General features: G+C 58.5%; 51 protein-coding genes. 32 read left to right on the forward strand and 19 right to left on the reverse strand.

Going from position 1 to position 55,517, the window contains the following annotated elements; genetic code table 11:
* Nucleotides 1-372 (forward strand): DALR anticodon-binding domain-containing protein (locus ABSG47_RS03715; RefSeq protein ID WP_424166549.1); only part of this gene is annotated, 372 nt, incomplete at its 5' end.
* A gap of 461 nt (nt 373-833) precedes the next feature.
* Here the strand turns inward: ABSG47_RS03715 and ABSG47_RS03720 are convergent.
* Both ABSG47_RS03720 and ABSG47_RS03725 read right to left on the reverse strand, forming a co-directional pair.
* Nucleotides 834-1,859, reverse strand: a complete 1,026-nt coding sequence (locus ABSG47_RS03720) for an alpha/beta fold hydrolase (protein WP_424166551.1) — start codon at nt 1,857-1,859, stop codon at nt 834-836.
* A gap of 18 nt (nt 1,860-1,877) precedes the next feature.
* Nucleotides 1,878-2,558, reverse strand: a complete 681-nt coding sequence (locus tag ABSG47_RS03725; RefSeq protein ID WP_424166553.1) for a ribonuclease T2 family protein — start codon at nt 2,556-2,558, stop codon at nt 1,878-1,880.
* Nucleotides 2,559-2,677: 119 nt separating this feature from the next.
* On the opposite strand from ABSG47_RS03725, the gene ABSG47_RS03730 reads away from it, so the two are divergent.
* From ABSG47_RS03730 to ABSG47_RS03775, 10 genes are all read left to right on the forward strand, one after another.
* A complete protein-coding gene (locus ABSG47_RS03730; protein ID WP_424166555.1) occupies nt 2,678-3,292 on the forward strand; it encodes a hypothetical protein in 615 nt (204 codons plus the stop codon).
* A 13-nt stretch (nt 3,293-3,305) separates the two neighbouring features.
* Entirely contained in the window at nt 3,306-5,918 is a 2,613-nt protein-coding gene (locus ABSG47_RS03735) for a hypothetical protein (protein WP_424166557.1), read from the forward strand.
* A gap of 34 nt (nt 5,919-5,952) precedes the next feature.
* The gene (gene lptB, locus ABSG47_RS03740) at nt 5,953-6,681 is read left to right on the forward strand and encodes an LPS export ABC transporter ATP-binding protein (protein WP_424166559.1); all 729 of its coding nucleotides are present in this window, start codon (nt 5,953-5,955) and stop codon (nt 6,679-6,681) included.
* A 193-nt stretch (nt 6,682-6,874) separates the two neighbouring features.
* Nucleotides 6,875-8,524, forward strand: a complete 1,650-nt coding sequence (locus ABSG47_RS03745; RefSeq protein WP_424166562.1) for an RNA polymerase factor sigma-54 — start codon at nt 6,875-6,877, stop codon at nt 8,522-8,524.
* Between the two features lie 105 nt (nt 8,525-8,629).
* Nucleotides 8,630-9,274, forward strand: a complete 645-nt coding sequence (locus ABSG47_RS03750) for an HPF/RaiA family ribosome-associated protein (RefSeq protein WP_424166564.1) — start codon at nt 8,630-8,632, stop codon at nt 9,272-9,274.
* Nucleotides 9,275-9,455: 181 nt separating this feature from the next.
* Nucleotides 9,456-10,361: an RNase adapter RapZ gene (gene rapZ / locus ABSG47_RS03755; protein WP_424166566.1), complete on the forward strand. Its 906-nt coding sequence runs from the start codon at nt 9,456-9,458 to the stop codon at nt 10,359-10,361.
* A 254-nt stretch (nt 10,362-10,615) separates the two neighbouring features.
* The gene (locus ABSG47_RS03760; protein WP_424166568.1) at nt 10,616-12,037 is read left to right on the forward strand and encodes an efflux RND transporter periplasmic adaptor subunit; all 1,422 of its coding nucleotides are present in this window, start codon (nt 10,616-10,618) and stop codon (nt 12,035-12,037) included.
* Entirely contained in the window at nt 12,034-15,399 is a 3,366-nt protein-coding gene (locus ABSG47_RS03765; protein WP_424166571.1) for an efflux RND transporter permease subunit, read from the forward strand. Before ABSG47_RS03760 ends, ABSG47_RS03765 begins: the two co-directional genes overlap by 4 nt.
* Nucleotides 15,396-18,530 carry an efflux RND transporter permease subunit gene (locus ABSG47_RS03770; RefSeq protein ID WP_424166573.1) on the forward strand — a complete coding sequence of 1,045 codons (3,135 nt, stop codon included), beginning with the start codon at nt 15,396-15,398 and terminating at the stop codon, nt 18,528-18,530. The genes ABSG47_RS03765 and ABSG47_RS03770 overlap by 4 nt, the downstream gene beginning before the upstream one ends.
* Nucleotides 18,531-18,556: 26 nt before the next feature.
* The gene (locus ABSG47_RS03775) at nt 18,557-20,098 is read left to right on the forward strand and encodes an efflux transporter outer membrane subunit (RefSeq protein WP_424166575.1); all 1,542 of its coding nucleotides are present in this window, start codon (nt 18,557-18,559) and stop codon (nt 20,096-20,098) included.
* Here ABSG47_RS03775 and ABSG47_RS03780 read toward each other — a convergent pair.
* On the reverse strand, nt 20,040-20,828 hold the full coding sequence (locus ABSG47_RS03780) for an endonuclease III domain-containing protein (protein WP_424166577.1): 789 nt from the start codon (nt 20,826-20,828) through the stop codon (nt 20,040-20,042). The two genes, ABSG47_RS03775 and ABSG47_RS03780, sit on opposite strands and share 59 nt — an antisense overlap.
* Nucleotides 20,825-21,175, reverse strand: a complete 351-nt coding sequence (locus tag ABSG47_RS03785) for a tetratricopeptide repeat protein (RefSeq protein WP_424166579.1) — start codon at nt 21,173-21,175, stop codon at nt 20,825-20,827. Before ABSG47_RS03785 ends, ABSG47_RS03780 begins: the two co-directional genes overlap by 4 nt.
* A 51-nt stretch (nt 21,176-21,226) precedes the next feature.
* On the opposite strand from ABSG47_RS03785, the gene ABSG47_RS03790 reads away from it, so the two are divergent.
* A complete protein-coding gene (locus ABSG47_RS03790) occupies nt 21,227-21,643 on the forward strand; it encodes a secondary thiamine-phosphate synthase enzyme YjbQ (protein ID WP_424166582.1) in 417 nt (138 codons plus the stop codon).
* Here ABSG47_RS03790 and ABSG47_RS03795 read toward each other — a convergent pair whose 3' ends face one another.
* Genes ABSG47_RS03795 through ABSG47_RS03805 form a run of 3 tightly spaced genes read right to left on the reverse strand, consistent with a single transcriptional unit; the run spans nt 21,644 to nt 23,565 of the window.
* Nucleotides 21,644-22,477 carry a flagellar motor protein MotB gene (locus tag ABSG47_RS03795; protein ID WP_424166584.1) on the reverse strand — a complete coding sequence of 278 codons (834 nt, stop codon included), beginning with the start codon at nt 22,475-22,477 and terminating at the stop codon, nt 21,644-21,646. It abuts the gene before it with no gap.
* Entirely contained in the window at nt 22,474-23,256 is a 783-nt protein-coding gene (locus tag ABSG47_RS03800) for a flagellar motor protein (RefSeq protein WP_424166586.1), read from the reverse strand. The genes ABSG47_RS03795 and ABSG47_RS03800 overlap by 4 nt, the downstream gene beginning before the upstream one ends.
* Before the next feature lie 12 nt (nt 23,257-23,268).
* The gene (locus ABSG47_RS03805; RefSeq protein ID WP_424166589.1) at nt 23,269-23,565 is read right to left on the reverse strand and encodes a flagellar FlbD family protein; all 297 of its coding nucleotides are present in this window, start codon (nt 23,563-23,565) and stop codon (nt 23,269-23,271) included.
* 245 nt (nt 23,566-23,810) lie between these two features.
* Between ABSG47_RS03805 and ABSG47_RS03810 the strand changes: the two genes are divergently transcribed.
* From ABSG47_RS03810 to fliS, 3 genes are all read left to right on the forward strand, one after another.
* Nucleotides 23,811-24,704, forward strand: coding sequence for a flagellin (locus ABSG47_RS03810; RefSeq protein ID WP_424166592.1), 894 nt, complete (start codon nt 23,811-23,813; stop codon nt 24,702-24,704).
* A 194-nt stretch (nt 24,705-24,898) separates the two neighbouring features.
* A complete protein-coding gene (fliD, locus tag ABSG47_RS03815; protein WP_424166595.1) occupies nt 24,899-26,554 on the forward strand; it encodes a flagellar filament capping protein FliD in 1,656 nt (551 codons plus the stop codon).
* Nucleotides 26,555-26,572: 18 nt separating this feature from the next.
* The gene (fliS, locus tag ABSG47_RS03820; RefSeq protein WP_424166598.1) at nt 26,573-27,001 is read left to right on the forward strand and encodes a flagellar export chaperone FliS; all 429 of its coding nucleotides are present in this window, start codon (nt 26,573-26,575) and stop codon (nt 26,999-27,001) included.
* Between the two features lie 40 nt (nt 27,002-27,041).
* Here fliS and ABSG47_RS03825 read toward each other — a convergent pair whose 3' ends face one another.
* The 4 genes from ABSG47_RS03825 to ABSG47_RS03840 all read right to left on the reverse strand — a co-directional run bounded on the left by ABSG47_RS03825 (nt 27,042) and on the right by ABSG47_RS03840 (nt 33,987).
* Nucleotides 27,042-28,811 (reverse strand): ABC transporter ATP-binding protein, encoded by a 1,770-nt coding sequence (locus tag ABSG47_RS03825; RefSeq protein ID WP_424166601.1) that lies wholly within the window; start codon nt 28,809-28,811, stop codon nt 27,042-27,044.
* Nucleotides 28,812-29,001: 190 nt separating this feature from the next.
* Nucleotides 29,002-31,353, reverse strand: coding sequence for an LptF/LptG family permease (locus ABSG47_RS03830; protein WP_424166604.1), 2,352 nt, complete (start codon nt 31,351-31,353; stop codon nt 29,002-29,004).
* A 207-nt stretch (nt 31,354-31,560) separates the two neighbouring features.
* Nucleotides 31,561-33,765 (reverse strand): heavy metal translocating P-type ATPase, encoded by a 2,205-nt coding sequence (locus ABSG47_RS03835; RefSeq protein WP_424166606.1) that lies wholly within the window; start codon nt 33,763-33,765, stop codon nt 31,561-31,563.
* Complete coding sequence (locus ABSG47_RS03840) at nt 33,766-33,987, reverse strand: heavy-metal-associated domain-containing protein (RefSeq protein ID WP_424166609.1); 222 nt, start codon at nt 33,985-33,987, stop codon at nt 33,766-33,768.
* A gap of 115 nt (nt 33,988-34,102) precedes the next feature.
* Here ABSG47_RS03840 and ABSG47_RS03845 point away from each other — a divergent pair, with 115 nt between their 5' ends.
* Entirely contained in the window at nt 34,103-34,537 is a 435-nt protein-coding gene (locus ABSG47_RS03845; protein ID WP_424166611.1) for an NUDIX hydrolase, read from the forward strand.
* A gap of 2 nt (nt 34,538-34,539) precedes the next feature.
* Nucleotides 34,540-35,451 (forward strand): alpha/beta fold hydrolase, encoded by a 912-nt coding sequence (locus tag ABSG47_RS03850; protein WP_424166614.1) that lies wholly within the window; start codon nt 34,540-34,542, stop codon nt 35,449-35,451.
* A 234-nt stretch (nt 35,452-35,685) separates the two neighbouring features.
* Here the strand turns inward: ABSG47_RS03850 and ABSG47_RS03855 are convergent, their stop codons facing one another.
* From ABSG47_RS03855 to ABSG47_RS03865, 3 genes are all read right to left on the reverse strand, one after another.
* Nucleotides 35,686-36,534 carry a transporter gene (locus ABSG47_RS03855; protein ID WP_424166617.1) on the reverse strand — a complete coding sequence of 283 codons (849 nt, stop codon included), beginning with the start codon at nt 36,532-36,534 and terminating at the stop codon, nt 35,686-35,688.
* A gap of 148 nt (nt 36,535-36,682) precedes the next feature.
* Entirely contained in the window at nt 36,683-37,609 is a 927-nt protein-coding gene (gene mdh, locus ABSG47_RS03860; protein WP_424166620.1) for a malate dehydrogenase, read from the reverse strand.
* Between the two features lie 139 nt (nt 37,610-37,748).
* On the reverse strand, nt 37,749-39,149 hold the full coding sequence (locus ABSG47_RS03865) for an NADP-dependent isocitrate dehydrogenase (protein WP_424166623.1): 1,401 nt from the start codon (nt 39,147-39,149) through the stop codon (nt 37,749-37,751).
* A gap of 154 nt (nt 39,150-39,303) precedes the next feature.
* On the opposite strand from ABSG47_RS03865, the gene ABSG47_RS03870 reads away from it, so the two are divergent.
* Together ABSG47_RS03870 and ABSG47_RS03875 are read left to right on the forward strand one after the other, a co-directional pair.
* A complete protein-coding gene (locus tag ABSG47_RS03870) occupies nt 39,304-39,558 on the forward strand; it encodes a hypothetical protein (protein WP_424166625.1) in 255 nt (84 codons plus the stop codon).
* Nucleotides 39,555-39,989 carry a type II toxin-antitoxin system VapC family toxin gene (locus ABSG47_RS03875; protein WP_424166628.1) on the forward strand — a complete coding sequence of 145 codons (435 nt, stop codon included), beginning with the start codon at nt 39,555-39,557 and terminating at the stop codon, nt 39,987-39,989. The genes ABSG47_RS03870 and ABSG47_RS03875 overlap by 4 nt, the downstream gene beginning before the upstream one ends.
* A gap of 6 nt (nt 39,990-39,995) precedes the next feature.
* On the opposite strand, the gene ABSG47_RS03880 is transcribed toward ABSG47_RS03875, so the two are convergent.
* The gene (locus ABSG47_RS03880) at nt 39,996-40,619 is read right to left on the reverse strand and encodes a hypothetical protein (protein ID WP_424166630.1); all 624 of its coding nucleotides are present in this window, start codon (nt 40,617-40,619) and stop codon (nt 39,996-39,998) included.
* Between the two features lie 280 nt (nt 40,620-40,899).
* Between ABSG47_RS03880 and ABSG47_RS03885 the strand changes: the two genes are divergently transcribed.
* From ABSG47_RS03885 to tadA, 5 genes are read left to right on the forward strand one after another with little or no spacing between them, the layout of a single operon-like run.
* Entirely contained in the window at nt 40,900-41,841 is a 942-nt protein-coding gene (locus tag ABSG47_RS03885; RefSeq protein WP_424166633.1) for a carbon-nitrogen hydrolase, read from the forward strand.
* 2 nt (nt 41,842-41,843) lie between these two features.
* Nucleotides 41,844-42,926, forward strand: coding sequence for an agmatine deiminase family protein (locus ABSG47_RS03890; protein WP_424166636.1), 1,083 nt, complete (start codon nt 41,844-41,846; stop codon nt 42,924-42,926).
* Nucleotides 42,927-42,947: 21 nt separating this feature from the next.
* Nucleotides 42,948-43,220, forward strand: a complete 273-nt coding sequence (locus ABSG47_RS03895) for a hypothetical protein (RefSeq protein ID WP_424166638.1) — start codon at nt 42,948-42,950, stop codon at nt 43,218-43,220.
* Between the two features lie 13 nt (nt 43,221-43,233).
* Nucleotides 43,234-43,758 (forward strand): PIN domain-containing protein, encoded by a 525-nt coding sequence (locus tag ABSG47_RS03900; RefSeq protein WP_424166641.1) that lies wholly within the window; start codon nt 43,234-43,236, stop codon nt 43,756-43,758.
* The gene (gene tadA / locus ABSG47_RS03905; RefSeq protein ID WP_424166644.1) at nt 43,755-44,204 is read left to right on the forward strand and encodes a tRNA adenosine(34) deaminase TadA; all 450 of its coding nucleotides are present in this window, start codon (nt 43,755-43,757) and stop codon (nt 44,202-44,204) included. Before ABSG47_RS03900 ends, tadA begins: the two co-directional genes overlap by 4 nt.
* A 62-nt stretch (nt 44,205-44,266) precedes the next feature.
* On the opposite strand, the gene ABSG47_RS03910 is transcribed toward tadA, so the two are convergent.
* On the reverse strand, nt 44,267-45,091 hold the full coding sequence (locus ABSG47_RS03910; RefSeq protein ID WP_424166647.1) for a hypothetical protein: 825 nt from the start codon (nt 45,089-45,091) through the stop codon (nt 44,267-44,269).
* A 71-nt stretch (nt 45,092-45,162) separates the two neighbouring features.
* Entirely contained in the window at nt 45,163-45,651 is a 489-nt protein-coding gene (locus ABSG47_RS03915; RefSeq protein ID WP_424166651.1) for a cupin domain-containing protein, read from the reverse strand.
* Between the two features lie 44 nt (nt 45,652-45,695).
* On the opposite strand from ABSG47_RS03915, the gene ABSG47_RS03920 reads away from it, so the two are divergent.
* The 8 genes from ABSG47_RS03920 (at nt 45,696) to ABSG47_RS03955 (ending at nt 54,495) form a co-directional block, all read left to right on the forward strand.
* Nucleotides 45,696-45,953, forward strand: coding sequence for a glutaredoxin family protein (locus ABSG47_RS03920; protein WP_424166654.1), 258 nt, complete (start codon nt 45,696-45,698; stop codon nt 45,951-45,953).
* 721 nt (nt 45,954-46,674) lie between these two features.
* On the forward strand, nt 46,675-47,985 hold the full coding sequence (purB, locus tag ABSG47_RS03925) for an adenylosuccinate lyase (protein ID WP_424166657.1): 1,311 nt from the start codon (nt 46,675-46,677) through the stop codon (nt 47,983-47,985).
* 61 nt (nt 47,986-48,046) lie between these two features.
* Nucleotides 48,047-48,316, forward strand: a complete 270-nt coding sequence (locus ABSG47_RS03930) for a hypothetical protein (RefSeq protein WP_424166660.1) — start codon at nt 48,047-48,049, stop codon at nt 48,314-48,316.
* 24 nt (nt 48,317-48,340) lie between these two features.
* Nucleotides 48,341-48,931, forward strand: coding sequence for a UbiX family flavin prenyltransferase (locus ABSG47_RS03935; protein WP_424166662.1), 591 nt, complete (start codon nt 48,341-48,343; stop codon nt 48,929-48,931).
* 414 nt (nt 48,932-49,345) lie between these two features.
* Entirely contained in the window at nt 49,346-50,704 is a 1,359-nt protein-coding gene (locus tag ABSG47_RS03940) for an O-acetylhomoserine aminocarboxypropyltransferase/cysteine synthase family protein (RefSeq protein ID WP_424166664.1), read from the forward strand.
* A gap of 8 nt (nt 50,705-50,712) precedes the next feature.
* Nucleotides 50,713-51,867 (forward strand): homoserine O-acetyltransferase MetX, encoded by a 1,155-nt coding sequence (metX, locus tag ABSG47_RS03945; RefSeq protein ID WP_424166666.1) that lies wholly within the window; start codon nt 50,713-50,715, stop codon nt 51,865-51,867.
* 304 nt (nt 51,868-52,171) lie between these two features.
* Nucleotides 52,172-53,530 (forward strand): hypothetical protein, encoded by a 1,359-nt coding sequence (locus ABSG47_RS03950; protein ID WP_424166668.1) that lies wholly within the window; start codon nt 52,172-52,174, stop codon nt 53,528-53,530.
* Nucleotides 53,531-53,634: 104 nt separating this feature from the next.
* Nucleotides 53,635-54,495: a hypothetical protein gene (locus ABSG47_RS03955; protein ID WP_424166670.1), complete on the forward strand. Its 861-nt coding sequence runs from the start codon at nt 53,635-53,637 to the stop codon at nt 54,493-54,495.
* 3 nt (nt 54,496-54,498) lie between these two features.
* Here ABSG47_RS03955 and ABSG47_RS03960 read toward each other — a convergent pair whose 3' ends face one another.
* Both ABSG47_RS03960 and ABSG47_RS03965 read right to left on the reverse strand, forming a co-directional pair.
* Nucleotides 54,499-55,296: a TIGR00282 family metallophosphoesterase gene (locus tag ABSG47_RS03960; RefSeq protein WP_424166672.1), complete on the reverse strand. Its 798-nt coding sequence runs from the start codon at nt 55,294-55,296 to the stop codon at nt 54,499-54,501.
* Nucleotides 55,293-55,517: amino acid--tRNA ligase-related protein (locus tag ABSG47_RS03965; RefSeq protein WP_424166675.1), on the reverse strand; the 225-nt coding region annotated here is incomplete at its 5' end. The genes ABSG47_RS03965 and ABSG47_RS03960, both read right to left, overlap by 4 nt.

Genomic DNA, 55,517 nt, shown 5'->3' on the forward strand with positions numbered 1-55,517 from the left:
GTGCGCGGCGGCGAGGATTTTGCGGCGGTGTCGGCGGCGTTCAAACGCATCAAGAACATTCTGCGGCAAGCCGAAGAGAAGAAGTTTGAGATTGGCGCGGTGGATGGAACGAAGCTTGCGCCCGAAGCGCAGAAGCTGGCTGCGGATGCGGAGGCGCTGAAGCCCAAGGTGGCCAAGCTGCGCGAGGATCGGGCGTATTCCGAAGCGCTCAGCCAGATTGCCACGCTGCGGCCTGCCGTAGATGCTTTCTTTGACAAAGTGATGGTGCTCGATAACGACCCCGCAGTAAGAGGCGCGAATCTCGGACTGATTGCGAGTGTGCTGGAAGGCTTCTCCGGCATCGCTGATTTCAGTGAGATCGTAACGGCATAACGCGCGCGAACTGCCTGACAGAAACGGCCTATCCTTCGCAGTCACTATTATGCAGAGGATACAGCCGTGAATCATTTCATTGTCAGTTTCGGAGATACCGAGCTTACGGATGAACAGTCAGCTCGTGTCAAATCGGCGCTTGAGATGGCAGCAAAGAAAGAGTACGAGTCAATTTCAGCCACCCCAGACGCATTTCCCATCACTCAGTTGCCAACCGGCCCGGGTCCGGTAAGCCACCCTGGCCGTGGCCCGAGCAATCCCGGAGGCCCCGGCAAGACTAGCCCAAGCAAACCGGGCAAACCGGGCACAGGTCCTATAGGAACAGGGAACCCGATTGGAAAACATCAATTCCCAATCGTAAAGCCCGTTTTCTATGACTCCTCTACCAAAACCTGGAAAGCCGCATAGCATGCCGAAGCTCGCTGGCCGGGATTTATACCCGGCCAGCGAGTTTCAGTTGGTCACTTGCCGTCAAGGAAGTTGCGGATGGCCGGGAAGAGAGCTGCGGCTTCGCAGCCGGGAGCAAGGTGTCCGCAATCCGACTGCAACACGATAGTCTTCGCATGGATGAGCTTCGCGAAGTCGAGCGCCGGTTTGGGATTGACCATGTGGTCCTGCGCGGCGTTGATGATGAGCACCTTCGCCTTGACTTTCTTTGCGGCGTCTTCAAGCGAGCCGCCGTGGCCGATGTCATGGGCACTGATCGCGACGAGTCCCGAGAGCCAGTCGTTGGCGTCAACGGGCAAAATGCCTTTGGCGTAGGCCTTCGGATATTCGGCGAGAAACTTCTGCGGCGGCTCTTCCGCTGCAAAGTGCGCGGGAGTGGTGAGATGCAGCAGGTGAATCGCCTGAACCACAGGCACAGGCGGTGATTTTTCGTAGCGGCCCTGGTGAAATTCAGGATCGGAACGAAGGGCATCTTCCTCGGTGCGCATCAGCAACAGATCGTAGCCAGTCGGACGAGGACTGCCAACGATGGGGATGGCGACGTCCATCATCGCGGGGTAATCGACGAGCCACTCGAAGGTCTGGATGCCGCCCATGGAGATTCCCATGACAGCGTGCAGATGCTTGATACCGAGGGTTTCGGTGACCAGGCGGTGCTGTGTGCTGACCATGTCCTGAATGGTGTAAGCGGGGAAGTCGGGGCCGTGCTGCGGTGCGGGTGCACTGGAGGGCGATGAGGAGACGCCATCGCCGAGCGCATCGATGCCGACGATGAAGTATTTGCCGGGATCGACGAGCTTGTCCGCGCCGACCGAGCCGGCGAGGTTGGCGCTCGTTCCGGAAAACCATGTAGTGAGGAGGACAGCGTTCGAGCGGTCGGCGTTGAGCGCGCCCCAGGTGCGGTAACCGATGCGGCAGTGCTGAATCTCCGCGCCCGAGGTGAGCTTGCATGTGCCGAGTTCGGCGAACTTCTGCTGGCCGCGAGCAACGTGGGCGAGGGGAACAGTCAGGACGGCGAGCGCGAGGACGGCGAGCTTCATCCGTGCCAGTGTAATGCTTCAGCGCGGCGGAGCGATGCGGACGGAGTTCGCGCGGCAGGAACGGACTGCAGGGCAGGCGATGGGATGAAGAGATTTGTTGAGGCAGATTGCAACAGCGGTGAGGTAGTTATGGCCGCAACTGATGGCGATGGATTCGCGCGAGAGGCCGGGAGTGGCTTGCGTGAAGAGTGCGGCGATCTGCTCGGGCGAAAGCGAAGTCTGAGAGCTGAGATTGGTGAGCTGCGAGGGGATCTTTACGGATTGATAAGCACTCCGGGCTGCGGAGAAGAAATCATTGGCTGACAAGCCGGAACAGGTGCCGTGCGTGCGCCACTCATGTTCAAGCAGGCCGGGCTCGGGGTAGATGTCGCTGAACCGCGAAGCGTCTGGGCCGGTTTGGGAGCCTGGCCCATTGCCGCAGTTTTGCGGATAGCTGCCGTCCTTGTTCTGCGGCCACAGGCCGTGAAGGACAAAGGTGGAATGGCTGGCGCACTCGGCAGCTTCGGGATGCGAGTGGCAGTATTCGGGCGACCACGAGAGATTGAGTAAATAAAAGTCGAAGCCGGTAGCTGCGGCGAGGCGAGGATTCGGACGTATCGGCGGGTCGATCGCTGTGCCGGGTCCCGATGCGTCAGGCGCATGGGATTTGCACGCCGCGAGCGTGAGCAGAAGCGTAATGGAGAGCAGTTTCAGCTTCATGCGCGCAGCATAGCATGCTGGCACCAAAAAATTCGCACGAATGAAGAGCCTATTGAGAAGGGTTTGTGCGCCGCGGGCGCAGTCCGCCGTGCGCGTAGCACCGTCTAAAATAGAGAAACATGGCAGACGCGCTTTATCTGAGTTTGTGGTATCCGAATCTGCGGCTTGCATCGCTTCCTGACAAGCTTGCCGCAGTGCTGGGGGCTTTTGCCGCGCATGACGGTGAGGCAAAGGTGTATGCGGTAACCGTTTGGCCGGTGAGCTGGCATGAGGCTCCGGTCTTTCAGCGCGTGTACGGGCGCGCTGGAGATGGCGGACCAGAAATCCGGGACGCCGTGCAGGAAGGCCTGGAGCTGATGCACGACGATTACGCTTACGAGTTCCAGATTGGATGGAGTTTATGGGAGCCGGAAGAGGCGGCGGATTTCGATCGGAAGTGGGCGCGCGTGCCGCGGCTGGTGCGAGTGACGGCCTTTGGGCCTCTGTTTGATGAGGCGACCTACGAGCAGGAGGGGCATATCCGCATCGACTTTGGGCCGGACGCGCCGTTTCTGGAAGAAGAGGCGGCTCTGAACGAGCAAGCGGCCGGGTATTTGGCGCAGAACATCCGTCAGCTTGTGGATTTAACAGCGGCGATGGAAAAGGCGAGCGGCGCGACCGCGCGGCTGCTATGGAGCGAGCTGGGCGAGAGTCTTGCCACGCGGCTTGCGGCGCGATTGGGGCAAGGGAACTGAGCCTGTGCGATTGATGCCATTTCGATTGACAATAGAACGGCTGCGGACGCTGGTGCTCGTGGCAGGGGTGCTGCTGCTTGTGGCGCTGATTGCATCGCTGGCTGTGTCGCGATGGAAGAGCAAGTTCATTATCAATGAGATCCCGAAGAAGCTGGGCGTGGACATTCAGCAGGAAGCCAATGGCGTGACGTACACGCAGGCGGACCATCGCGGCCACACCCTGTTCAAGATTCATGCGGACAAGGTGACGCAGCTCAAAGCGGAAAGCAAAGAAGGTGGCAAGGCGCTGCTGCATGATGCGGTGATTGAGCTGTACGGCGAGGATGGAAGCCGCGTGGACAGGATTTCAGGCGGCGAGTTTGAGTACGACCAGAAGGCCGGCGTGGCAATGGCTGCGGGGCCGGTGGAGATCACAGTCATGAAGCCGGGAGTGGCTCCGGCAGTGGCTCCCAAAGCGAATGCGGATGCGGCCGGCAAAGGAACGGCGCTGGGCAATGCGGCGCAGACGGCTTCTTCGGGCCAGATTGAGATCAAGACGAGCGGGCTGACCTTTGACCAGAAGAGCGGCACGGCAACGACGGAAAAGCCTGTGCAGTTTGAGCTGGCGCAGGGCAATGGGAACGCGGTGGGGGCGCTGTTCGACTCCAACAGTGGGCACGTGGTGCTGGACCATGATGTGGTGATGACGGTGCTGCGCGGCAAGGAGGATGTGAAGATTCACGCGCGTCATGCGGAGTTTGAGCGTGGCTCTCTGATCGGGACAATGGTGAATGCGCAGGCGGATTATCGCGGCGGTCACGCAACGGCGGGCGACGCGAAGATGCTTTTTCGGCAGGATGGCTCTGCGGTGCGGCTGGATGCGCACAACGGATTCACGATGACGTCGGCGAGCGGGACGCATGTGGCCGCGCCGCAGGGATGGCTGGAGTTTGACGAGAAGAACCATCCGCGGCATGGACACATGGAAGGCGGCGTGACACTGGACTCGGTGACCGGCGGACGGCAGTCGCATGGAAGCGCGCCGGTGGCCGAACTGGAGTTTTCTGACCTGGGAGATTTGCGGCACGCGCACATGGAGCGCGGCGTGAATATGCACAGCGAAGAAGACGCCGCGGGAGCGCATATCAGCCGCGATTGGCGATCTCCAGTGGCGGATATGGCGTTTCGTGCCGGTGCAAAGGGGAAGACGGAGCTTGCGAGCGTCTTTGGGCGGGATGGCGTAGTGATGACCGGGCAAACGCGCCGCGGCGACGGCGGGATGACGCCTTCCAAGATGAGCGCGGACCAGGTGACGGCGTTATTTGCTCCGGACCAGCAGCTCAAGCATGTGACAGGCATAGGACACGCGAACGTGGAGCAGACGACGGCGACGGGAACCGAGCAGGCCACGACGGGCGACAGGCTGGAAGCTGAGATGGCGCAGGGAGCGAAGTCTACGGAAAAGCCTGCCCAGGCCCAGGGCACAGCATTGTCCAGCGGGCAGATTGAGTCGGCGACTGTGGATGGGCACGTGGTGTTGACGCAGCAGGCAGCGGCGAAGTCCGGTGAGCAGCCGCCGCCTCTGCTGCGGGCAACAGGGGCTCATGCGGTCTTTGACGGAGGATGGCTGCATCTGACCGGGAGTCCGCGCGTGGTAAACGGCGGCATGGAGATGACAGCGGACAAGATTGATGTGGCGCAAGGAGCGGGAAATGCCGCAGGAGCATCCGGCAAAACGCAACAGCCTGCAAATGCCGGCAGCGATGCCTTTGCGTATGGAAACGTGAAGGCGACGTGGTTGAATGACGGACGAAATACGAATGCGTCGGGGAATGCTTCAAATGGAGCGTCCGGCGGGGCCTCTGGCGGGACGGTCGGGCTGGGCGGACAGACGCCGGCGCATGTGATTGCAGCCGAGGCGGAGTTCCGGCAGGCCACCGGCGAGGCGACCTTCCGGGGTCAGGCGCGGTTGTGGCAGGATGCGAATTCCGTGGCTGCGCCTGTGATTGTGCTGGACAGGAATAAGCGGACGCTCGCGGCGCATGGAGCGGGAGCGGCAGATCCGGTGAAGCTGGTGCTGCTGAGCGCGGGTGCGACGCCCGTTGCCGGGTCCGGTGCTGCGCCCGGTACGAAAAGCGATTCAGGAAAGCAGTCAAGTGATGGCAAGCAGAGTGCGCCGTCCGTGATTCGGGTGCGTGGCGAGGATCTGCTGTATTCGGATACGACGCGGAAGGCTGTCTTGCATGCCGTGCCAGGTGGAACAGTCACGGCGGAGACTGGAACAGCCACTTCGAATTCGGATGTGGTGGAGCTGACGCTTCTGCCGGCGGGAACAGGCGCGGGTAAGGATGCGAGCGGGACTGCAAAGGGAAGCACGTCTCAGGTGGACAAGATGACCGCGCGAGGCAATGTGGCGCTGACTTCACTGGACCGGCAAGGCACGGGCGAGCAGTTGGTTTACACCGGGCAGACGGGGCAGTATGTGCTTACTGGGACCAGGGCGAAGCCACCGCAGATGAGCGACCCGGCGCAGGGAACCGTGACGGGCAACGCTTTGATTTTCAATAGCCGCGATGATAGCGTCAGTATCGAAGGCGCGGGGAACAAGACGGCAACAACCACACACACGCCTGCGAAAACCAAGTAAGACGCGGCGGGAAGCAAGTAGAGAAGCGAGCTGGATGGAGACACTGAGCGCCGAAGGACTCGGCAAAACGTACAAGGGGCGGCAGGTGGTGCGGGGCGTGGATGTGCGCGTCTCGCGCGGCGAGGTCGTTGGATTGCTGGGACCAAACGGCGCGGGCAAGACTACCAGCTTCTACATGATTGTGGGGCTGGTCGAGCCGGAGACGGGCCGCGTAATGGTGGATGGCGAAGAGATTACGCGGGTTCCCATGTATCTGAGGGCGCGGAATTTCGGCATCAGCTATCTGCCGCAGGAGCCGAGCGTCTTTCGCAAGCTGACGGTGGAGGAGAACATCCTGGCCGTGCTGGAGGCGCAGCCGCTGAGCAACAAAGAGCGGCGGACGCGGACCGATAAGTTGATTCAGCAGTTGAACCTGGGGCACATTCGCGGAACCAAGGGCTACGCCCTTTCAGGCGGCGAGCGGCGTAGAGTGGAGATTGCTCGATCCCTGTGCATTCAGCCGAACTTTATTCTGCTGGATGAGCCATTTAGCGGAATTGACCCGATTGCGGTTTCGGATTTGCAGCGGATTATCTTCGATCTGAAGGCGAGCGGCATCGGAATTTTGATTACCGATCACAATGTGCGGGAGACTCTGAGCGTGACAGATCGCGCATACATTATTGCCGAGGGTAAAATCTTTCGGGCCGGTACTCCGCGGGAATTAGGTAACGATGTGGAGGTTCGGCGGGTCTATCTAGGTGAGGGGTTTTCGCTGGATTAGGATTGTGCATCTTTTGAGGGATTTGAATGGTTTCGAGGGGCTGAAAAGGTTGGTTCCTGGAACATTCTGAAACATTTCTCATACAGCATGATTCATTTTGGAACATTCACATTTGTTCCCCATCTTTTTCGCTTTCTCAAGGTTTCTTACCGGCTAAACTTCTTATATTCCAACCGGGAATCGAGCGGTCCTGATGGCTCTGTTGCAGCCGAAACTGAATTTGAGGGTCTCTCAGCGGCAGGTGTTGACGCCGGGGCTGATGCAAATGGTCAGCGTCCTTGCACTCAACAAGCTTGAGCTGAAGGAGATGATCGATGCGGAGCTGGTGGAGAATCCGGTATTAGAAGAAATTGACGAGACGGTTCCGATGCTGGACCAGGTAGCGAGCCGCGAAGAGACGTTGGGGCTCTCCGCGGAACGCGTGGCGGAGGAGATCACCAAGCCGAAAGATCCTTTTGAGGAGGTCGATTTCGGTTCGTACTTCCAGGAGTATCTCGATCCGGGATACAAGACGCAACCGGAGTATGAAGACGGCGAGAAGCCATCCTTTGAGAATTTTCTATCGCAGCCGACGACGCTGACCGATCACCTGTCGTGGCAGCTTGGCGCGCTTTCGCTGGATATAGAGCTATCCACTGCGGCAGAGTTCATCGTCGGAAATCTGGACGAGAACGGATACCTTGCGGCGGGCGACGAAGAGCTTGCGGCGAGCTTTGCCGGCATCGATCCGACGGTGGCTGTCAATGGCGCGGCGGAGGAGTACGCGTCGGCGCTTCAATTGATAAAAAAAGCGATCAAGCTGGTGCAGCATCTCGATCCGGCGGGAGTGGGCGCGCGCGACCTGCGCGAGTGCCTGCTGGTTCAGGTTGCGGCGCAGCAGGGAGAGCTGGCACAACTTTACGCGAAGCGAAGCCAGGTGGAAGTTGAGCCGGAGGCTGAGGAAAAGGAAGAAGAAGACTACGCAGACCTGATCGATGCGAATCCGCATGGGAGCTTTCGCGTTGAGGCCGAGGCAAAGCTCGAAGAGCGTCGCCGCGCGATGGATGTGGCCGGGCAGATTGTGGACAAGCATCTGGCTCTGCTTCAGAAGCGCGATGTGAAGGACCTGGCGCGGGCAGTGCAGGCTACGGTGGAGGAGGCGCATGCGGCGGTGGAGTTCATCCGCACGCTCGATCCAAGGCCTGGCCGGTTGTATAACCGCGAGCAGACGCGGCTGATTGAGCCCGATGTGGTGTTTGTAAAGCGCGGCGGTGAGTGGGTTGTCAGCATGAATGAGGAAGACCTGCCGAGCCTGCGCCTGAGCCGGCGTTACCGCCAGATGCTTGCCTCCACTGGCACCGAGCGCGAAGTTAAGGAGTATGTGAAAGAGCGTTTCCGGTCGGCGATGCAGTTGATGCGGAATATCGCGCAGCGCAAGAGCACCATTCTGCGCACATGCGAGGTAATCGTCCGCCGGCAGCAGGAGTTTCTGGACAAGGGGATTGAGGCTCTGCGGCCCATGATGATCAAGGAAGTGGCGGAAGAGATCGGCGTGCATCCTTCCACGGTGAGCCGCGCCGTGGCGAACAAGTATGCGCACACGCCGCAGGGCGTGCTGGAGCTGAGGTTCTTTTTCTCTGAGGGTTCGAATGGACCGGAGGGCGCCGATACGCCGCTGGTGGTGTTGAAGCGGAAGGTTCGGAAGCTGATTGAAGAGGAAGACGCGAAGAAGCCGTTGACCGACGACCAGCTTGCCGCGTTGCTGCAGGCGGGAGGGATTCAACTGACGCGGCGCACAGTGGCAAAGTACCGCGAGGAAATGAATATACCGTCCACGCATCAGAGGAGACGGCGAGATGCCTGACGTGTTTGCCGTCACGGTCCATTCATTTCCGCAATGCTGTAGAATCCTTAGATTCACTCCCTGCTCAAGGCAGGGAAAAAGAATTGCTCTAAGCGGAGGCTGACCATGGATGTGGAGTTAACCGCGAGGCAGGTACGTATCTCCAAGGCGCTGCGCGAGCAGGCCGAGGTGGGCATGGAGCGCATAGCGCGCCTCATGGGCAGGACGACAAGCGCATCGGTAACCTTTCGTGTGGAGCGGCATCTGCAGATTGCGGAGCTGACGGTTTCCGCGCGGCATCACACGATTGCCGCAACAGGACAGGCCGCGACGCAGGAGGCAGCGCTCAAGCATGCGCTGGCTCATGCCGAGCACCAGGCATTGCGTCACCGCGACAAGCGCCTGACGGGCAAGCGGCTTCCGAAGGACGAAAAGCTGTTAACGGCGCCTCCGGTGGCGCGCACCAAGACGCGTCCGCCAGAGCCGGAGCTTTCAGCGGAAACTCTGGAAAACGGGCTGCCTGCAAAGTCTGCGGCCAAGCCGCGGGCCTCGATTCTGGCGCATTCCTTTCCCGCCAAGCCCACAGTAGTAGAACCTCACATCGTGAAGAGCAGTGAAGCGATTGCCCTGCGGCCCATGTCGCTGGAGGAAGCAGTGAAGGAAGCGGAGTTCCGCGACCGCGAACTGCTGATCTTTCATGATCCGGCCGGGAAGCTGTTTGTGCTGCACAGGCGACGGGATGGGCAGATGGGGTTGGTGGAGATTCCTTAAAGGCGGGGAACAGGGATCAGGGAACAGGGAACAGAAAAGCAAAGGCAACAGCCGCCGAGGTTGAAGAAGCGGTCTCAGTGGTTGTTGCCGTCTTCACATTGGCGGTATCTTTGGGTATGACTCAACCTGGCGGGCGGGCTTTCTGTTCCCTGATCCCTGCTCCCTCGTCTACCATGAGCGCATGGCGAGCGTGAATAATGCCGTAGGAACAGGCGAACGCGTGAAGAAAGAGCCGGGCAAGGAGCTGGTGATAGTTACCGGCATCTCCGGGGCTGGGAAAGCCACGGCGCTAAAGGCCTTTGAAGACCTGGGATTTCATGCCGTGGATAACCTGCCGCTGGAACTGCTGGTGGAGTTTGCGCGGCTGGTGGAGAAATCCGATGAGATTGAACAGGCAGCGATCATCGTGGACATCCGCGAAGGGACGACGCTGGACCAGTTACCGGAGATTCTCAAGAGCGTAAAGATGGTGCTGCCGACGCGCGTAGTGTTTCTGGACGCGAAGGATGAGGTGCTGGTGCGGCGCTACTCGGAGACACGCAGGCCGCATCCTTTGAGGAAGCAGGATACGGTTTCGCGCTCGATCGTGGAAGAGCGCCAGCTTCTGGACCCGATCCGCAATGTGACGGACACGCTGATCGATACTTCCAGCTTTAATGTGCATGAGCTGCGAGCGCACATCCAGGCCCGGTTCGGCCGCGACGAGCAGGTAAATCATCTGCTGGTTTCATGTCTGAGCTTCGGCTTCAAGAACGGCGTCCCGCTGGACGCGGATATGGTCTTCGACGTCCGCTTTCTGCCGAATCCGCATTTTGTGCCGGAGTTTCGCAAGCTCACGGGCCAGGACCCAAGGGTGGCGGCGTATGTGCGCGGCTTTCCGCAGACGGAGGAGTTTCTGGAGCGCGTGACAGGGCTGATGCTGTACCTGTTGCCGCATTACGTGGCCGAGGGAAAGAGCTATCTGACGATTGCTTTTGGCTGCACGGGCGGAATGCACCGCAGCGTTATGATGGCTGAGGAGATGGCCGCGCGGCTGAAGGTAGCCGGTTACCAGGTAAAAGCGCTTCACCGGGATATGCCGCGATGACAGGCAGGGGTGAGACTGCAACTTTTCCATTTCCACAAGCGTCTTAAAAGTGTTCACGATCCGTTGTTAAGCGCCATCTTGAGCGGTCCCGGCGAGGCACGGCGGATTTATGCGGAAGGGTTGCGCAAGGTTCACATTCGCGCTATACCCAAATGGTAAACTTAGCGATTTGGAGACTCACTGCCTGCTGCTTGTGAGAAGCAGGGGCAGCTCCGAGGAATCTACACCTTTTTGCGGATCACCATAAGAGACCAATGGACGAACAATCATCTCCTTCACACGTAACGCAAGGGGCGCCGCACGCCGAAGACGCGCCCACGCCTAAGAAGAAGCGCCGGCACCTCTGGATATGGGTCGTGGTGCTGCTTGTTTTCGCCGGCATTTTCTACTGGGTGATGCAGCACCAGCAGAAGAGCCAGTCCGCTGCGGCCGGAGGCGGACGGCGCGCCGGGATGGGCGGGCCGGTTCCGGTGACCACTGCTACGGCGCAGAAGGGCTCGATGGGGATTTATTTCGACGCCCTGGGCACCGTGACGCCGGTCTTCACCGATACGATTACCGCGCAGGTTACGGGCGTGGTAACCGTGGTGCATTACCGCGAAGGTCAGATGGTGAGTAAGGGCGATTCCTTAATCGACTTGGACGACCGGCTGTACGTTGCGGAACTGGCGCAGGCGCAGGGCACGCTGGAGCACGACAAGCAGGTGCTGGCGCAGGCCGATATGGACCTGGCTCGCTACAAGGACGCCTGGGCCAAGAACGCGATTCCGCGGCAGACGCTGGAAGACCAGGAGAAGCTGGTTCTGCAGCAGCGGGGAACCGTGCTGAACGATGAGGGCGTGGTGCAGTTTGACCAGTTGCAGGTGGAGTACTGCCACATCACGGCGCCGATTTCGGGCCGCGTGGGATTGCGGCTGGTGGATCCGGGAAACCTGGTTACGGCCAATGGAACCAACACGCTGGTGGTGATCACGCAGATCGCGCCGATTACGGTGGTCTACACGGTGGCTGAAGACAGTCTGCCGCAGGTATTTAAGCAGACAAAGAATAAGCAGGCGCTGACGGTGGAGGCAATGGACCGCTCGCTGACGGGACATCTGGCAACGGGAAAGCTTAGCTCCATGGACAACCAGATCGATACGGCAACGGGCACGCTGAAGATGCGCGCGATGTTTGATAACAAGGATGGCGCGCTGTTTCCCAATCAGTTTGTAAATACACGCATGCTGGTGCAGACGCTGCAGGATCAGGTGATTCTTCCTTCTTCCTCGATTCAGCACAACGGCAGCCAGGATTTTGTTTACCTGCTGGTAATTGCCAAGACGGGTCAGCCGGTTGACGATGTGTCGGCTTGCTCGACGGGCTCCGGTTCCGGCGGACAAAGCTCCGGTGGCTCAGGCTCCGGAGCCCCAGGCGCGAACGGCGGCGGAAAGCCGGGCGGCGGAAAGGGCGCGGCAGGACAGCAGAGTGGACCACCCCCGCCGTGCAAGGCAGTGATGCGCACGGTCAAGTCGGGCCACTCAGAGAGCGGAAATACGATTGTGACCAGTGGGCTGGAGCAGAACAATGTGGTGGCCGATTCGAGCTTTGAAAAGCTGATCGATGGTTCGCCGATTACGATCTCGAAGATTAAACTGCCAACTTCATCCGATACGAGCGAGAGCCCAACGCAATGAATCCATCCCGGCCATTCATCATGCGGCCGGTAGCGACTGCGCTGCTGATGGCCGCGATTCTACTGGTGGGTATCGTCTCATTCCTGCAGTTGCCGATCTCGGCGCTGCCGGAGGTGGACTACCCCACGATTCAGGTGCTGACGTTCTATCCCGGCGCGAGCCCGGATGTGATGGCCACGACGGTGACGGCGCCGCTGGAGCGCCAGTTTGGGCAGATGCAGGGCCTGAGCCAGATGACCTCGACCAGTGCGGGCGGGGTGTCGGTGATTGTGCTGCAGTTCAACCTCACCCTCGGCCTTGACGTGGCTGAGGAAGAAGTCCAGTCATCGATCAACGCCTCGCAGACATTCCTGCCCTCAGACCTGCCTACGCCGCCGGTCTACAACAAGACGAATCCGGCGGATGCGCCGGTGCTGACGTTGGCGATCTATTCCAACCAGTTGCCGCTCTCGACGGTTGAAGATGACGTCGATACCCGGCTGGCGCCACGCATTTCGCAGTTGAGCGGCGTGGGCCTGGTGAGCATCAGCGGCGGACAGAAGCCTGCTACCCGCATTCAGGTGAATCCGACGAAGCTCTCCGCGCATGGGCTGAATCTGGAGGACGTTCGCACGGCACTGACGGAAGCGAGCGTCAATCAGGCCAAGGGCAACTTTGATGGGCCGCGGCAGGATTACCAGATCGACTCCAACGACCAGATCACAGATGCGAAAGACTACAACAATGTTGTAATCTCCTACAGCAATGGTGCGCCTGTCCTTGTGAAGGACGTGGCAAACGTGATCAATGGCGTGGAGAATACGCGGCAGGCCGCGTGGATGAACCAGACGCCGGCGGTGGTGCTGAACATTCAGCGGCAGCCGGGCGCGAACACGATCACAGTCGTCAATCGTATCCGGCAGATTCTTCCGCAGCTTGAGGCGAATCTTCCAGCATCGATCCAGGTCGTCACAATGACGGACTTGACGACAAGCATTCAGGCATCGGTGCATGACGTCGAGTTCGAGCTGATGCTGACGATCGCGCTCGTTGTGATGGTCATCTTCCTGTTTCTCAGGAATATCTACGCAACCATCATTCCCAGCGTGGCGGTGCCGCTCTCGCTCATTGGCACCTTTGCAGTGATGTATCTGCTGGGCTACAGTCTCGACAATCTTTCGCTGATGGCGCTGACCATCTCCACTGGCTTTGTGGTGGATGACGCGATCGTGATGATCGAGAACATCTCGCGCTACCTGGAAGAAGGAATGCCGCCAATGGAGGCGGCGCTGACTGGCGCGGGGCAGATCGGATTCACGATTGTCTCACTGACGGTATCGCTGATCGCAGTGCTGATTCCGCTGCTCTTCATGGGCGATGTCGTGGGTCGGCTCTTCCGCGAGTTTGCGGTCACGCTGGCGGTGACGATCATTCTTTCGGCGGTGGTTTCGCTGACACTGACGCCGATGATGTGCGCCAGGATTCTGAAGCACGATCCAGCCCATCAGCAGACCCGTTTTTATCGCGCCTCAGAGAAGGTCTTCAATGACATGGTCGCCTTCTACGGGCGCACACTGAAGGTCGTCCTGGAGCACCAGACAATCACTTTGCTTGTCGCTGTGGCCACGCTGGTCGTGACCATTGTGCTCTACATCAGTATTCCGAAGGGCTTCTTCCCGGTGCAGGATACGGGCGTGATCCAGGGCATATCGCAGGCCATGCAGTCGATCTCGTTTGAAAACATGAGCAAGAAGCAGCAGGAAGTGTCGAGGATTATTCTCGAAGATCCGGCTGTGGAGAGCCTGTCTTCCTTCATTGGCGCGGACGGAATCAACACGACCCTGAACAGCGGACGCATTTCGATCAATCTCAAGCCGCTTGATCAGCGCAATATGAGCGCGGCGGATGTGATTCGCAGGCTGCAGACAAAGCTGTCGCAGGTGCAGGGAATTCATCTGTACATGCAGCCGGTGCAGGACATTACAGTGGACGATCGCGTGAGCCGCACCCAGTATCAGTACACGCTGGAAGATCCGGATATTGATGAGCTGAACGAATGGACGAATAAGTTTGTGACAGAGGTCAAGAAGCTGCCTGGCCTGGAAGATGTGGCGACGGACCAGCAGACCGGGGCAAAGGCAGTTTCGCTGATGATCGATCGCGTGACGGCTTCCCGGCTTGGCATTGCTCCCACAACGATTGACAACACGCTCTATGACGCCTACGGCCAGCGGCAGATCAACACGATGTACACGCAGCTGAATCAGTATCACGTCATTCTGGAGACATCGCCGGAGTGGCAGCAGAATCCGGCAAATCTTGGATCGCTGTACATTCAGTCGAGCGCGTCATCCGGTGCAAGCGGCGCGGGAGCATCCACTTCGTTCTCGTCTTCGGCATCCGCTTCGGCAGGATCGAATGCTTTGACGTCTGGGGTGAAATACACGCCTTCGTCGAACGTGCTCGGAGCTGCCGCGACTGTGCTTGCGGGAACAACGACGTCGACCGGATCGAGTGCCACCGCGGGCATTACGAGCGGCACGACGCCGAACACGACAACGTCTTCCGTGGGCGCGAACGCGATCCCGCTGAGCGCGTTTACGCATGCGAGCATTACAACCGAGGCCCTCTCAATCAATCACCAGGGACAGTTTCCTTCGGTGACGGTCTCGTTCAACCTGGCGTCGAATGAATCGCTCGGCACGGCAATCGACGAGATCGACAAGGCTGCGAAGAAGATAAATTTCCCGGCTTCGATTCAGGCGGATTTTCAGGGCACGGCAGCTTCATTCCGTAATTCGCAGGGCAATGAGGGGCTGCTGATTATCGCCGCCCTGGTAACGGTATACATTGTGCTGGGCGTGCTGTATGAGAGCTTCATTCATCCGATCACCATTCTCTCCACGCTGCCTTCCGCGGGCGTGGGCGCGCTGCTCGCGCTCATGCTGTTCAAGCAGGACCTGAGTGTGGTGGCCATTATCGGGATCATCCTGCTGATCGGCATTGTGAAGAAAAACGGCATCATGATTGTGGACTTTGCGCTTGAAAGCGAACGCGAGCATGGCAAGAGCTCCACGGACGCAATCTACGAAGCAAGTCTGCTGCGCTTTCGCCCAATCATGATGACGACGATGGCGGCGCTGCTGGGCGGTGTGCCGCTGGCCTTTGGCACGGGTCTTGGCTCGGAGCTGCGCCGGCCGCTAGGCATCGCAATGGTGGGCGGACTGCTGCTTTCGCAGGTGCTGACGCTCTATACCACTCCGGTGATTTACATCTTCTTTGACTCGCTGGGCCAGCGGCTGACGGGCCGCAGGCCGTCGCACACGGCTCCGACGAACGAGCCGCACGCAGGGGAGCAAACGGCCGGAGAGCAGCCTGCATGAGTCTGTCGTCTCCATTTATTCACCGCCCGGTGGCCACCACATTGCTGACAATCGCGGTGGCCATTGCGGGAGCAATTGCGTACACGGTGCTGCCGGTGTCGCCGCTGCCGCAGGTTGATTTTCCGACGATCAGCGTCTCGGCCAGTCTGCCCGGCGCGAGTGCGCAGATCATGGCCGCCTCCGTGGCCACGCCGCTGGAGCGGCAGTTCGGCCACATCGCCGGCATCACGGAGATGACCTCGTCCAGCTCACTGGGCAGCACAAGCGTCACGCTGCAATTCGAACTGAGCCGTAATATCGATGGAGCCGCGCGCGATGTGCAGGCGGCTATTAACGCGGCGCGGACGTATCTGCCGGCGAACCTGCCGTCAAATCCTTCTTATCGCAAGGTCAATCCGGCCGACTCGCCGATCATGATCATCGGCCTGACGTCGAAAAAATATGACATAACCAAGGTCTACGACCTGGCTTCAACCATTCTGGAGCAGAAGCTCTCACAGATTCAGGGCGTAGGTCAGGTCTTCGTCGGCGGCGGTGCCACGCCCTCGGTGCGGGTGGAACTGGACCCGATGAAGCTCCAGGGCTACGGGCTGACGCTGGCGAATGTGCAATCCATATTGAGCCTGCAGAATGCGGATACGCCGCGCGGCCAGCTTTCAGATGGGCAGACAACAGCGGACATTATTACCAACGATCAGATATCCCAGGCAGACGATTATAAGCCGCTGATTGTGGGCTATCAAAACGGCTCGGCCGTGCGGCTTTCGGATGTGGCCGATGTCGTGGATTCCACGCAGAACGTTCGCACGGCCGGTTACATGGACGGTACGCGGGCGGTCTTCATCATCATCTTCCGGCAGCCTGGCGCCAACATTATCGATACCGTCGATCGCGTGAAAGACCAGCTTCCGTTCCTGACCGCGGTGCTGCCCAAGGGCATTGATTCCACCATTGTGATGGACCGCACGCAGACCATTCGCGCTTCCGTCAACGATGTGCAGCGAACGCTTATCCTCTCGATTGTGCTGGTCGTGCTGGTGGTCTTCATATTCCTGCGCAGTTGGCGTGCCACGTTGATTCCGACCGTTGCCGTGCCGGTTTCTCTCATAGGAACATTTGCGGTGATGTATCTTTTCGGCTACAGCCTGGACAATCTCTCGCTGATGGCGCTGACCATCTCGACGGGCTTTGTGGTCGATGACGCGATTGTGGTGATGGAGAATATCACGCGTCACCTGGAAGCCGGCATGGAGCCGTTCGCTGCGGCCATGCAAGGCGCGCAGGAGATCGGGTTCACGGTCTTTTCCATCAGCATGTCGCTGATCGCGGTATTTATTCCCATCCTCATGATGGGTGGAATTGTGGGCCGGCTCTTTCGCGAGTTTGCCGTAACGCTCTCAGCGGCGATTTTGGTTTCGATGGTGATTTCGCTGACCACGACGCCGACGATGTGCGCGCACCTGCTTAGAACGCATAAAGAAGGCGAAAAGCATAACTGGTTTTACCGGACGAGCGAGAATTTCTTTGATGGAATGGTGGCGATCTATCGCCGTTCGCTGAGCTGGGCGCTGGATAATCCGGTGCTGATGCTGATTGTGCTGGGGCTGACGGTCGCACTGAACGTGGTGGTGATTGTTCGCATTCCCAAAGGCTTCTTTCCGCAGCAGGACACGGGCGCTCTTGTAGGCATGGTGCAGGGCCCGCAGGACGCATCGTTTCCGTTCATGAATTTCTCCGTGAAGCGGATCGTGAACGTCATCAAGGCCAACCCAGGCGTGGCGCACGTAAATGCGTACACGGGCGGAAATGGCGCCAGCAACGGCGGCTTCATCTATATCGCGCTCAAGCCTCTCGGCAAGGAGCGCGCCAAGTCCGCGGCAGACATCATCAATGAGATTCGCCCGCAACTGGCACGCCTGCCCGTTGCTTCGGCATTTCTACAGGCGGCACAGGATCTGCGCATCGGCGGCCGCAACAGCGCCGCGCTCTATCAGTACACCATCCAGACGGAGAGCGTGGAGGATCTGGCGCACTGGGGGCCGATCCTGTTGAACAATATGAAGAAGCTTCCGGTTCTGCAGGATGTGAACACCGACCAGCAGAACGACGGCCTGGAGGAGATGCTGACCTTTGACCGCGCGACCGCTGCACGGCTGGGACAGACCTCGCAGTCTCTCGACAACTCGCTCTACTCCGCATTTGGGCAGTCCGAGGTCTCGGTAATTTACACGGAGCTGAACCAGTATTACGTGGTAATGGAAGTTTCGCCAAAGTACTGGCAGGATCCATCGGGTCTGCACAACATTTTCGTCCAGCCTGTGAGCGGCTCCACGGGCGCCGGTGTGAACACAATGGCGCCGATTTTGAGCGTCATGACTCCGCGGACGGGAACGACGCCGCTGCAGGTGAATCACACGGGGCTCTTTCCTTCCGTGACCGTCTCGTTCAATCTGTCGAACGGCGCCTCTCTGAGCGACGCAACACGCGAGATTTCCAATATGGAGACGCGCCTGGGAATGCCCGCGACGATTCACGGGTTCTTTGCCGGCACAGCGCAGGCGTATCAGGATTCGCTGGCGACGGAAAAATATCTCATAATTACGGCGCTGCTGGCCGTTTATATTGTGCTGGGCATTTTGTATGAGAGCCTGGTGCATCCGCTGACAATCATCTCCACGCTGCCCTCTGCCAGTGTGGGCGCCATGATTGCCTTGATGCTGTTCAGCATCGATTTGAATGTGATTTCGATTATCGGAATCATTCTGCTCATCGGCATTGTGAAGAAGAATGCGATCATGATGATCGACTTTGCCCTGCAGGCCGAGCGCGGCGGCATGAATACGCATGACTCGATCTTTGAGGCCTGTATGCTGCGCTTCCGTCCAATTCTGATGACGACGATGGCAGCGATCATGGGTGCGCTTCCGCTGGCCTTTGGCACAGGTACGGGCTCAGAACTGCGGCGGCCGCTGGGCATCACGATTGTAGGTGGACTGGTACTGAGCCAGCTACTGACGCTCTATACCACGCCGGTGGTTTACCTGGAACTGGATCGGCTGCGGCTGTGGATAGCAGGAAACCGCTCGCACGCTAAGCCGTTGCCGAACGGTGCCACGGAGGCGGCATCGTGACTTGCGAGCCTGAGAAGAGAGAAAATATGACAATGTCTGCTGAAGGAAATCGACGGGAAGGAAAGCTGGCCGCCGCTGCCGCGCTGGCGTTGTTGGCTCTGGTAAGCGGCTGCAATGTAGGGCCTAAATATCATCCGCCCACAGCTCCTGCGTCTACCGCGCCGAGCTATAAGGAATCGACCGTCAACTTTCAGGATCAGGATGGCTGGAAGGTCGCAAGCCCGCAGGAAGCGGCGATTCGCGGCAACTGGTGGGAGATATTCAACGAGGCGGAGCTGAACACTCTTGAAGAGCAGTTGAATACGAACAACCAGAGCATTCAGGTCTCCTATCAGAACTACATGGCGGCGCGAGCGACGATTGACGAAGCGCGCGCACAGTACTGGCCCACGGTGTCGGCGAATCCGTCGTGGAACCGGTCGCGCTCTTCAGCCAATACGAGCAACAATACCAGCAACGGCGGGGGCACAAGCGGCAGCACAAGCTCGCTCTGGGCGCTGCCCATCGACGTTTCCTGGACGCCGGATTTCTGGGGCAAGATTCGCAACCAGGTGCGCGAGGCGGAATATACCGCGCAGGCCAATGCTGCGGACCTTGCTCTTGAAAAGCTCTCCATGCAGTCAAGCCTGGCGCAGTTTTACTTTGAGATTCGCGGCCAGGATCAGTTGATTGTGATTCTCAACGCGACAGTGAAGGCGGACCAGGAAGCGCTGGACGCTACGCAGGGCTCTTATGATACCGGTATCGGCGACTATATTGCCGTGGTACAGGCGAAAAGCGCGCTGGAGTCGGCAAAGGTATCGCAGGTGAGTGCGGGCCTGCTGCGCGCTCAGTACGAGCATGCGATTGCAATGCTTGTAGGCAAAGTGGCAACCGACTTTTCGATTCCGATGAAGCCGCAGATTTACACTGCGCCGCCGGTTCCGCTGGGACTGCCATCGAAGCTGGCGGAACGCAGGCCGGATGTTGCTGCCGCTGAGCGTACCGTTGCGGCGGAGAACGCGACGATTGGCGTCGGATATGGGGCATTCTTTCCGGATGTGACGCTCTCGGCGTCGGGCGGCCTGGAAAGCTCGTTGTTCAAGCATCTCTTCGACATTGCGAGCCGCACATGGTCGGTTGGGCCTTCCGTCTCGCAGACATTATTCAACGGCTGGCTGTATCGCGCGGAGTTGCATCAGTTTGAGGCGCAATACAACGCCGATGTGGCCACTTACAAGCAGACGGTTTTAACGGCCTTCCAACAGGTTGAGGACTCGCTGGTCGCAACCCGCAATGACTCGCAGCAGATTCTGCATGAGCAGGAAGCCATCAAATTCGCTCAACAGTCATACGATCTTGAGAAACAGCGTTACGATACAGGCGTCGATCCGTATATCGATGTGGTGACGGCGCAAACAACGTTGTTAGGCGATCAGGTGACACTGAACAATCTGCAGGTGCAGGAGATGCTCTCCGCCGTGCAACTGGTGCAGGCGCTGGGCGGCGGATGGGATGTCGCGCAATTGCCTACTCCCAAGCAGACCGGTGAGAAGGTTCCGTCTTCGACGTACAAGATGCAGCAGTAGACAGGCGGCGCCGCAGCGCCGGATCAAGATCCGGCGCGAGCGGGCAGTTTTCGCAGCGCGGCGTACTGCCGCAGTGCGCTTTGCCTACAGCCACCGCGAGCGCGTGAAACTCATTGAAGAGTCTTCTCTTGCTCTCCACCGGCTCTTGCGCAAATGCGGCTGATGTAAGCGCGGCAAGCGCTTCGTAGCTGCGGGTATTGCGCGGAACGGGCGAGTGAAGCAAGCCGTGGCGCTCCGCAATGCGGCGTAGATACTCGTCGGCAACCGGAACCGGATGGCCAAGCGCGTAAAGCAGAATCGCGTCTGCAGTCTCAGGACCAACGCCGGACAATGCGAGGAGCCTGCCGCGTAAGGCCGCGGTGGGTGCGGCAGTCATAGCGTCGAGTGAGCCGCTGAATTCAGAGTCAAGCAGAGCAAGGAATGCCCGCAGCGCGGGCGCTTTGCGCGTAATAAAGCCGGAGGAGCGGATCAGCTCCTGAAGACGCGCGAGCGAAAGTCCCCGCATGCCTTCGATGGAGAGCGCGTTGGCCATGCGCAGCGCTTCGAGCGAGCGCTCAACAGCCTTCCATGAGGTGTTCTGGGTAAGATAGGCGCCCACAATGACTTCAAAGCGAGTATCGGAACCTGACTGGGCTGGATCCGGCTGCGTGGGCCACCAGTGCTGCGGACCATAAGCGGCAAAGAGCGCGTCATGCATCCGGCGCAGGCGCAGATATGTATCGCTGCTCATGGCTCTTCATGCGGCGCGGCGGCAAGCTCGCGCTTCCACTCAAGAATGCGCGCGCGGCCAGCGGCGGCTTCCGCTTCCGGCACATGGCCCGCGGTCTGCAGTGAGATAGAGAGCGCAGCGTGAGCCAGCGGATCGTCCGGCGTAAGCGCGATAAGGGCAACGGCCGCAGCGACGGACTGCTCAAGCTGCGCCGAGTCGCGGAGGGCGCGGATGAGGCCGTGGTGAGCTTCAATGCAGCTCTCATCGGCGCGTATGGCATCACGGAATGCCGTGGCGGCCTCGCCGGCGCGTCCTTCGGCAAGCAGGTTCATGCCATCTTCCAGCAGCATTTCGGCGGACTCATGCATCGCTTCTTAGAATAAATGGCGAGAAGAATAAAAGGCAGGAGATGGAATGCGATGAAGAGCCACACCGAATATCTGGTCTTTGAGACAAAAAAGCGTCGTGAGATGGTCCACATCACCGACGAGGTGGAAGCAATCGTGAAGCGAAGCGGCGTGCGCGACGGGCTTTGTTTTGTTTCTCCCATGCACATTACCGCGGCAATCTATGTAAACGATCTGGAGAGCGGACTGATCGAGGACATTGCCAAGTGGCTGGAGGAACTGGCTCCGGCGCGGCCCGAGTACAAGCATCACCGAACGGGCGAAGACAATGGAGACGCGCATCTCAAGGCTCTGCTGCTGCACCATGAAACCACGCTTCCAGTGACAGCAGGCAAGCTGGACCTCGGCACCTGGCAGCGCGTGTTTTATGCGGAGTTCGACGGACAGCGCCGAAAGCGGGTGATTGTGAAGGTATTGGGCGTGGAGTGATCAGTTCGTTTTTGCTGCTGCGTCAGCGTCCGTGATCTTGCGCCACTCACCGCCGGGCTGCGTGGTATCTGTGGCAAGGTTTATCTTGGTGCGGGGCGAAATGACGAGATCGACGCGGCGGTTGCGGGCGCGGCCTTCCGCGGTGTCGTTGGTATCCACGGGATGAAACTCGGCGTAACCCGCGGCAGAGAGCCGATCCGGCGTGACGGCATGCAGGTCCAGCATGTCGCGCGCGATGTTGGTGGCGCGACCCGAGGATAGCTCCCAGTTGGAAGCAAATTCCGCGGTGTGAATCGGCACATTATCGGTGTGTCCCTCAACGCGAAGATCGTAAGGCATCTGGGCCAGCTCCGATGCAATCTGCTGCATGGATTCGAGGCCCTCCTTGCGAGGAGCGGCGGAGCCGGAGTCAAAGAAGCCGGCCTCGCGCAGGCTGATGACCAGACCATCCTTGCCCAGCTTGATGGCCACGCTGTGCTGCGCAATCTGACTCGCCAGCCGCTCATCCAGATCGTGCTTCATGCGAGTGAGATCGTCTTTCACCTGAGCCGGGGCGAGCACATCTTCACCCATGACGATGTTCATCGCCATCACGGATTGCTCCTTCGCCGAAGATGCGCTCTTGTTGTCCGGCACGCGCGATGCGTTGGCGAAGAGACCGAGCGACTTGAAGGCGGTATCGATGGCCTGGGAGACCTCGGTCTGGCGCCTCTGGTCGGCTTTGGCAAAGGCATAGAGCACCACAAAGAAGGCAAAGAGAAGCGTGACAAAGTCTGCGTAGGAGACCAGCCAGCGTTCGTGCGAGGTGTGTGATTTGCCCAGGCGGCGCCTCATGCGGCACGCTCGGCGGAGATCCTGTCGCGGCCATGTTCATCCACAAATCCGCCGAGCTTGACCTCGAGCATGCGCGGATTCATGCCATCGAGAATGGAGGCAACTCCTTCCAGCATCATCTCGCGCTCCATGTAGTCGGCATGAATGCGAAGGCGCAGCTTGCCGGCCAGCGGAAGAAAGAGAAGATTGGCGATGCCGACACCGTAAACAGTGGCGACGAAGGCCACAGCAATGCCGCGTCCAACCTCCTGCATGTTGTCCAGATGATGCATGACCTGAATGAGACCGAGCACTGCGCCAAGGATGCCGACCGTGGGCGAGAAGCCGCCGGCAGCCTCAAAGACAGCGGGCAGGCGCTCTTCGCTATCTGCCATGGAATCGAGGCTGACCTGCATGATCTTGCGAAGATCGTTCGACTCGGTTCCGTCCACGGCCAGCATCATGGCCTGGCGCAGAAACGGATCGGAAATGGCCTGAAGATCGGCATCCAGCGAAACGACCCCATTGCGCCGAGCCTTGTTGGCAAAGCCGACAAGCATCTGGATGAGCTGGTCATGCTCCCTGCGCGGAGGGGCAAAGGCATGGACGCTCTTGCGAAAGGCCGCCGCGACCGTGCGCAGAGGGAATTGCAGCATGACAGCGCCCAGCGTGCCGCCGAAGACGATGAGCGCGGCGGTGGGCTGCAGAATCTGCCCGATGTTGCCGCCTTCAATAATGAGGCCGGCGACAATGCCTGCCACGGCTACAAATATGCCGGCAAAACTTCCCTTATCCATCATGGGTAGCTCCTTTTATGGCCTTTCCTTGCTCGGAGGAAGAATGACCTCACCGCCGTTCGTCATCCGGAGGCCGGTCATCGAGACGACTCGGGTGGCTTCAACGCCTGCGGGGAGACGACGCGCCACCTCCGCGAGCAGGCGCGCGCGGTAGGCGGTGACACGCTCAATGACTTCGGCGCAGCCCTCGCGGACAATGAGCTTCTCTCCAGTGATGAGCGTGAGCATCGTATCCGGCGCGGCCTCCGCGGTCTTGATCAGATCGCTGTTGACAAGCAAAAGGCTGCCGTTTAAGCGGGTGAGTTCAATCATGGCGCGCCTCCTTATGCAGGAAGTTATCGGCGTATGTGGATAAAGGTTAAAAAGATTAGGACCGGCGCGGTAGCTGTGTCTCGCCCCGGACAGTTGCCGCAAAGTATAAAGTTCGCTGATGTGGAGGCCGAAGAAGGGGCCAGATGCGGATGGCTCAGTTCCGCGGCGGCACCCAGGGCAGAAACCGAAATGGGGGCGGACGCGAAACGAGGGCCTCAAATCCTCGCATCAATAAGGAGAACCCCATGTCCCTGGGTGTTTTAAATAACCTTCCCGCAATGTTTGCGGAACAGAACCTGAACAACACGCAGACCGGCCTGACGAAGACGCTGCAGCAGCTTTCTTCAGGTTCGCAGATCAACTCCGGCGCAGACGATGCCGCGGGCCTTTCGCTCGTGGACGGTCTGGCCGCAAACTCGGCCGCTCTGCAGCAGTCGACGGTCAACGCCACGGAAGGCGTGGGCCTGCTCCAGGTTGCCGATGGCGCCCTCTCGCAAGTCACCAGCCTGCTCAACCGTGCCGTTACGCTGGCCACTGAGGCCTCGAACGGTACCCTCAGCACAAGCCAGTCCACAGCTGCCGAGGCCGAGTACTCCTCGATCATGGGCGAAATCACGAACATCGGCTCGACGACCACCTACAACCAGACGTCGGTTTTCGGCGCAGCCGCCCCGGTTGGCATCTTCACCGGCGATTCCTCGACCGCCGGATCATCGACGGACAACCTCGCCATCGGCGACCTGAGCGCGACTGCTCTCGGCTTCAGCGCGAGCTCGGTGGCCTTTGCTGGCGGCGCATTCACGGCCACCAACGTCGCCGGCACCGCAACGCCGGCAGCGGACACTCTGACCACGACGGCTGACGCCCAGACGGCCCTGACCGACCTGAACTCGGCCATCTCGGCCGTTGCTCTCCAGGACGGCTATGTGGGATCGCAGATCAACACCCTGAACGCGATCTCGAACGTTGAGTCCACCGAACAGGAGAACATTGTTGGCGCGCAGAACGCCGTTCAGGCGACCGACTACGCGGCTGCAACCTCCAACCTGTCCAAGTTCGAGATTCTTACCCAGACGGGCATCTCGGCACTTGCACAGGCCAACAGCATGCAGCAGGAAGTTACAAAGCTGCTCCAATAATCCGGCGAACCTGCCGATATACAGGAAGGGCGCTATTTTTGGCGTCCTTCCTGTCCTTTTTGTAGGGCAGAGAAATTCTGGGGCAGACCAGGGACTTGCGCGCGGAGCTTCACAGGTGTTTTGTTGATGCCTTCCAATCCGCCGCAGCCTGAATTTGGCAATCAAGCTGCAAGTTCTTTTTCCGGGAGAATGAGATGGGTACTGTTGGATTGAGTTTTGGGTCGCCGACCAGCGGAACGGGATTTGATGTCAGCACCACGGTTTCCGCGATTGTTGCCAATCTTCAGAACGTGGAGACGCCGTGGAATAACCAGCTGTCGAGCCTTGGAAGCCAGGACACGGTTTTGTCCAGCCTGGGCACGCTTTACTCGAATCTAACCAACGACATAAGCGCACTTACGGACTTTACCGGCGTTTTGTCGCTGAAGGAGGGGTCCAGCTCGAATAACGACATTCTTGAGCTGACCGCTGCCGATTCTACGGCTACGGCAGGCACATACACCGTTTCGGTGAACTCGCTTGCAACCACCGCGACCGGTTTCATGTCAGCGATCAACAGTGCCAGTGACACCCTGACAGGCTCGGTGGACATCAACGGAACGACGGTGGATGTGCCCGATTCGAGCACCGGAAATGACAATATCACCGGCCTGGCCAATGCGATTACTTCCGCGGGTATCGGCGTGACGGCTACAGTGCTTACAGATACCACCGGATCGAGGCTCGTTCTCACTTCGAATACCTCCGGCACAGCCGGCAGTATCGCCGTGACCGCCAACAGCCTCACGGATTCCACCAGCGGCGCGGCGCTCAGTTATACCTCGCAGATCGCAACCGGTGCGAATGCTTCGCTGACGGTGAACGGCATCGCGCTTCAAAGCGCATCCAATACGGTTTCGGGCCTTATTCCTGGCGTCACGTTCCAGCTTCTGGGCACCACCGGCACAGACGACACGGTTCAGGTCGTCATTGCAAATGACAACTCCGCGGTGGAAAGCACTCTGGGCCAGTTCGTAACGGATTACAACTCGGCGGTTTCGGCGATGAATGCGCAGGAAGGCAATAACGCTTCCGGCACTGCCGAGCCGTTGTTTGGTTCTCCCACGCTCACTCTGCTGCAGCAGCAGCTTTTGAGTAGCATTAACTATGAGAGCCCCAATGGATTTATAGCGGGCGCAAGCAGCGCATCCGATACGCTGGCCGGTTCCGTCACCATTGGCTCGACAACGATTCAGATGTCGTCGCTGGCAGCGGGCAGCCAGAATCTGAACGGCCTTGCGAGCGCCATCAACTCCGACGGTATTGGAGTGACGGCCAATGTAGTCAACAACGGTGCCGGGCCGCAGTTGGTGCTTGTGTCGAACACCTCCGGCTCCTCGCTTTCCGTCACTTCAGCGTTGACCGATGGGACAACCGCCCTGACCTTTACCGCGAACAGCGGTGGAATTAACGCGCTCACCAGTCTTGGCTTCAGCTTGAACAACGATGGGTCCATCTCTCTGGACGAGACCTCGCTCGATTCGGTCCTGAACTCGAATTTCAGTGGCGTGCTGGGCTTCTTCCAGGATGCCAACAGTTGGGGAATGACCTTCTCTACGATGCTGAACAATGCGGGCACCAGCAATACGGATGGTGTGCTGGCGCTGGCTCAAAGCTCAAACAGCAACGTCGAATCGACGCTGCATGCGGATATATCGAAAGAGAATCTGGAGATATCCGAGCAGCAGTCGAGCCTTACGACCGAACTCAACTCAGCGAATGAAGTTCTGCAGCAGTTGCCCTCGCAATTGAACAGCGTCAACGAATTGTATTCGGCCATCAGCGGCTTCAACGAAAACCCGAACGGTTAAGGCTAGGGGTCAGCTCCAATGGGAATGTATCAGCAACATGCGCTGAAGGGCGCATCGGCGGTAGAACTGGTGGTTGCGCTCTACGATGGCATTCTCCGCTTTCTGTATGCGGCATGCGACGCGGTCGATCGCGGCGATGAGACCGCCCGCCGCAATCAAGTGAAGCGCGCGCTGGACATTATTCTGCATCTGCAGGCACGTCTGAGAATGGATGTAGGAGGAAGACCGGCTCAGGCGCTGAGCGATTTTTACGCGTCCATCTTCGCGCAGATTTTGCAGGCCTCGCAGGGGGCTTCGAAGGCAAAGTTTCTGCATGCGATTCAATGCGTGCAGAATGTGCGCGATGCCTGGAAGCAGGTGGCGTTGACTCCGGCCATGAATCCACCGCCGCAGCAGATTCCGCCTTCGCAGGAGAACGGCATCGATTCACGGCGATGGAGCGCTTAGGACATCTTCCCCAAACGTCTCCGAAGATGCTGAGCAGTGCTTAGCTGGCTACAGCAAGCTCTTCTTCCAACTGCTGTTTCTGATGCAGCCCGGCGTAGTAACCATCGAGAGCGAGCAGGTCCTCATGCGTGCCGATCTCGACGATGCGGCCTTTATCGAGTACTGCGATCTGGTCCGCATTGCGCACAGTAGAAACACGATGGGAGATCAGGATGGTGGTTGCGCCGGCGGTATAGTTGCGTAATCCGCCGAGGATGCGCTCCTCGGTGTATGTATCCACGGAAGCCAGCGCGTCATCGAGAATGAGAATCGCAGGACGGCGCAGTAGCGCGCGCGCAATGGCGGTGCGCTGCTTTTGTCCTCCGGAGAGCGTGACGCCGCGCTCCCCTACGACAGTCTCAAACCCCAGAGGGAACTCTTCGAACTCCTTGCGGATATGCGCGGCTTCGGCGGCGTCGAGGAGATCCTGTGCGGTAGCTCCCGGCGCGCCGAAGGCAAGATTTTCACGCAGGGTTTCACTGAAGAGAAAGGTCTCCTGCGGCACCATGCCGATGTTATGGCGCAGCACGGCAAGAGGGTACTGGCGAACAGGCCGGCCATCGATGAGAAGACTGCCATCGGGCGCTTCCAGCAGACGCGAGAGGGTGTTGACCAGCGTAGTTTTACCCGAGCCGGTCGGGCCAACGATGGCCAGGCTCGAGCCGGCCGGGATGTGGAGCGAGATGTCGCGCAGTACGGCTGGACTATCGTGGGAGCCCTCATCGAAGCGGAAGCTGAGATGACGAAACTCGATTTCGCCGCGAAGAACGGTATCGGCGGCAATGGAGGCATCCGCCTGGCTGTCGTCGATCGAGGGTATCTCGCGCATCATCTCATCAATGCGTTTTACAGAGGCAGTGCCGCGCTGGAAGATGTTGACGACCCAGCCGAGTGCGATGACCGGGAAGATGAGCAGCAGCATGTAGGTATTGAACTCGACGAACTGTCCCACGCTGATGCGATGCTCGATGACCTGATGGCCGCCAATCAGAAGCGTGAGAACCATGGAGCCGCCGAGGATGAATTCCAGCGTAGGCCAGAGCATGCCCATGAGCTGCACCAGCCTCAGTGAGCGGCCTATGTAACTGCGGTTGAGTTTCTCGAAGAGCGCGATCTGAGCTTCTTCCTGCGCGAAGGCGCGGACCAGGCGATTGGCGGAGAAGTTCTCCTGCGCCTGCGAGGATATCTCCGAAAAGCCGGCCTGAATGCGCTCAAAGCGTTCGTGAATTTTGCGTCCCAGGTACTGCACCAGAAGGGAAGCGAGCGGCGCAGGGGCCAGAGCGATGAGTGTAAGGTACGGGCTGACGCGCAGCAGATAGAAAACCGCGCATAAGGTAAACATGAGCGTGTTGGCGCTGTACATGATGGCGGGCCCAAGCAGCATGCGGACCGCATTGAGGTCGTTGGTCATGCGCGCCATAATGTCGCCGGTGTGATAGCGGCGATAAAAACCGGAGTCCTGATTTTCGAGATGGCGAAAGAGGTCATTGCGGAGGTCTAATTCAATATCGCGCGAGATGCCGATGAGAATCCAGCGCTGCGCATAGAGAAAGGCGCCCTTGGTGATGCCGATGACGACCAGCAGGCCAGCCAGGATCAGGATTGTGCTGCGCGTTGTTCCGGGTTCGCGGAGTGAATCGACCGCTTTGCCCACCACGCGCGGAAACTGAACGGAGATCGCGTTGGTGGCCACCACAGAGACGCTGCCCCAAACGTATCCCCAGCGGTAGCGGCGCATATAGGAAAAGAGTGGGCGCAGTTCGCGAAGCATGATCTTATTTTAGCTGGTAGCTCTTAGCGCGACGGTGGGAGAACAAGCAGGTGGGTTTTCCGCCCTTGCGGCCGAAAGAAGTCGTAAGGAATGTCCATAACGCTTGTGGGACAGCGGCGAATGTGAAGCGGAGATTGTTGGTTGTCCGTAAACAAGCTAAGAGCTAAAAGCTAATAGCTGGAAGCCGCTCTTACGTCGGCGTCCTCAACAGCAAATACCCGCCCGCCAACCCAAAGAGGATGTCGGACGACCAGGCGGCCATCGGCGCAGGCAGATAGTTGACGTTTCCCATGGCGCCGAAGAGATTATCGACGACCCAGTAGCTCAGCGCGACAGCGATGGCGATGGCGATTCCGGTGAGGGAGCCGCGGCGGCCCATGGAGAGCGCAAAGGGAATGGCCAGCATCGCCATGACGATGGCGATGAGCGGATAAGCGAGCTTGTGCCAGAGCGCGACGCGCAATCGCATGGTGTCGAAGCCGCTCTGGCTCAGGTCGCGTATGTAGCGGTCGAGCTGTCCGAAGTTCATCTCCTGCGACGGCACGATTTCCTTGAAGAAGTAGCCCGGTTCTTCGTGAATCTCACTGAAGCTGGTGTTGATGAACTCGCGGAAGTTTTTCTGATTTGCGCCGTCAAAGTCGCGTTCCCAGCCGTTCTGGAAGCGCCATGCGCCGATTTCCGTGTCCCACAGGACGCGGGAGGCAAAGATGCGGCGGGAGACCGCGAAGGTGGATGGGTCCAGCTCAAAGACGGACATATTGACGAACTCTTCGCGGTCCCGGTCAAAGAACTGGTAATAGAAGATCCGGTCCGGTTCACCGGGATGAGGCTGCCCAAAGATCCACTGCCGCTCAGGATTCAGGAAGGTCTGCGGCGGACGGCCTTTGATCGTGCTGCGCAGCGCCTCCTGCTTGCGATTGGCCTGCGGCAGGTAGAGCTCGTCGAAAGCGAAGAGGCAGACGGCGAGCAGAGCGGCGATTGAAACAATCGGAATCACCAGCCGGTAAAGGCTGATGCCTGTCGCCTTCATGGCGATGATTTCGCTGTTTCGGTTCAGCACGCCAAAGGTGACCAGCACGGCAATGAGCACGGCAAGCGGAGCGATCGTATAGATCATGTTCGGCGTCAGGTTCACAAGATAGTCGCCGACGACCGTAAGAGGAATGCGGTTTCGAATGATGTCGCCCACCAGCTCAAAGAAGGTGAAGACAAGCATCAGCAGGACAAAGCCGCAGAGGACCAGAAAGAATGTATTCAGAAACTGGCGGATGACGTACTCATCCAGGATGCGTGGAAAGACACCGCGCGACCGGCGCGTAGCGCGCGGCTGCAGGCGATCGATCCATCTCGTGATCTTCGCGCCGCTTTCCTGAATCGCGGCGGCAGCCTTGACCTTGGGGGCGCGGGCAATGAGCGAGGAAAGCGCGGAGAGCACGCGGCCTCCGGTGGCAATTTGCCAAAGCAAAAATGAACCTGCAACAGCAAAAAGAATGTTCGCCATCCACACAGCGAAAAAGACCGGCAGTTTGTCCTGCCGCGCCATCGCCACTCCCGTGTAGGAGAGGATGTAGTAAAGAATCACCAGCAGTAGCGTGAAAACAAAGCCGGAGCTCTTGCCGCCGCGGCGCGAGACCACACCGAGCGGCACACCGACGAGCATGAGCACAAGGCACGCTGCGGGATACGAGAAGCGATTGTTCAGCTCAATGAGAAAGCGTTTATAGTCAGGACTTTTTTTGTCCACCTGATGAATGAACTGAATCAGTTCCTTTGTAGGAATCGCGTAGATGGCCGTATCCATGCGTCCCAGATGAACATTGCTCTGCGGATTAAGGCTCAGGGGAAGATCGGTGGTAGTGAATTTGGAGACGCTATACGGCTGGTCAGGCTGGTTTTCATGGCTTGCGCCGTTGCGCAGACGCATCAGCAATTCCTGCGTGGAATCGTTGACGACTGTGGCTGTGGCGGCGGTCGTGATACGCGGGGACGATTGATCTGAGAGGTCGGCCATGAAGACCTGACGCCAGTTGGCCGCGCCTGTGCCGCTGATTACGTTTTGCACATAAAGCACGTAGCCGCGGAAATCTTCGATAAAAACGCGCGGTTGAATCTGATAAGTGGCCTGCGAAGCGGCAAGCGCCTGCTCCATGTCGAGAATGCCCTGGTTGGCTTTGGGGGAGACATAAAGCGAGTTGATCAGGCCGAGAATGCAGCCGCAGGTTGCAACGATAGAAGAAACACGGACAAAGTAGCCGATCCCGAGGCCGCTCGCGCGCATGGCAATAATCTCGCTGTTGGAGGCGAGGGTGCTCAGGCCCAGCAAAACGCCTACAAGCACAGACATGGGGATGGTGACATTGAGAAGGTATGGCAGGGTGAAAAGGAAAATCTGTGCAACACTGCTCAGCGTGGAGCTGTTCCGCACCAAAGTTTCCAGAATCGGCTGCAGGTGCGGCATGAAGAGAATAAAAGTAAACAGCGCGCACCCAATAAGCGCGTGGGAGAGAATTTCGCCGAGAATGTAGCGTGTGAGGATGCGCACGTAAGAGACTCTCCTGTCAGTTTATCGTGTCAAGTCGAGTCAAGCCGACGAACGGTACTGGCTCAGTTTGAATTGTTTTGTAACAGGGCACGACTTTACAGTTTGCGGAAAAACTAAATCGCACCAGCTTTGTAACAGGGCACGACTTGAGTCGTGCCGAAAATCCGGCTGATAAAGTCTTTGGGCTTTAGCCCCTGCGGGATTTTCTCAAACTGAGCCATTACCCGACGGACGCCAGCCCCGCAGTCGAAGACTGTTCGCAAGCACGCTGACCGAGCTGAAAGCCATCGCCGCCGCCGCCGCCCACGGACTGAGCAAAATGTGAAATGCCGGATAAAGCACCCCGGCGGCAATGGGAATTCCGATGAGGTTGTAGCCCGCAGCCCAGGCAAGATTCTGCCGCATGGTGCGCAGCGTCCGGCGCGCCAGCCCGATGGCCGCGGAGATGACGGCAGGATCGGGGCGCAGAAGCAGCACATCGCCCGCCTCCTGCGCCAGATCGGCGCCGGAACCAATCGCAAGCCCGGCATCCGCCGCGGCCAGCGCGCCGGCATCGTTAATGCCATCGCCTGCCATCGCCACGCGAAGGCCGTCCTGCTGCAGTGAGCGCACACGCGCCAGCTTGCCCGCCGGATCGAGAGAAGATTCAACCTCCGTAATCCCGGCCTGCTCTGCAATCGACTGAGCGGCAGCCGCGGAGTCCCCGGTAAGCATAAGCACTCGCAGGCCGGCCTGGCGCAGTTGCGTAACAGCGGCAACAGCGGAGGGACGAAGCGAATCCCGCGCATCGAAATATGCGACAGCAACGCCATCGAGAGCCATCCACAGGCGCGTAACACCAGCTTCCGTGGCGGGAACTCCCGCTGGAAGCGGAAGCGCCATCTCCGCAAAGAGCGCCGCATTGCCCAGCATGCAGTCCCGGCCTTCAACCCGCGCAGTCAGTCCGCGCCCAGGCAGAATCTGCACCTCTTCAGCGGGCTGCCACGTCAGGCCGAGCGCATGAGCGCGGTCCACAATGGCATGAGCAAGCGGATGGTTGGAGCGCTCCTCCGCAGCCGCCGCAATGCGCAGCAGCGTCTGCTCGTCGAATGGCCCAAGCGGCCAAACAGTTTCAAGCACAGGCCTGCCCACCGTCAGCGTTCCAGTCTTGTCCAGCGCGATCACATTGACATTGGCAAGGCGTTCCAGAGCCTCTCCGCCTTTGAATAGCACGCCCAGTTGCGCGCCGCGTCCCACAGCCACAGTAAGCGCCGCGGGAACAGCAAGCCCCATGGCGCAAGGACAGGCAATCACAAGCACCGCTACCGTGCTGGCAAGAGATTGCCCCAGAGAATGTGTTGCCACCATCCACACCGCAAAGGTGATCACAGACAGCACCAGCACAACAGGAACAAAGATGGCCGAAGTGCGATCAGCCAGCCGCTCCATCGGCGCACGCGAGCTTTGCGCCTGCTCCACCATCCGCGTGATGCGCGCAAGCACTGTTTCCTCGCCGAGCGACTCGGCAACGCACTCAACCGCGCCGTCATAGTTAAGCGACCCAGCCAGCACGTGTCCGCCAACACCGCGTTCGAGCGGAGTCGATTCGCCGGTCAGCATGGATTCATCCACCGTGGTGCGGCCGCTGGCAATCACAGCATCCACAGGGAAGCGTTCTCCAGGCAGCACCAGCACGCGATCGCCTGGGCCAATCTCTGCCAGAGGAACAATGGTCTCTACGCCATTGACGATCCGGCGTGCCGTGACAGGCTTCATGCGGCTCAGCGCATCCAGAGCCGCAAGAGCGCGATGTTTGGCGCGCTCTTCAAGAGCCTTGCCGAGCAGCAGAAAGCCAAGAATCAGCAGAACCGCGTCGTAATAGACCATCTGCGTCGAAACACTGCCGGGCAACGCCGTGACAAAGGCAGAGTAGAGAAACGCCACGCCAGTCCCAAGCGCAACCAGCGTGTTCATATTGGTCGCGCCATGCCGCAGACCTCGCCATGCACTGAGGTAAATGCCGCGCCCCGCCCAGGTGGCCACAATTGCAGTAACCACAAGCAGAAGCCAGCGCACAATCGCTTCTTGCCCCGCATCCATCCTCATGCTCAGCAGCATCGCCAGAATGCCGGATGCAATGGCCACAGACGCTTTCCGCATCGATCCGGATTGCGGCGTGGGCTGTTCCATCCCGCTTGCGCCGGCGCGCGGCAGCACAGCATCGTAGCCCGCGCCGCGGATCGCCGTGACGAACGACTCCGGCTGCACTAAAGCAGGATGGAACACCACATGCGCGCGATGCGCCATCAGGTCCACGCGCGCCGTGTCCACGCCGGTAGTAGAGCGCAGCGCTTCCTCCACATGATGCTGGCAGGCAGCACAGCTCATCCCCACAACGGGCAGCGTAATCGATTCTGTGGCAGGTTCGTTCACTCAGTTCTTCGCGAGAGCTTCTTCCAAATGGGCTCTGTATCCCGCTTTAGCCAGCGCTTCCACAGCCTGGCCGGCAGCGGATTGCTGGTCGGATTCAATACGCGCCGCGCCAATGCGCACTTCCTTCACGGCAAGCCCCGGCGCCGCGCCCAGCGCCTGGCTCACGCGCTTTACGCAGGCTCCGCAGTGCATTCCGTCAATCCGCAGAATAATTTCAGCCATGATTCGCTCCTGTATATAAAGATGAGCCGCGAACGCGGAAGTTGCAGACGGATATATGCGCATCCCATACCCTACGGCTTTATTTTAGTGATATATGCAGCGTGAGTTTCCAGAAATGCCATTGGTAGGCGTGGGCGCGGTGGTGGCGCATGAGAACCGTATCCTGCTCGTGCGGCGAGCAACAGAGCCGGCGCGCGGACAGTGGTCGCTGCCGGGCGGATTGATCGAGCTGGGCGAACCGCTCGAACGCGCCATCGTGCGCGAAGTAGAAGAAGAAACGGGCCTGCTTGTTGAGCCGGTGGAGCTGATTGAGCTGTTGGATCGCATTTACCGCGAAGGCGAGCGCATCCGCTACCATTACGTGATTGCAGATTTTCTGTGCCGTGTCACGGGCGGCGAGCTGCGGGCAGCTTCCGATGCGGCGCAGGCCCGTTGGGTGGAACGTTCAGAGTGGAACAGCCACTCCGCATTGCAGTTGGACCCGATTACCGTCCGCGTGATCGAAGCCGGATGGCAGCGGGCAAAAGCGATAGAAGCTGGAGAGAAATAAAGATGGCGATTCGCAAGCGATTCTGGATTCCGGGCCTGTTCGTGCTGGTTATGGCAGCGGTAGGTGTGGCTTTTTATCTGCGCCCGGTAAGTTTTTTTAACGCGCAGGTCGATTTCCAGATGCGCGCTACCGGGGCGCAGAGCAAATGGGTCACGGTTTCCGGATACAAGGTACACTACTATGCAATCGGCCCGGAAAATGGCAAGCCTCTTGTGCTGATTCATGGGCTCGGCGGTAGCGCCGCGGAGTGGCACAACCTGATGCCATATATCGAGTACGCGGGGTATCGCGTGTACGCGCTGGACCTTGTGGGCTATGGCAAGAGCGAGCAGCCCGCGGACTTCTCCTACTCGGTTCCCGATGAGGCGAACATTGTTGTCGGCCTTCTTGACGTGCTCGGGTTGAAGCAGGTGGATCTTGGCGGCGTCTCCATGGGCGGCTGGATTGCGCAATTAATCGCGGCTCACCATCCGGATCGCGTGCGGACGCTGATGCTCTTTGACTCCGTGGGCCTGGATGTTCTTCCCGACTGGGATACGCATCTCTTTACGCCGCAGAATCCGCAGCAGCTCGATGCGCTTTATCGCTTGCTGGTACCGAATTCCCGGCACGTTCCAGAGTTTGTTGCGCGCGATATGGTTCGCATCTCGAATAAGAATGCATGGGTCATTCAGCGCGCGCTGAACACCATGTGGACGCGGCAGAATGCAACGGACGCGCTGTTGCCGCAGCTCAAGATGCCGATTCTGCTGGTCTGGGGTGACCAGGATCATATCGTTCCGCTCCAGCAAGGGCAGAAGATGCATCAACTCATTTCGCAGTCCAGGCTGGACGTCATACCCGGCTGCGGACATCTGGCCCATGTCCAGTGCGCCGATCGCATTGGTCCGCTGGTGCAGGACTTTCTTCGCTGAGCGAAATAAGAAGCGCGGTAAGCAAGGCGCGGAGAACTCTCCGCGTCTCAGCCTGATGAAAAACCCCATCATCGCTTTTCCGGAGGGAGCGTGAGGCTTCAGCCTCACGAATAAGGCCAATGTATTCAAGAGGGCTTCAGCCCCGGGCCCTTCCTTAAAACCACTAGACTGACTTTGTCCGCAATCTGGCGCGGCGAACTCTCCGCGCCCTTTACTGTCCGGTATGGCGCGGTTTTAGTAGATCCAGCGCGCCGTCATAACCAGCTCATGGTTGTAGCTATGAAACTGGCTGGTGGCAATCTGCATTCCCGCGCCAAAAGTGAATCCGGGGCGCGATTTCGGATCGTCCGGGTGCAGCTTCAGCTTGCCCACAAGTACACCCGGCGTAACAAACTCCTGCATCTTGCCGTGATTTGTGCCGCCCTTGTACCACGTAGCGTTGCTCTCAACCTCCGGCCAGAAATACTTGTGCAGGCGATACTGGCTCGCCAGATTCCACGCCACGGGATTGCCGGTGGTGGTGGTAGCAGGCTTGCTCGTATAGAGCGTGGTGCCGGCCGTGGTTTGTATCGCCAATGGTCCAAAACCCTTGCCAACAGCGAGGTTGGGCGCAATGCTCGCGTCCGTCGAACCGTTCTTGTACTGGCCTGTGGGCACCGTGGCCAGGGCAAAGATGCTGATGACGTAGTTCCCCTGCTCCTCATTGCCGCTGGCAATACGGAACTTGCCGAGGAACGACATATCTCCCCACCCATCTTTTGCCGCGGGCGTGTTGTGAAAAATATAAGGCGGCAGGTTAATGTCGAATTCCGTGCGATTGAACGGAATGAAGCTCATACATTTGCTGTTGTCCATGTTCCATGTGTCGGTATGCGTCGGCGTAATCTGGCGCACAAAATCCGAGCGGAGAACCTGAAACAGGCCGGTATAGGTGGTCACCAGCGGAGGTGGCCAGTTTGGCTGTTTGGATTGAATCTCGTTCGTCTGTGCGGAAAATCGCGCATAGAAGTTACCTGGATCGGACTGCGCGAGCACACTGGCGGAAACGAGCAGGAAAAGCAGGGAACAGAAAAATGTTTTCATAATGTCCCCTGAGAATCGCTATTCAGAGCCGGAACCGGCAACCGACTCAGGGGGGATGGAATTCTCCATCGAAGGGCGGAGAAAACAAAAGAACCGCCCCGAACATATTTCGGAAGCGGTCCTTTGCAGTGATGCTTGCGGTAAGAGGTTAAACGCCGATCACGGCGCAAAGTTCCTTCACGGCCTCAGCGGACTTCTTGAGCGCCGCGTCTTCCTCAGCCGTGAGCTTGATCTCGATGATCTGCTCAAGCCCCGCCGCTCCCAGCTTGCACGGCACGCCGATGTAGTAGCCCTCAATGCCGTACTCGCCCTGCAGATACGCCGCGCAGGGAAGAATCTTCTTCTTGTCCTTCAGAATCGCTTCCACCATCTCCACGGCTGCGGCGGAAGGCGCGTAATACGCGCTGCCTGTCTTGAGATGCTTCACAATCTCCGCTCCGCCATCCCGCGTACGCTGTATCAGTTGCTCCAGCCGCTCAGGAGCAATCAGCTCAGTAATCGGAATCCCGGCAACCGTCGAATAGCGCGCCAGCGGAACCATCGTGTCGCCATGTCCACCCAGCACAAACGCAGTCACATTCTCCACGCTCACATTCAGCTCTTCCGCAATGAAGGTACGGAAGCGCGCAGAGTCCAGAACGCCGGCCATGCCGATCACTCGCTCGCGATTAAAGCCTGCCTGCCGAAAGGCCGCCTGCGCCATCGCATCCAGCGGATTCGAAACAATAATCAGAATCGATTCCGGCGACTGCGCAACCACCTTCGCAATCACATCCGACATGATCTTGAAGTTGGTATTCAGCAGATCGTCGCGGCTCATGCCCGGCTTACGCGCAATGCCCGCGGTAATCACAACAATGTCGGAGTTCGCCGTAGCGGCATAATCATTCGCGCCGATGACGCTCACATCGCGCTTCTCAATCGGCATCGCCTCAGCAAGATCAAGCGCCTTGCCCTGCGGCACGCCTTCCACCACGTCAATAAGAACAACATCGGCCAGTTCCTTGGAAGCAATCCAATGGGCCGCAGTGGCGCCAACATTCCCGGCGCCAACAATGCTTACTTTTTTACGCATTTCAATTCTCCAGAGATCGGTTGTCAGTGGTCAGGGATCAGTAATTTCTAATTCAGTTTACAGGGGCGGATGTTATCGAAGCCGGCTGCATCTCACGGAACGAAACTGACCCCTGACCCCTGATCTCTGACCCCTGAGTTTACATATTGCCGATGATGCGGGTAGCAAACTCGCTCGTTCCCACCTTGGTTGCGCCCTGCGTCTGCCGCTCAAAGTCATACGTGACAAACTTCTGCACGATGGTCTTTTCCAGCGAATTTTCAACCAGCCGCGCAGCTTCCTTCCAGCCAATGAAATCCAGCAGCATCACGCCAGAGAGAATCACCGAGCCGGGATTGATCACATCCTTGTCGGCATACTTGGGTGCAGTCCCATGCGTGGCCTCAAAAACTGCATAGCCATCGCCGATATTCGCGCCCGGCGCAATGCCAAGCCCGCCCACCTGCGCAGCGGCTGCGTCGGAGATGTAGTCGCCGTTCAGGTTGGAAGTTGCAAGAATGCTGTAATCCGAAGGCCGAATGATGATCTGCTGAAAGATGGAATCGGCAATGCGGTCGTTGACCAGAATCTTCGACTTCCATGCGCCATTGCCGTGCGTTTTGCCGATTGAATCGAGGACTCCCTTGACTTCGGCATAGAGCTCATCGCGGAAGCCCTGCGTACCAAATTCAAGACCCGGCTCAATCAGCGCAGCGTTCTGTTCAACGGTGATTCCGGGGTTCGCTTCCACATTGCCCAGAATCCAGCTCTCACGCTCAGTCACGGTCTGCTCGCGGAACTCCTGCGTCGCAACTTCATAACCCCACTCACGAAACGCGCCTTCCGTGAATTTCTGAATGTTGCCCTTGTGTACCAGCGTAACGGTCTTGCGGCCTAACTCAATGGCTTGCTTGATGGCATAACGCACAAGGCGTTTCGTGCCAAAAATCGAAATAGGCTTGATGCCCACGCCGGAATCCGTGCGGACCTTCTTCTTGGTCTTCGACAACAGATCGTCATTGAGGAACGCAATCAGCCTGGCAGCATCTTCCGATCCCTGCTTGAACTCCACGCCGGAATAAACGTCTTCGGTATTCTCGCGGAACAGAACAATATCGAGCTTCTCCGGATGCTTCACCGGGCTCGGCACACCCTGGTAATACTTCACGGGCCGCACGCAGGAGTAGAGATCGAGAATCTGCCGCAGCGCCACGTTCAGCGAGCGAATGCCGCCGCCCACAGGCGTAGTCAGCGGTCCCTTGATCGACACGCGCAGATCGCGCGCCGCATTCACTGAGTCGTCGGGAAGCCAGTTGCTGAACTGCTTGTACGCCTTCTCTCCGGCAAAGATCTCGAACCACTTGATGGAGCGCTTGCCGCCGTAGGCTTTTTCAACAGCCGCGTCAAAAACTCGCTGCGAAGCCTTCCAGATGTCGCGGCCCGTGCCGTCGCCTTCAATAAAGGGAATGATGGGATGATCGGGAACGCTGAACTGTCCGTTGCTGTACTCAATGGGCTGCCCATCGGTGGGCAGGGAAAGGCCGTTATACGTGGTTTGCATGGATGTGTCGGTTCCTCAGTGTTGAGTTGTCAAAGAGGAAGGCTAACACCTGGAATTTAGAGGTGGCAATGAGGCAGGTCACATAATGATCCGCGAGAAATATTGTGCCGAAAACAGGTAGACATCATGATGCTTTTTATGGAAACATCATGATGTGCGGACAACACTCACCATCGACGATGACGTTGCCAGGCTGCTGGAGCAGGATCTCAAGCGCTCGGGTGAATCCCTGAAAGGCGCGGTAAACGATGCCTTACGAAGGGGTTTGCAGGATCGTCGCAAGCCTTTACGTAAAAAGAAATTTGTCGTTAAGCCGCTGCCATTGAACCTGGCCAGGTTTGGTTTCGGAACTGAATATCATAAGGTGGAACAACTGCTTGATGTTCTCGATGGTCCTTTGCGTCGATGATTGTTCTCGATACAAATCTGCTCCTCTACGCATACGATAGCAATGCTAAGGAACATGCGAAGGCGCAAGCATGGTTGCAGGGGGTACTGTCCGGCAGCGACCCGGTTGGTATTCCGTGGCCCTCGCTTATTGGATTCCTGCGAATACTGACTCATCCGGCTGTGACGGGTGGGCGATTCTCCATGGAGCAGGCCAGTGCAATTGTGGATGAGTGGTTGGAGTTGCCGCATGTGCGTCTGCTAAGCCCGTCGGAAGGGCACTGGGCAACCTTGCGCCGTGTACTTCTCGAAAGCGATTCGCGCGGAAATATCACTTCAGACGCGGTATTGGCCGCGGTGACGATTGAGCACGGCGGCGTTATTTACACCAATGATCGTGACTTCGCCCGTTTTCCTGGACTGCGCTGGGTCAACCCGCTCGCAACTGGCTGATCGAAGCTACTTCTGTACCTGCAAGCCGCCATCGTCAAACTTCGGAATTCCAAACTTCCCGCGCAGATGAAGAATGTCCACAGGACTCAGGTTTCCTGCCACAGTAACCAGTGTCACGCTGCGCGTCGTTTCCGCCAGAATCACCGCACCGCGAACATTCATGCCATCCAGAACCATCCACACGTCGGTGTGGTCGTTATGCACCGGCCCGCCTGTGTTGGTCGTTGTAATCACATGCTTCCAGCCGCGCAGATGATAAGCCTCGCGAATCGCATTGACGGCCGCCTCATCCGGCACGCCATTCGGGCCAAAGCGCAGTGTGTGTACGCTCACGCCATCCACCTTGCTGATAGCCTGGCTTACTCCGGCATCGGTGTCAGTATACATCTGGGCTGCTGCGTGAATCAGATTGCGGTCCAGCGTAAAGCTGTTTTTCACGGCAGCCTGCGCCATCAGGGTAGTCAGCGCCGGGGGCGTCCACTCAAGCGGCACCGGATTGCTGTCCGCCCCCGCGGCTGGCGGAGCGGCCTGTACGGGCGGTGGTGCCGGCTGCTGCTGCTGGCCGAACGCGCTTGCGGTGGCTAATGCTACGCAGCAGGTAAACAGACCTGTCCTTGCACTTCGATACATGCTGAAAAGACACAAAAAACAGCAAAAAGTTGCGGCCAGGGGAGAATTTTTCGGAAGTTTCGGTGGCGTTCGAGTTGGCCGCGAGGATGAGCATACTGCGCCAGCCGTATGAACACTGGATAAAATTTGCGCGCGCCTGTTTTTGGCCTTTGGAATGCGATAAGCTCATCCGGGAACGTCTTGCGCAAAGCGCCATTTTCAGCGTCTAATGCCGCTCTGAATTCCGCATCGCGGGATTGGCCTGTCGCATCAAAAAAAGCTGCTAATAGGAACGAAATCAATGACCAGCGCGCGTAAATATAAAGTGGGCCTTGTGCAGATGAGCATGGGCCCGGACCCGGCAAAAAATCTTGCCGCCGCGGAAGATCGCATCCGCGCGGCAACCGGGCGTGGAGCGCAGATCATCTGCCTGCCGGAGCTCTTTCAGGCGCAGTACTTCTGCCAGCGTGAAGACCTTCGCCTCTTCGACCTCGCCGAGCCCATCCCCGGTCCCGCAACGCAGCGCCTCGGTAAGCTCGCGGCTGAGCTTCGCGTCACCATCATCGCTTCGCTCTTTGAGCGCCGCGCACCTGGGCTCTATCACAACACAGCCGTCACGCTGAACCCCGCCGGCGAAATCAGCAGCGTCTATCGCAAGATGCACATCCCCGACGACCCGCTCTATTACGAGAAGTACTACTTCACTCCCGGTGATCTCGGCTTTCAGGCCGTAGACACGCAGGTAGGCCGCATAGGCACGCTCGTCTGCTGGGACCAGTGGTATCCGGAGGGCGCGCGCCTCACCGCTCTGCAAGGCGCTGAAGTGCTCTTCTATCCCACCGCAATCGGCTGGCACCCTGCGGAGAAGGAAGAATTCGGCGAAGCCCAGTATGACGCCTGGCAAACGATTCAGCGCTCGCATGCCATCGCCAACGGCGTCTATGTCGCAGGAGTAAACCGCGTCGGTCACGAGACCGGCGACGTTCTCGGCAACCGCGTTGAAGGCGCAGGCCTCGAGTTCTGGGGCGGCAGCTTCCTCGCCGACCCATTCGGACGCATCATCGCCAAGGCATCGCACACCGAAGAAGAAATCGTAGTAGCGGAGATCAATCCAAATCTAATGGAAGAGACGCGCCGCAACTGGCCCTTCCTGCGCGATCGCCGCATCGACGCCTACGCGCCGATTACAAAGCGCTTCCTCGACCCCGTGCGCGCCTGGGCGCCCGACGGAGACCCCAAGTAGCAATGTCCACCGAACCCAGCAAAAAGCCTCGCGCGTCAGGCTACCGCATGCCCGCCGAGTGGGAGCGCCACGAAGCCACATGGCTCGCCTGGCCGCACAATCCGGAAGACTGGCCCGGTAAATTCCAGTCAATTCCGTGGCTCTACGCGGAGATCGTCCGCATCCTCGCCCGCAATGAGCGAGTGCATCTGCTCGTGCAGGACGCTACTGCCGAATCGCGAGTGAAAAGCATCCTCGACCGCGCCGGCGCAAATCTCGATCAGGTAAATTTCCATCGCTGGCCCACAAACCGCGTCTGGACCCGCGACTCCGGCCCAATCTTCATCCGAGACGCGAAAGGGCAAGTAGCCCTCACCAACTGGCACTTCAACGCCTGGGCCAAGTACGACGATTGGCAACTCGACGACAAGCTTCCCGCCCGCGCCGCAAAGCTCCTCGACCTTCCAGTATGGGAGCCGCGCATCGGAACGCATCGCCTCGTGCTGGAAGGCGGATCAATCGACCCCAACGGGCAGGGAACTTTGCTCACGACCGAAGAGTGCCTTCTCAGCGAAATCCAGCAGCGCAACCCCGGCATAAGCCGCGAGCAGCTTGAGCGCGCCTTCCACGACTACCTCGGCATCGATCAAGTCCTCTGGCTTGACCGCGGCATCGCCGGCGACGATACCCACGGCCACGTAGACGACATCACGCGCTTCGTAGCGCCCGACACCATCGTCACCGCCGTCGAACCTGACACCACCGACTACAACTACGAGCCTCTCGCGGAAAACCTCCAACGCCTCAAGTCCGCGCGCACACTTCAAGGCAAGCAATTCACAATCGCGGAACTCCCACTGCCGCGCCCAGTCGTCTTTCGCGGCCAGCGCCTCCCGGCCAGCTACGCGAATTTCTACATCGCCAACGGCACAGTGCTCATGCCCACCTTCCACGACCGCAACGACCGCATCGCGCTCAACATCTTGTCGGAGCTCTTCCCAGACCGCGAAGTCATCGGCATCCACGCCGTCGATCTAGTATGGGGCCTCGGCACCCTGCACTGCATGACCCAACAGCAACCGGCCGCAGATTCGGCAACGATATAATTCCATCACGGAGAGTTTAGGATGCTTGAACCGAGAGCAGCGGTCGATAAAGCCCGGGGATATTTGCTGGAAATTGTCCCAGATTTCGCCAAGCTTGATCCAAAGGTCGAGGAGATGACACGTAGGCCGGATGCTCCGGAATGGACGATTACGTTTTTTGTGAATGTAGGAAAAGATCAGAAGGCTGAGTCATTGGCTGATCTCATTAGCCGGCAACGAATTGAAAAAGTGGTTCGGGTTGCCGCTGAAAATGGCGAACTGATTTCTATTACAAATCCATCAAATCCATATTGAGCGATGGTCTCCATTGGCGATACTCGAAGAACAGGTTTTCAAGAAATATCGTGGAAAGAGCGTACTTCTTGATTCCAATCTGTTATTGGTTTTAGTCTCGGGCCAGATGGGACAAAGGGTATTCCAGAGTTTTAAGCGAGTTCAAGACTACACGATCGCCGATCATCAATTATTGGTGCGCTTTTTGAGCACGTTTAAAAGCCTAATAACTACTCCTCACATTCTCACTGAAGTAAGCAATCTTGCGAACAGCCTGCCTCAAAACTACAAGCCTGAGTGGTATAAAAACTTCGCTTTCTTGATTGCCTCGCAGGAGAAAAACGCGAGCACCTTCGAAAAATGGATTCCTGCTGCAGAGCTTATACAGGGGCCCGAATTTATTGCGTTTGGAATTACAGATGCGGCGCTGAGCAGACTTGCAGCAGAGGCGCTTATTGTTACAGAGGATTTCAGATTGGCGGGTTTTTTGCAAAGCCAAGGCATGGATGTCCTTAACTTTCATCATCTGCGCAAGCTTGCTGCAGCGAACTCTCGATGACCGACCACCAAGCCATCCACGCCGCACTCACTGAGGCCCATCTCGCCGCAGAAGCCGGCGAAGTCCCCATCGGCGCAGTCATCGTGCATCAGGGCAACATCATCGCCGCAGGCCAGAACCGCGTCTTACGCGACAACGATCCCACAGCCCACGCGGAAATCATCGCCATGCGCGCCGCCGCGGGCGCGCTTAACAACTATCGCCTGCCCGGCTGCACGCTCTTCGCAACATTGGAGCCATGCGCCATGTGCGCCGGAGCCATGATTCATGCGCGCCTCGACCGTCTGGTCTACGCTGCTCCCGACCCAAAGGCAGGAGCCGCAGGCTCAGTCCTTGAAGTGCTCAACCACCCCAGGCTGAACCATCAAATGCAGGTGGAGCAGGGAATCGGCGCGGAAGAAGCAGCCGAACTCCTCCGCCGTTTCTTCCGCGAGCGCCGCGGTTAAACGACGAGGTTAAACGCCGAAGCTGGCTGTTTCAGGCAAACTCTCTGATACATCTGCCTCAATTACGGCTGCGTTGTAATGTGTACAGCCTGCTGCAGGCGGAAAGTCAACAGCGTTTCCGTCGTCAGCACAATCTGTTTGTTGCCCGTGAACGCTGAACCGGCTGTACCCGCTCCGCCGCCTACAAGGCCGCCGATCAGCGCGCCCTTGCCGCCGCCGGCAATCCCGCCAATGATCGCGCCAAGGCCCGCTCCACCGCCGCCCATCGCGGCGGTGCGTTTGCCTTTTCCCTGCTCTACGCGGGAAATGGAGCTGGTTTCCACCGGATAGCTTCCCCACGGGGTATGAATCCGATGGAGTCTTACCGCCAGGCGCGCTTCGCCTTTGATCTTGCCCAGAGGCTGAGCGTCGGTTACCGTACCGTCCGCTCGCGAACCTGTCGGAATCAGCGTTTGCCCGTCCACAACGACCGGTCTGGAAACCGTCACCCTGAAGCTCTGCCCGGTCTGGCTGATAGCCGATCCCAGATCCTGATCCAGCCGTACGCGGATTTGCGTTCCCTTCGGAAGAATTACCACGGTCGGCTGCGGAGGAGGTGGCGGCGCAGCAGGTGCCGCAGCCTGATCCGCGGGAGCGGCAGCAGGCGTAGGAGAAGGAGACGACGGTTGCGCCCCGGCAGCCGGAGAAGCAGCCGGAGCCGCAGCAGGCTGAGAAGCCGCACTCGGCTGGCTGGCCGCGGACTGATCGGGCGTGCTCGGCCCCGGAGTTGCCGCAGGCTGTTGCGGAGTATTTGTCTGTGAGTTTTCGCTCTTTTTGCACCCGCCCAGCGCCAGCGTTGCCGCCAGCGCCAGCACAGTGAGTGAAACCAATCTGCGATTGCGGTCCATTCTGTCAGCTCCTCTGGAGTCCAATGATTCAACAGCGCAAACAGCTTACCGCAAATAGCTCAAAAATTGCTTTAATTATGTGTCAGCGCTCGAATGCGCTCAGCCTCGGCAGGCCATTTGCCCGCCAGATCGGCGTAGTTACCGCTCGAATAGTCGGCAAATTCAAATCCCGGCGTCACTGTACAGCCGAGCAGCGCCAGCTTGCCGCCAGGCAGCAGCCGCGTACCCTGCCACACGCCCGCCGGCACCGTGAGCTGCAAGTGTTGTCCTTTGGATAGATCTTGTCCAAGAGTGAAAAGCGCGGAGCGCCGCCCATCGGGATGGAGTTGCAGCATCTCCACCGGATCGCCGAGATAAAAATGAAAAATTTCGTCTGAAGTAAGCCTATGCATCTCAGAGAAAGTCCCCGGCTCCAGCAGGTAGTAGATGGCCGTCCCCGCCGCTCGCACTCCGCGCTCCGTCTCCATCGTCAGTGCTGAAGTATAGGTCCGCCGGAAAAAACCGCCCTCCACCGGATGCGGCGCCAATTTCAAAATGGTTTTGATCTCGTCGGGTGACATTCGTCATCGGCTCCTTGCACACGTCTCAGATTACAATCGTATGTATGAGAGTTGAAGTCTACTCGGCCGAATGGTGCCGGGATTGCCGCGCCGCCAAGCAATTCCTCGAAACGCATGGCGTGGCCTATATCGAAATTGATGTCGAGCAGGATCCTGCCGCCTTTGACGAGGTTCTTCGCAACGTGGGCAAGCGCGCCATTCCGCAAATGGTCATTAACGGCGAGTGGTGGCAGCCGTACGCGCCTGGCCGCGGCCTTCTTTATGACGAGATGTACACCCGCCTCGGCATCCCCCGCGCCTGAAAAAAAGGAATTACATATCGAATTCCCCTCGTCGTTTTTCTCTCCGCCAACTTGCTAACTCGCTATCGCGCGAAGCGCGGCTAACCCGCTAAGAAACAAGACCCAATACTCAAGGCATCTCCGGATGCGCAGTTTTGCGCCCAAAGACATCCAGGGAGTTATGCATATAAATCTCTGAAAAAAGTGCCGTGCACCTAAAGATTTTTTGCATAAGATTATGCCTCTCTATGGCATAATCCTTTTATTAAGTTGAGAAATGGCCCAATTTCCACAAGAATTGGGCCATTCGCTTTTTATTCGAAGAATGCGCCGCGGCACAGTGCTTGAGACACCATTTCAATAATCGGAATGGTTAACTCATTGATTTCATTGACAAGGGGCGAAGCGAAGGCGAACAAAATCATGCACGCCGAAATCCTTAAATAAATAGCTTTAAGATCAATCACTTACAGGCGCATGCGTAGATTTTTTTATTTATTTCGGTAACCGCTTCTGTTATTTAAATGGTAAACACTATAAGACTGAACGCTAGTCGGTCCGTTTTGAATTGGGTTTGTATCAGGGCACGACTTTAGTCGTGCCGAAAACGCTTTACATAGGTATGGGGCTTTAGCCCCCGCGTTCAAACTGCTTCCATCTTCATTGCTAAATTTGCACTCACAAAGCACAACGTACAATCAGATGTTGGAAATCCACCGGCAACACACCTAGGAGCCCGCTCTTGATCGACCGCTACACACGCCCGCAGATGGGAGCCATCTGGACCGAGGAAAACAAATACCGTTGCTGGCTCAAGGTGGAGTCCGCGGCCTCTGCCGTCCTCGCAGAAGACGGCGTAATCCCCACCGCCGCCGCCGAGGCCATTGCAGCCAAATCCAGCTTCACCGTAGACCGCATCCGCGAGATCGAAGCCGAAGTCCGCCACGACATCATCGCCTTCACCACCGCGGTCTCGGAAAGCCTCAAAACCCAGGGCTTCGATGCTGAATCCCGCTGGCTCCACTACGGCCTCACCTCGAACGACATCGTAGACACCGCGCAAGCCCTCCAGGTCAAAGAAGCCTCCGCACAAATCCGTAAAGGAATCGAAGCCTTTCTCGAAGTCCTCAAGCGCCGCGCCATCGAGTTCAAGCACACGCCTACAATCGGCCGCACCCACGGCATCCACGCCGAGCCCACAACCTTCGGCCTCAAGTTCCTCAACTGGTTCGCGGAGATGGAGCGCAACCTCGCCCGCTTTGATGCCGCCGCGGAAGACATGCGCGTCGGCAAGCTCTCCGGCGCAGTCGGCACCTTCGGCCACTTAAAGCCGGAACACGAAGAGCGCATCTGCGCCCGCCTCGGCCTCAAGCCCGCGCCAGTAGCCACGCAGGTCATCCAGCGCGACCGCCACGCCGCCTACATCTCCACGCTCGCCATCCTCGGCAGCACGCTCGACAAGATCGCCGTAGAAATCCGCCACCTGCAGCGCACTGAAGTTCGCGAAGCCCAGGAGTATTTCAGCGAAAAGCAAAAAGGCTCCTCCTCCATGCCGCACAAAAAGAACCCCATCATCTCGGAGCAAATCAGCGGCCTCGCCCGCGTCCTCCGCGGCAACGCCCAGGCAGCCTTTGAAAACGTAGCCCTCTGGCACGAGCGCGACATCTCGCACTCCTCAGTCGAGCGCGTAATCTTCCCCGACTCCACCATCCTCACGGATTACCTGCTAGCCAAAACCACAGACCTGCTGGACCGCCTTCTCGTCTACCCCGAGCGCATGAAGAAGAACCTCGAATCCACCGGCGGCCTCATCTTCAGCGGCCAGTTGCTGCTAGATCTAGCCGAAGCCGGCATGATGCGCGAAGACGCCTATCGCCTGGTCCAAACCCACGCCATGCAGTCCTGGAAAGAAGATTTAATCTTCCGCGACGAAGTATCCAAAGACCCCAAGATCACCGCACTTTTATCGCCAGAGAAGCTAGAAAAGACCTTCGACTACACCCGCCAGCTAGGCAACGTAGACGCCATCTTCAAGCGGGTATTAGGTGAATAAAAGCAGCTTCAAGCCTCTAGCTTCTAGTTCATCAGCATAGGCTCATCTGTGGAGACAGCAAATGACGGAATCTCAAATTCAGTGCCTTAAAGATCATGTCGACAAGACAGTTGAGATTGAGACCGTTGATTCCGAAAGGCTAGTTGCAAAGGTGCTTGCCGTATTTCATGATTCGGATTATGACGAACATGAATTGTTTTACGAGCTTGTTTCTACAAACATGATTGAAGCATATAAGCATCTCGGTGAAGCAGGTGGCTATGCGCTGGACTTTGACAAGATAGTTTCCGTTCAACCTCATACAAATTCAGGCATTTTGGCTGGAAGCTAGGAGCTAGGGGCAAGAAGCTGCTTTATGGAACTCACTCTCGCCATTACCGGAGCCTCAGGTGCACTCTTCGCCCGCGCCATGCTGCGCGCCCTCGAAGCCGACGACCGCGTCTCCCGCATCCATTTCATCGCCAGCGAAAACTCCCTCCGAGTCCTCGCCGAAGAGCTATCCATCTCCGGCCGCAACAGCCTCGCCGAAAAACTCCTCGGCACCGAACCAAAGAAGACCATCCAACACACCGATGAGAACATCGGCGCATCCATCGCCAGCGGCAGCCATCCATCCGCCGGAATGATCGTCCTCCCATGCTCCATGGGCACGCTCGCATCCATCGCCAACGGCCTCGCCAACACACTCATCGCCCGCGCCGCAGACGTCACCCTCAAAGAGCGCCGTCCGCTCATCCTCTGCGTCCGCGAAACCCCCTTCAACCGCATCCATCTCCGCAACATGACCCTCGCCGCTGAAGCAGGAGCGGTGATCTTCCCGGTAATCCCCACCTTCTACAACCATCCAACAAACACCGAAGAGATGGCCCAACAATTCGTCAACCGAGTCTTAGCCCACATCGGTCTGCCCCAACCCAACGCCTACATCTGGAAGCCAGACGAATAGCCATCTTTCAATGAAGATTGCTTTGTAACAGGGCCCGACTTCAGTCGGGCCGTAAATGTCCGAATAAAAAGCACGGGCTTTAGCCCCTGCAGCGATTTTTCAAGCGGATACACCGCCCGGCGAATACCACAATTGACAGAACCCACCATCCCATAGATACTTCAAACCATGCGCTTTGCTTTTGAGCTAGCAGCGGCCATCTCCACCATGTGCATGTGTATGTGCATGACGATGAGACCCGTCCGCCTGGCTCCAGAGAAGCGAATGCGATAAGCGCAAACGATCTTGAAAGAGCAAACCGGCCCGGGTCCTCAAGGATTCGGGCCTTCCCATTTGGCTCAATCCTCCAAGGCATCTCCCGGTTCCAGTCACGACCTAAACCGACCGCAACGAAACCGCACCAAGGAGTCATAAATGTCTGAAGAACAGCGCCACTTCGCCACCCTCGCAGTCCACGCCGGCCAATCGCCTGACCCCGCAACCGGCTCCCGCGCCGTGCCCATCTACCAGACCACCTCATATCTCTTCCAGGACGCCGACCACGCCGGACGCCTCTTCGCTCTCAAGGAATTCGGCAACATCTACACGCGCATCATGAACCCCACCACGGATGTCTTTGAAAAGCGCGTAGCCGCGCTTGAAGGCGGAGCAGCCGCACTGGCCGCGGCCTCCGGCCAGGCCGCCGAAACCTTGGTGTTGACCACGTTGGCCAAAGCCGGCGACGAGATCATTTCGACGACTTCGCTCTACGGCGGCACCTACAATCTCTTTCACTACACGCTGCCGCGCCTCGGCATCACGGTGCGCTTCGCAGACGCGGATGACTTCGACGGCATCCGCGCACTCATCAACGACAAAACCCGCGCCATCTACACCGAGAGCCTCGGCAACCCCAAGCTCGACGTAGTGGACATCGAGCGCCTCGCCACCATCGCCCACGAACACAATCTCCCATTAGTCATCGACAACACCACACCATCTGCTGCGCTCGTGCGGCCCATCGAGTGGGGCGCTGACATCGTCGTGAACTCAGCCACCAAGTTCCTCGGCGGCCACGGCACCACCATCGGCGGCGTCATCGTGGACGCAGGCAAATTCAACTGGGCCAACGGCCGCTTCAAGGAGTTCACCGAGCCCGATCCCTCCTATCACGGCCTCAGCTACCACGAAGCCTTCGGACCCTTAGCCTTCATCCTCAAGGCTCGCGTCCAGGGCCTGCGCGACACCGGCGCAGCACTCTCGCCCTTCAACTCGTTCCTGCTCCTGCAAGGCATTGAAACGCTGCACCTCCGCCTGGAACGCCACTCGCAAAACGCTCTGGCCGTCGCAAAGCATCTCGAAGCGCACCCCGGCGTCGAATGGGTCAACTATCCCGGCCTCGAATCAAGCCAGTTCCATGCCCGCGCAAAGAAATACCTGCCCAGCGGCCAGGGCGCTCTTGTCACCTTCGGAATCAAGGCTGGAAAAGAGGGGGACGGATATGAAGCAGGGAAGAAGCTGATCGATCATCTGGAGCTTTTCTCGCACGTTGCCAACATCGGCGACGCCAAATCGCTCGTCATTCATCCCGCCAGCACCACCCACCAGCAGCTCAGCGTGGAAGAGCAGGCAGGAACCGGCGTGACGCCCGAGCTCGTGCGCCTCTCAGTCGGCATTGAAGATATCCGCGACATCCTCGCCGATCTCGACCAGGCCATTGCAGCCGCCAACGGCCACGCCTTTACCAGTAGAGCAACCACGGGTGCGGCAGCCGAGGTTCATACGGCACAATAATGAAGGTGATGGCAGAGACGGATAAGGGTGTGGAAGCAGGCGCGGCAAAAGAAGCGGAGAACACACCGCCCAAGCCGCGCACGCCCAACCCGACCCCTACATACGAAGGCGATTACGTACTGAACGAGCATCTGCTCTTGGAGTGCGGTCGAACGCTTGCCGGAGTCACACTGCACTATGCGGTATACGGCAAGCTGAACGCGGCGCGCGACAATGCGGTGCTCGTCTGCCACGCCCTCTCCGGCTCCGCGCTGGTAGGGGAGTGGTGGCCGGAGGTCTTTGGCCCCGGCGCGCTGCTCTCCCTTGAGCACGATTTCGTCATCTGCATCAACCTGCTCGGGTCGTGTTATGGCTCCACGGGGCCGTCGTCGGTCAATCCTGAAACCGGCGAGCCCTATGGAGCAGACTTTCCTCTCATTTCCATCCATGACAACGTTCGCGCCCAATCCAAACTCCTTGATTCCCTCGGCATCCGCAAGCTGCGCCTCGTCATGGGCGGTTCGCTGGGCGGGATGCAGGCCCTGGAGTGGACCATCCAATTTCCCATCCGGGTAGAAAAAGCCCTGATCGTAGGCGTAGCTCCGCTCGGCGCAATGGGATTAGCTCTCAATCACCTCCAACGCGAGGCCATTCGTCACGATCCTGACTGGCAAAACGGCGGCTACCTGCCTCAAAAACCCCCGCGCCGCGGTCTCTCGTTGGCCCGGCAGATTGCCATGCTCAGCTATAAATCCGGCCCGCTGTTAGACGAGCGTTTTGCCCGTAACCCTAATCGAAATGGCGAAAACCCGTGGGGTCTGGATGACTTTGGCGGCGGCCTCATCGGCGGTCGTTTCGACATCGCCGGCTACCTGGACGAGCAGGGCCGTCGCTTCGTCGAACGCTTTGAAGCCAACTCCTACCTCGCAATCCTCCGCACCATGGACACCTGGGATCCGCTCCGTGGCTCTAACTCTTTGCAGGAGACCTTTGGAAGGATCAAAGCCCACCTCACCTTCGTCGGCATCAACTCCGACTGGCTCTTTCCGCCCGGCGATGTCCGCCGCTTTGCCGAGACCATCCGCTCGGTGGGTGTCTCCATCGACTACCGCGAGATGACCAGCGATCATGGCCACGACGCGTTCCTCGCCGAGCAGGTGGATCTTGTCCGTCTGCTGCAATAAAACCGCGAAGTTATCTCCGGTTCAACACGTATACATTGAACTGACGTCCAACTCTATGGGAACACTCTGCGATCCGATGGTGTCTAACCTCGAATAGGCACTGTCTCGCGGCGCCTAATGAAGAATTGTTCTTTTCGGAGACAACTGTGCTTGTCAGAGCGAGCGGGGCTTTTTATAATCCAACCAACACCGCATCAGAAACCGTGGCAGTTCCGCGGTTCTCAGCCGCGGACGACAGAACGCTCGTCTTCGGATCGGCGCGTGCAGAAATGATTCCTACAAGGCTACTTCCCAGGAGCACTGAATGAAGAAGTTTATCTTTGCGTCGGCACTGGCGCTCGCCGTGTCCGCGTTCGTCGCATCCCCCGTACTGCGCGCACAGGACCTTAGCATCAAGGATCCGGCTGAGTATAGCGCCTACCAGAACGCCGCGTCTCAGTCCGATCCCAAGGCGAAGGCTGCAGCTTACGAGCAATTCCTTACCCAGTACCCGCAGACCATCGCGAAGCCATCTGTTTTGAACGAGCTGTTGGGAATCTACTGGACGGCGCAGGACGCGGACCACACCCTCAGCGCTGCCAGCCGTATTCTTCAGGTGGATCCCAATAATCCGCAGGCGATCCTCTACTCCGTGATTATCAAGAAGCAGCAGTGCGCCAAGACCAGCGACGCACAGACCTGCGATGACGCTGCCGCTCTCTCGCAAAAGGGGCTCACGATCACCAAGCCTGCCAGCATGAGCGATGCGGACTGGCAAAAGGTTCAACACGTCGGCGGTCCATACTTCCACTCGACAATCGCATTGGACGATGTGGTCTCGAAGAAGGACTACAAGGGCGCGCAGACTGAGTACGGCTCCGAGCTAAAGCTCTACTCGGATGATGAGAGCAAGTCAGCCGGTCTGAATGACACTCTGCTCATGGCGCAGGCTTACAGCCAGCCCGGTAAGGACCAGGACCTCAAGGAAGCAATCTGGTTCTATGCTCGCGTTTGGGCCTTTGCGCCTACCTCGCCTCAGAATTACAAGGCGCAGATCGAGCCTAAACTGGAGTACTTCTACAAGAAGTTCCACGGCAGTCTCGATGGCCTGGATGCCATTAAGCAGCAGGCAGCCGCATCGCTCTTTCCTCCGGGCACCATCAACATCACTCCTGCCAAGAGCCCCGCGGAGCAGATTCATGATCTGATCACCCAGACGCCTGATCTGAACACCCTGGCTCTCGCCGACAAGGAAACCATTCTTGCCCTCGGCTCCAAGACTGTCACAAATCCGGATGGAACGGTTGTGACTGGAGACGCCGACAAGATGTGGGCCGTCCTCAAGGATAAGAACACCGGCATGCCGGGCGTTGTCATCGCCATCACAGCCGAGCAGGTTAAGCTTGCCGTGACGCAGGACGCCAAGGACTCCAAGCTTGCCGACTTCATCATCAACCTGAAGACACCTCTGACGGATCCGCAGTTGAAGCTCTACCCGGTCGGCTTTGAATTCAAGGCCGCTCCCGAAGCGGAGATCGCCGGCACCTTCGACAGCTACACCCAGGTTGCAGCCACTGACACCACCTCAGCCGGCGCGCAGATCATCATGCGCGAAGGCGAAATCATTCCGGCGGAGAAGAAGAAGGCCCCGGTTCGCAAGCCTGCAGCCGCTCACCACAACTAATCATCTTTCGGCAGGCTGTTTTGCCTGTTGAGATACTCTCTCCTGGGAAAGCAAAGGGCAGCCGCTGCGGCTGCCCTTTGTCATTCTGGTACCCTAGACTTAGCATGGATTGCTTCCGCATTGTTCCCCTCGGACTTCTACTCGCGGCCACCGGTCTCGTGGCTCCGATGCAATCTCAGTCTGTTCCATCCCAGCAGCCCCAGCCAGATGCCTCCGTCTGGCGTCCAATTCCGCCGGCAGCCCCGCTCCACACCCCATTTCCAATCAAGGCCAGGCTTCCATACACGGTGGAGATTCTTCCCGCGACCGCCGTTTCCCCGCAGGACCGGCAGCTTGAGTCCAATGAGGAAAATTCCATTCGTGAGCGCGCCGGCATGCGCCTGATGGACTTTACCCCCAACGGTTGGAGCTACAGCCAGATTGCCTGCCCGGCTTTTCCCGGCCATCTCTTTCTGCGTTTTATGCGCACGGAGGGCAAGGGTGACGTAAGCGCCTTTACAGCCTCCATTCCGCGCTTTGGGCAGGGCAAGGACCGCATTATTCCCATTCAGCGCCGCGGTTACTCGCTCTTTTCTCCCGCGCCGGTCAATGCCATGACGATTGCGTCTTTCAATCACATTCTGGCCGAAGAGAGAACATCCGGAGAGCCTGATTGGGCAGCAATCGCGGTCTGCTATGCAGCTCTGGCGGGTACTGGAAGCGAAGGCACGCTGACACCTATGGGCGCCCCGATTCTAAATCTTCAAGCGGATGGCGGCGCAACGATCGTGATTGCTACGACAGATTCTAACGTCAAGGACTGGACAATGACCTTTGACCGCAATGGCGTGCTCAAAAAGGCCACTCATACCGGTGTGGCGGATTACACCTTTCACCCAGTGCCGAAAGCGGGCCAGGCGCAATGGCAGCCGGTCGCCGGATCTTACGCCTCGAATGCTGCCAAGGCCGTTCCGCCGCCCCAGTAGTTATTATTCTCCCAGCATGATGCGCTGAATAGCCGAAGCGCGGCCAGTCTCCGCATCGCATGTAATCAGCGCGGCGCACAGCTTCGGATTGCCTTTGGCGGCTTCGAACTTGCCCGGCATCCCAGTCAGGAAGCGGTTCAGCACCATCTCCTTCTCCACGCCGATCACGCTGTCGTATGGCCCACTCATGCCTACGTCGGTCTGGTAGGCAGTGCCGTAATGCAGAATCCGTTCATCGGCTGTGGGGATATGCGTATGCGTGCCCACAACCGCTGTCACCCGTCCATCCAGATGCCATCCCATCGCTACTTTCTCGCTCGTGGCCTCGCCGTGAAAGTCCAGAAAGATTACCTTGGCAGTAATTTTCTTGAGCAGATCGTTCACTGCTGAGAACGGATCATTCGTTCCGCCCATGAAGACTTTGCCCATCAGGTTGATCACGGCGTAAGGCAATCCGCTTTCCGTCACACCTTCATATACGCCGTATCCTGGCAATCCGGTCTGCATGTTTGCAGGCCGAAGTACGCGCCGCCCACGCTCATGGCCATCCGCGGCAACCCCATTGAGGTAATCAATCAACTCGCGCTTGTCCCATACATGGTTGCCGGTAGTCAGTACGTCCGCGCCCAGGTCAAAGAGGTCTTCGGCAATCGCTGGCGTAACACCAAAACCGCCGGCGGCGTTTTCGGCATTCATGATGGTCAGGTCCACGCTGTGTGTTTCGCGCAGGTGTCCAATGTGCTCAGCGACGATCTTGCGCCCCGCGCTGCCGAAGATGTCGCCGACAAAGAGAATCTTCACTGAGCCTGCTCCACGTTCTTCGCGCTCCGCATGAGTGGGAAGAGAATCACGTCGCGGATGGATTTCGAGCCGGTCAACAGCATCGTCAGCCGGTCGATGCCGATGCCCTCGCCGCCCGTCGGCGGCAGCCCATAACTCAACGCGCGAACATAATCCTCATCCATCTGGTGCGCTTCGTCATCGCCACCTTCACGCGCCTTGAGCTGATCCGCAAAGCGCTT

Source organism: Occallatibacter sp., from assembly GCF_049510455.1.
GTDB lineage: Bacteria > Acidobacteriota > Terriglobia > Terriglobales > Acidobacteriaceae > Telmatobacter.

Excerpts from the sequence above, each read along its gene's own strand:
- ABSG47_RS03765 (WP_424166571.1), top strand. The coding sequence starts at position 12,034 with ATGAATCCATCCCGGCCATTCATCATGCGGCCGGTAGCGACTGCGCTG.
- ABSG47_RS03940 (WP_424166664.1), top strand. The coding sequence starts at position 49,346 with ATGTCTGAAGAACAGCGCCACTTCGCCACCCTCGCAGTCCACGCCGGC.
- ABSG47_RS03935 (WP_424166662.1), top strand. The coding sequence starts at position 48,341 with ATGGAACTCACTCTCGCCATTACCGGAGCCTCAGGTGCACTCTTCGCC.
- ABSG47_RS03915 (WP_424166651.1), bottom strand. The coding sequence starts at position 45,651 with ATGTCACCCGACGAGATCAAAACCATTTTGAAATTGGCGCCGCATCCG.
- ABSG47_RS03895 (WP_424166638.1), top strand. The coding sequence starts at position 42,948 with ATGCTTGAACCGAGAGCAGCGGTCGATAAAGCCCGGGGATATTTGCTG.
- lptB (WP_424166559.1), top strand. The coding sequence starts at position 5,953 with ATGGAGACACTGAGCGCCGAAGGACTCGGCAAAACGTACAAGGGGCGG.
- ABSG47_RS03725 (WP_424166553.1), bottom strand. The coding sequence starts at position 2,558 with ATGAAGCTGAAACTGCTCTCCATTACGCTTCTGCTCACGCTCGCGGCG.
- ABSG47_RS03850 (WP_424166614.1), top strand. The coding sequence starts at position 34,540 with ATGGCGATTCGCAAGCGATTCTGGATTCCGGGCCTGTTCGTGCTGGTT.
- ABSG47_RS03770 (WP_424166573.1), top strand. The coding sequence starts at position 15,396 with ATGAGTCTGTCGTCTCCATTTATTCACCGCCCGGTGGCCACCACATTG.
- ABSG47_RS03930 (WP_424166660.1), top strand. The coding sequence starts at position 48,047 with ATGACGGAATCTCAAATTCAGTGCCTTAAAGATCATGTCGACAAGACA.
- fliD (WP_424166595.1), top strand. The coding sequence starts at position 24,899 with ATGGGTACTGTTGGATTGAGTTTTGGGTCGCCGACCAGCGGAACGGGA.
- ABSG47_RS03795 (WP_424166584.1), bottom strand. The coding sequence starts at position 22,477 with ATGAGGCGCCGCCTGGGCAAATCACACACCTCGCACGAACGCTGGCTG.
- ABSG47_RS03825 (WP_424166601.1), bottom strand. The coding sequence starts at position 28,811 with ATGCTTCGCGAACTGCGCCCACTCTTTTCCTATATGCGCCGCTACCGC.
- ABSG47_RS03805 (WP_424166589.1), bottom strand. The coding sequence starts at position 23,565 with ATGATTGAACTCACCCGCTTAAACGGCAGCCTTTTGCTTGTCAACAGC.
- ABSG47_RS03790 (WP_424166582.1), top strand. The coding sequence starts at position 21,227 with ATGAAGAGCCACACCGAATATCTGGTCTTTGAGACAAAAAAGCGTCGT.
- ABSG47_RS03730 (WP_424166555.1), top strand. The coding sequence starts at position 2,678 with ATGGCAGACGCGCTTTATCTGAGTTTGTGGTATCCGAATCTGCGGCTT.
- ABSG47_RS03920 (WP_424166654.1), top strand. The coding sequence starts at position 45,696 with ATGAGAGTTGAAGTCTACTCGGCCGAATGGTGCCGGGATTGCCGCGCC.
- mdh (WP_424166620.1), bottom strand. The coding sequence starts at position 37,609 with ATGCGTAAAAAAGTAAGCATTGTTGGCGCCGGGAATGTTGGCGCCACT.
- rapZ (WP_424166566.1), top strand. The coding sequence starts at position 9,456 with ATGGCGAGCGTGAATAATGCCGTAGGAACAGGCGAACGCGTGAAGAAA.
- metX (WP_424166666.1), top strand. The coding sequence starts at position 50,713 with ATGGCAGAGACGGATAAGGGTGTGGAAGCAGGCGCGGCAAAAGAAGCG.
- ABSG47_RS03840 (WP_424166609.1), bottom strand. The coding sequence starts at position 33,987 with ATGGCTGAAATTATTCTGCGGATTGACGGAATGCACTGCGGAGCCTGC.
- ABSG47_RS03810 (WP_424166592.1), top strand. The coding sequence starts at position 23,811 with ATGTCCCTGGGTGTTTTAAATAACCTTCCCGCAATGTTTGCGGAACAG.
- ABSG47_RS03750 (WP_424166564.1), top strand. The coding sequence starts at position 8,630 with ATGGATGTGGAGTTAACCGCGAGGCAGGTACGTATCTCCAAGGCGCTG.
- ABSG47_RS03780 (WP_424166577.1), bottom strand. The coding sequence starts at position 20,828 with ATGAGCAGCGATACATATCTGCGCCTGCGCCGGATGCATGACGCGCTC.
- ABSG47_RS03955 (WP_424166670.1), top strand. The coding sequence starts at position 53,635 with ATGGATTGCTTCCGCATTGTTCCCCTCGGACTTCTACTCGCGGCCACC.
- ABSG47_RS03735 (WP_424166557.1), top strand. The coding sequence starts at position 3,306 with ATGCCATTTCGATTGACAATAGAACGGCTGCGGACGCTGGTGCTCGTG.
- fliS (WP_424166598.1), top strand. The coding sequence starts at position 26,573 with ATGGGAATGTATCAGCAACATGCGCTGAAGGGCGCATCGGCGGTAGAA.
- ABSG47_RS03875 (WP_424166628.1), top strand. The coding sequence starts at position 39,555 with ATGATTGTTCTCGATACAAATCTGCTCCTCTACGCATACGATAGCAAT.
- ABSG47_RS03910 (WP_424166647.1), bottom strand. The coding sequence starts at position 45,091 with ATGGACCGCAATCGCAGATTGGTTTCACTCACTGTGCTGGCGCTGGCG.
- ABSG47_RS03800 (WP_424166586.1), bottom strand. The coding sequence starts at position 23,256 with ATGATGGATAAGGGAAGTTTTGCCGGCATATTTGTAGCCGTGGCAGGC.
- ABSG47_RS03845 (WP_424166611.1), top strand. The coding sequence starts at position 34,103 with ATGCCATTGGTAGGCGTGGGCGCGGTGGTGGCGCATGAGAACCGTATC.
- ABSG47_RS03760 (WP_424166568.1), top strand. The coding sequence starts at position 10,616 with ATGGACGAACAATCATCTCCTTCACACGTAACGCAAGGGGCGCCGCAC.
- ABSG47_RS03880 (WP_424166630.1), bottom strand. The coding sequence starts at position 40,619 with ATGTATCGAAGTGCAAGGACAGGTCTGTTTACCTGCTGCGTAGCATTA.
- ABSG47_RS03775 (WP_424166575.1), top strand. The coding sequence starts at position 18,557 with ATGACAATGTCTGCTGAAGGAAATCGACGGGAAGGAAAGCTGGCCGCC.
- tadA (WP_424166644.1), top strand. The coding sequence starts at position 43,755 with ATGACCGACCACCAAGCCATCCACGCCGCACTCACTGAGGCCCATCTC.
- ABSG47_RS03785 (WP_424166579.1), bottom strand. The coding sequence starts at position 21,175 with ATGCATGAGTCCGCCGAAATGCTGCTGGAAGATGGCATGAACCTGCTT.
- ABSG47_RS03890 (WP_424166636.1), top strand. The coding sequence starts at position 41,844 with ATGTCCACCGAACCCAGCAAAAAGCCTCGCGCGTCAGGCTACCGCATG.
- ABSG47_RS03885 (WP_424166633.1), top strand. The coding sequence starts at position 40,900 with ATGACCAGCGCGCGTAAATATAAAGTGGGCCTTGTGCAGATGAGCATG.
- ABSG47_RS03865 (WP_424166623.1), bottom strand. The coding sequence starts at position 39,149 with ATGCAAACCACGTATAACGGCCTTTCCCTGCCCACCGATGGGCAGCCC.
- ABSG47_RS03855 (WP_424166617.1), bottom strand. The coding sequence starts at position 36,534 with ATGAAAACATTTTTCTGTTCCCTGCTTTTCCTGCTCGTTTCCGCCAGT.
- ABSG47_RS03720 (WP_424166551.1), bottom strand. The coding sequence starts at position 1,859 with ATGAAGCTCGCCGTCCTCGCGCTCGCCGTCCTGACTGTTCCCCTCGCC.
- ABSG47_RS03950 (WP_424166668.1), top strand. The coding sequence starts at position 52,172 with ATGAAGAAGTTTATCTTTGCGTCGGCACTGGCGCTCGCCGTGTCCGCG.
- ABSG47_RS03745 (WP_424166562.1), top strand. The coding sequence starts at position 6,875 with ATGGCTCTGTTGCAGCCGAAACTGAATTTGAGGGTCTCTCAGCGGCAG.